Origin of the sequence: Streptomyces sp. NPDC093111 (assembly GCF_040683955.1) — a bacterium.
Lineage (GTDB): Bacteria > Actinomycetota > Actinomycetes > Streptomycetales > Streptomycetaceae > Streptomyces.
Genome location: NZ_JBFBNW010000026.1, coordinates 1 through 56,768, shown reverse-complemented (window position 1 = coordinate 56,768; position 56,768 = coordinate 1). Strand labels below are relative to the sequence as shown.

Sequence of the window (56,768 nt, the reverse complement as noted above, 5' to 3'; positions counted from 1 at the left end):
GGACGGCCATGCGGCCAGGAACCGAAGTCTCTTCGTGGTCATGCCACGAGCCTCGCGGCCGGACGCCCGCGGCACGTCCGCCCAGGGTCGCGACCGGGTCCGCCGCGCGGGGGAGCGCGCCCGGGCCCTAACCGACGGCCAGCCGCTCCAACGCCTCCGGCGCCTCGTCGACCGAGTCGACCAGCGCGATCCGCGCCGCCATCGGGCGCCCCTCGGCCAAGGTGCGGAGCAGCGGCCAGGCCGGCAGGAGTTCGGTCCAGTGCGCCCGGTCCACCAGGACCATCGGGGCCGGCGCGCCGCGCGACCCGTAGTAGTTCGGCGTCGCGTTGTCGAAGATCTCCTGCACGGTGCCGGCGGCGCCCGGCAGGAACACGACGCCGGCGTTCGACCGGGCCAGCAGGCCGTCCTCGCGGGTCGCGTTGGCGAAGTACTTGCCGATGCGGGCGGCGAAGGCGTTGGGCGGCTCGTGCCCGTAGAACCAGGTGGGGATGCCGACCGAGTCACCGCCGCGCGGCCGGCGCGCCCGCACCTCGAAGGCGGCGCGGGCCCACTCCGTCACCGAGGGCGTGAACGACGGCACCTTCGCGAGCAGTTCCAGGGCCTCGTCGAGGGCGGCGTCCTGGAACGGGGCGGTGTACGCGCCCAGGTTCGCGGCCTCCATCGCGCCCGGCCCGCCGCCCGTCGCCACCGTCAGCCCGGCGCGCGTCAGCGTCCGCCCGAGCCGGGCGGCCCCCGCGTACGCGTCGGTGCCCCGGCCCGTGCGGTGCCCGCCCATCACGCCCACGACGCGGGCGTCCGCCAGGTGCTCGTCCAGCGCGTCCGAGATCGCGTCGTCGTGGAGGGAACGCAGCATCGAGGAGAAGATGTCGCCGTCGCCCTTGGTGCGCTGGAACCAGTCGTACGCGAGGGCGTCGGGCGTCGAGGCGTACGGGTGGGTCGTGACGCCCCGGAACAGTTCCTCGGGGGAGTAGAGCCGGGCCCGGTACGGATCGAACGGCAGGTGCGGCACCGGCGGGAACACCAGCGCCCCGTCCGCGCGCACCTTGGCGGCGGCCTCGGGCTGCATCGGGCAGCCCAGGAAGACGGCGTCCGTGCTGGAGGCGGAGAGCAGGGCGAAGGTGCGGTCGGTCAGGTCGACGGACTGGATCCGGTACGAGGCGAGGGAGCCGTGCGTGCCGAGGGCGGCGTCGAACTCGTCGAGGGAATGGATCTCCCGGTCCTGCCGCTGGGTCGCCATGGGGTCACGATAGGGGTTTCCTCACCCCCTCAGCGGTACCGCCGCCAGTTCTCCCACCGCCCAGGTCAGGGGGACGAAGACGGCCAGGAGGGCGGCGGCTCGCACGAGGGCGGTGGTGCGGAGGACGGTGGGCGGGGCGCCGAGGCGGAGGAGGGCTTCGGTGGTGTGGGTGCGGGACTGCCTGGATTCCAGGGCCGCGGTCAGGAGCGTCGCCGTCGTGCAGGCCACGACCAGGGCGGCGCCCAGGCCGGCCAGGGGGCCGAAGTCGGTGTTCAGGGCGAGCGCGGCGACCGCGCCCGAGCCGACCGCGCACACCACGCCCAGCGGGCGCCCGATCCGGCGGGACTCGTCCATCAGGACCCGGCCCGCGAGGAGGCGCACCGCGCCGGGGCGCACCATCTGGAGGAGGCGGCCGCACCAGTGGGTCAGGCCCGGTCCGGCCATCGCCAGGCCGATCGCGGTGAGGATCCAGCCGGCCAGGACGCCTCCGCCGCCGTTGCGGCCGGCGTACGTCTCCAGGGCCAGGCCGATGGCCAGCAGGGCCACGCCCCAGGGGAGGGCGGAGGTCTGCGGGGTGACCTTCACGGCTTTGCGCGGGCGGAGGGACAGGCCGGCCGCCGTGGCCGCGACCACGGGGAGGATCGCGAGCAGGGTGAGGGCCGCCGCGAGCGGGACGGGCTGGTCGGCGGCGAGGAGCTGCGCCGCGGCGCCGTCGAAGGGCAGCCCGGTGATGTCGCCGCGCAGGTGCAGGTAGAACAGGAGCGCCAGGGCCGAGCCGAGGGTGGTGGCGACCGCCGTGGAGGCCGCCGCCAGGGCGGTGAGGCGGGCGGGGCCGAGGCCGACCGCGTCGAGGCCCCGCCGGGGCCGGGTGGCGGGGTCGGTGCGGGCGACCGCCACCGCGAACTGCGCCGTCGCGGCGAGCGGCAGTACGCACCAGAGGAGGCGCAGCGCGGAGGCGGAGGACTGCGCGGGGTGCCCCACCGCGTAGCCGAGGGCGCAGAGCAGGAGGAAGCCCACCCCGGCCGCCGCGGCGGCCACCAGCAGGCGGCGCAGCTGGACGAGGGGGTGGGTGCCGCGGACTAGACGGAGAGCGAGCACGCGGTGACGCCCTCCGCCCCGGTGGCCGGCGGTACGGAGCCGACACGGCGTCCGTCGAGGAGCGCGACCGAGCGGTCGGCGAGGGCGGCGACCTCGGGGTCGTGGGTCGCGAGCAGCACGGTGATCCGGTGGGAGCGGGCCGCGGCGGTCAGGGTGCGCAGCACCTGGGCGCCGTCCGCGCGGTGCAGGGCGGCGGTCGGCTCGTCGGCGAAGAGCACCGAGGGGGTGGTGACGAGGGCGCGGGCGATGGCGATCCGCTGGCGCTGGGAGTGGGTGAGGGCGTGCGGCCGTTTCCGGGCGCAGGCGCCGATGTCGAGCCGGTCGAGCCATTCCAGGGCGGCGGTCTTCGCGGCCCGGTGGGAGATGCCGCGCAGCAGCAGGGGGAGGGCGGCGTTCTCCCAGCCGGTGAGCTCGGGCACGAGGCCGGGCTCGGGGTCGATCCAGCCGAAGCGCTCGCGCCGGACGCGTTCGCGCTGGGCGGCGCTGAGGGTGTGGACGGGGGCGCTGTTGAACCAGACCTCGCCCTGCTGGGCGACGGTCTGGCCGGAGAGGCAGCGCATCAGGATGGTCTTGCCGCTGCCGCGCGGTCCGACGAGCGCGAGGATCTCGCCTTCCCGTACGCCGAGGGAGACGCCGGTCAGGACGTCCGTGCCGTCCAGGGTGCAGTGCAGGGAACGCGCCCAGAGCACGTCGTTGTCCGGTGGGGCCATCGCGTACACCTCGATGTCGAAGCCAAACAGAGTCCGTTCCCCCGTCCGGGGGAACGAGGAGACGGTCCTGTCGGTCACTGGGACGCGGCGGGTGTCACTGGGCACCGTAAGGATTCGGATCAGGTGGTACGGACAGCACGCGGCCCGGGCCGCCGCCATCCACTCGGATGGCCGCATGCCCGGGCCGGGGTCACGCCGTGAGGGCGGCGTGGCGCACGTCGAGACTTACAGCTTCGTCCAGGCCTCGGTGAGGGTGGTCCGGAGGATCTGCTCGATCTCGTCGAACGTGGACTGGTCCGCGATCAGCGGCGGAGCCAGCTGGATGACCGGGTCGCCACGGTCGTCGGCACGGCAGTAGAGACCGTTCTCGTACAGCGCCTTGGAGAGGTAGCCGTAGAGGACGCGCTCCACCTCCTCGTCGTTGAAGGACTCCTTGGTGACCTTGTCCTTGACGAGCTCGATGCCGTAGAAGAAGCCGTTGCCGCGGACGTCGCCGACGATCGGGAGGTCGTGCAGCTTCTGCAGCGTCGAGAAGAAGTTGCCCTCCTGGTCCAGCACGTGCTGGTTCAGGCCCTCCTTGTCGAAGATGTCGAGGTTCGCCAGGGCCACGGCGGAGGACACCGGGTGACCACCGAAGGTGTAGCCGTGCAGGAAGGTGTTGTCGCCCTTGTAGAACGGCTCCGCGATGCGGTCCGAGACGATGCAGGCGCCGATCGGGGAGTAGCCCGAGGTCATGCCCTTGGCGCAGGTGATCATGTCCGGCACGTAGCCGAACTTGTCACAGGCGAACATCGTGCCGAGGCGGCCGAAGGCGCAGATCGTCTCGTCGGAGACGAGCAGCACGTCGTACTGGTCGCAGATCTCGCGGACGCGCTGGAAGTAGCCGGGCGGCGGCGGGAAGCAGCCACCGGCGTTCTGCACCGGCTCCAGGAAGACGGCGGCGACGGTGTCGGCGCCCTCGAAGAGGATCTGCTGCTCGATCTGGTCGGCGGCCCAGCGGCCGAAGGCCTCGGGGTCGTCGCCGTGGATCGGGGCGCGGTAGATGTTGGTGTTCGGCACCTTGTGCGCGCCGGGGACCAGCGGCTCGAAGGGGGCCTTCAGGGCCGGCAGACCGGTGATGGACAGGGCGCCCTGCGGGGTGCCGTGGTAGGCGACCGCACGCGAGATGACCTTGTACTTGGTGTGCTTGCCCTGGAGCTTGAAGTACTGCTTGGCCAGCTTCCAGGCGGTCTCGACGGCCTCGCCGCCACCGGTGGTGAAGAAGACCTTGTTCAGGTCGCCGGGGGCGTAGTCCGCCAGACGCTCGGCGAGCTCGACGGCCTTGGGGTGCGCGTACGACCACACGGGGAAGAACGCGAGCTCCTGGGCCTGCTTGTACGCGACCTCGGCGAGCTCCTTGCGGCCGTGACCGGCGTTCACCACGAACAGGCCGGCGAGGCCGTCGAGGTAGCGCTTGCCCTTGTCGTCGAAGATGTAGGTGCCCTCACCGCGGACGATGGTGGGGACGGGGTTGTTCTCGTACGACGACATGCGGGTGAAGTGCATCCACAGGTGGTCGTAGGCGGTTTTCGAGAGGTCCTGGCTCACGGCTATCGGGTTCCCCACATATAGGTCTGCTTCTTGAGCTTCAGGTAGACGAAGCTCTCGGTGGAGCGCACCCCGGGGAGGGTGCGGATGCGCTTGTTGATCACATCCAGGAGGTGGTCGTCGTCCTCGCAGACGACTTCCACCATCAGGTCGAACGAGCCCGCGGTCATCACCACGTACTCGCATTCGGCCATGGCGGTCAGCGCCTCCGCCACCGGATCCAGGTCACCCTCGACGTTGATGCCGACCATCGCCTGCCGCCGGAAGCCCACGGTGAGCGGGTCGGTGACGGCGACGATCTGCATGACGCCCTGGTCGAGCAGCTTCTGGACGCGCTGTCGTACGGCGGCTTCGGAGAGGCCGACGGCCTTTCCGATGGCTGCGTAGGGACGGCGACCGTCCTCCTGGAGCTGTTCGATGATCGCCAGGGAGACGGCATCGATCGTCGGGGACGAACCGGTTCCGGTTCTGGAGTCTGTGCTTCGACTGGCCACGGCTTCACTGTGCACCGAACCTCGTCGTTCTGGCAACCCCAGAGTGATGAAATCCGTTGTTCAGGGGTCTAGATCTCACGGAATCCGAAGTTGGCGGGGGTCGGGCCTATGGAAAGCGTCTGCGGACCGACTAGGCTGAGGTGTCTCGCCCATGCGGGACGCCGCACGACGGAGTGCGGGAACAGAACGTGACAGGAGGGGTGGCAAGTGACCACCGAGCTGCGTCGGCTGCGCAACTACATCAACGGGGAGTTCCGGGATGCGGCCGACGGCCGCACGATCGACGTGATCAACCCTGCCACCGGTGAGGCGTACGCGACCTCCCCGCTCTCCGGCCAGGATGACGTCGACGCCGCCATGGAGGCCGCCGCCGCCGCCTTCCCCGCCTGGCGCGACACCACGCCGTCCGAGCGCCAGAAGGTCCTCCTCAAGATCGCGGACGCCTTCGAGGAGCGCGCCGAGGACCTGATCGCCGCCGAGGTCGAGAACACCGGCAAGCCGGTCGCCCTCACCGCGAGCGAGGAGGTTCCGCCGATGGTGGACCAGATCCGCTTCTTCGCGGGTGCCGCCCGTCTGCTCGAGGGCCGCTCGGCCGGCGAGTACATGGAGGGCATGACCTCGATCATCCGCCGCGAGCCGGTAGGCGTCTGCGCCCAGGTCGCGCCGTGGAACTACCCGATGATGATGGCCGTGTGGAAGTTCGCCCCGGCGCTCGCCGCGGGCAACACGGTCGTCCTCAAGCCCTCGGACACGACCCCCGCGTCGACCGTCCTGATGGCCGAGATCATCGGCTCGATCGTCCCCAAGGGCGTCTTCAACGTCGTCTGCGGCGACCGCGAGACCGGCAAGGCGATGGTCGAGCACCCGACCCCGGCGATGGCCTCCATCACCGGCTCGGTGCGCGCGGGCATGCAGGTCGCCGAGTCGGCGGCCAAGGACGTCAAGCGCGTCCACCTGGAGCTGGGCGGCAAGGCCCCGGTCGTGGTCTTCGAGGACACCGACGTGGAGAAGGCCGTCGAGGACATCTCCGTGGCGGGCTTCTTCAACGCCGGCCAGGACTGCACGGCCGCGACCCGCGTCCTGGTCCACGAGTCGATCCACGACGAGTTCGTGGCCGCCCTCGCCAAGGCCGCGAGCGAGACGAAGACCGGTCAGCCGGACGACGAGGACGTGCTCTACGGCCCGCTGAACAACGCCAACCAGCTCAAGCAGGTCAGCGGCTTCATCGACCGCCTGCCGGCGCACGCCAAGGTCGAGGCGGGTGGCCACCGGGTCGGCGACAAGGGCTACTTCTACGCCCCGACCGTCGTCTCCGGCCTCAAGCAGGACGACGAGATCATCCAGAACGAGGTCTTCGGCCCGGTCATCACGGTCCAGTCCTTCACGGACGAGGCCCAGGCGCTGGAGTTCGCGAACGGCGTCGAGTTCGCCCTGGCCTCCTCGGTCTGGACGAAGGACCACGCCCGCGCGATGCGCATGTCCAAGTCGCTCGACTTCGGCTGCGTGTGGATCAACACCCACATCCCGCTGGTCGCCGAGATGCCCCACGGCGGCTTCAAGAAGTCCGGCTACGGCAAGGACCTGTCGGCGTACGGCTTCGAGGACTACACGCGCATCAAGCACGTGATGACGTCCCTGGGCTGATCAGGCCCGCCCCGCGCGGCCCCGGCACCTCGATCATCTGATCGACAAGGTGTCGGGGCCGCGCCGTCCCGGTCGACGGACCGTCCATTGCCGCTGGTCGCCCGGGGCGACCATGCTGTGCGGGTGACAGCCAGAGCCAGAGTTTCCGCCCGCATGAACCCGTCCCGCCGCGACCTGCTGCGGGGGATCGGCGGTGCCGGCGCAGCCGCGCTCCTCGCCGGATGCGGGGTGCCGGCCGCGTACGTCGATCCGGAGGACCGGGCCGGCCGGGACCTGTCCGCGCGGGACCGGGTGCTGCACTTCGCGAACTGGCCGCTCTACATCGACACCGACGACGACGACAAGTCGAAGCGGCCCACCCTGGACGCCTTCCAGAAGCGGACCGGGATCTCCGTGCGCTACACCGAGGAGATCAACGACAACGACGAGTTCTTCGGCAAGGTCGGCCCGGCCCTGATGAACCACCAGGAGACCGGCCGGGACCTCATCGTGATCAGCGACTGGATGGCCGCCCGCTACGTGCGGCTCGGCTGGGTCCAGGAGATGGACCGGGCCAAGCAGCCCAACGTCGCCAAGTACCTGGACCCGCTGCTGCGCAACCCCGCCTTCGACGAGGGCCGGCTGCACTCGGTGCCCTGGCAGTCCGGGATCACCGGCATCGCGTACAACCGCAAGAAGCTGGGCCGGGAGATCCGCTCCACCAAGGAGCTGTGGGCCGACGACCTGAGCGGCAAGGTCACCCTGCTGTCCGGGCTCGACGAGTCCTTCTCGCTGCTCATGCAGGGCATGGGCGTCGACGTCACCCGCTGGACCGCGGACGACTTCCACGCGCTGTGCGAGGAGATCGAGGGCCTGGTCCGCCGCAAGCACATCCGCCGCTTCACCGGCAACGACTACATCAAGGACCTGTCCACCGGCGACGTGCTCGCCTGTCAGGCGTACTCCGGCGACATCATCCAGCTCCAGGCCGACAACCCCGACATCGAGTTCGTCGTGCCCGAGGAGGGCGCCGAGCTGTGGGCCGAGTCCCTGATGATCCCCAACCTGGCCCAGCACAAGACCAGCGCCGAGCAGCTCGTCGACTACTACTACGAGCCCGAGGTCGCCGCCGAGCTCGCCTCCTGGGTCAACTACGTCTGCCCGGTCCCCGCGGCCCGCGACGTCCTCGCCGACTCGGGCGACGAGGAGCTGGCCGCCCTCGCCGAGGACCCGCTGATCTTCCCGGACGACTCGATGCGCGCCCGGCTGGCCATCGCGCGGGACATATCCGCCGATGAGCGCACCGAGTTCGCGAAGCGGTGGAACTCGATCGTCGGCTTGTGAGAAAGGGGGCCGCGCACGACGGGGCCCCCTTTTTGAACGTGTTCATGAGGGGCGTACGCTGCCCCCATGAGCGACACGAACGGGCCCAGAGCCCTCCTCAAGCGCATCCGCGTCTGGCTGGTCGTCTTCATCGTCTGCCTGGTGCTGAGCGGCGCCACCGCGTTCCCGCTCGTCACCGAACTGCGCCTCGTCGACGGGGCCCTGGACTCCTGGGCGTCCCCCGTCGCCGACGCCTTCCCCGGCCTCGCCGAATGGATCTCCCGCGTCCGCACCGGCCTCGAAGGAGCCGACGCCCGGGCCCCGTACCTCCTCTACGGCACCGACTGGCTGGCCTTCGCCCACCTCGTCATCGCCGTCGCCTTCTACGGGCCCTACCGCGACCCGGTCCGCAACATCTGGGTCATCGAGTTCGGCATGATCGCCTGCGTCGGCATCATCCCGCTCGCCCTGATCTGCGGACCCCTGCGGGACATCCCCTTCTGGTGGTCGGTGATCGACATGTCCTTCGGGGTCTTCGGCATCCTGCCCCTCCTCGCCGTACGCCGGCTGATCAAGCGCCTCGAAGCGGCCCAGGAGACGGCCCGGGCCGCGTCGCCCGCGCCGGCGCTCACTTCGACGGCGGGCCGAACGTCGTCACCATGAGGTTCAGGGCCGTCTTGTTCATGTCCTGCCCCTTGGCGTCCGTGGCGTTGACGCTGTAGACGAGCGTGCGCGAGCCGTCGCGGGTCGAGGCGATGGCCGTGTTGTACCCCCAGCGGCCACCCGTCTTGCCCCACACCTCGCGCCCGCCCAGCTTCTTCATCGACAGGCCCACGGAGTACGCGGCCGGGTCGCCGCTCTTGAAGTCCGCCACCTTCGGCAGCGTGAACATCTCCTCCAGGAGCGGCCCGCGCACCACCCGGCCCGCGAACAGGGCCTTCGTGAAACGCTCCAGGTCCGCCGTGGTGGAGATCAGGTCACCGGCCGCCCAGCCGTCCGTCGTCCCCCATACGGAGACGTCCCGCAGTCCGGTCGTCCCGTCCTCCAGCCGCATCCACTGGTAGCCGTGGTTGTACCGGCCCTCGATCCGGGGGCTGGCACCGGGGAAGTACGTGTCGCGCAGCCCCAGCGGCCGCAGGATCCGGGCGCTCACCTGATGCGCGTACGAGTCGCCCGTCACGCGCTCGATGATCAGGCCGGCGATCGTGTACCCGATGTTCAGATAGTGCTGCTTCCCACCGGGAGCGAACTCGCGCGGCTGCGCGGTCGCCGAGCGGACCAGGTCGCGCGGGTCGTACTCCACGAAACGGCGCGCGTACCACTCCTCGACCGTCTCGCCCGGCAGGTCGGCCGCCGGGATGCCGTGCGTGTGGTTCAGCAGCTGGCGCACCGTCACCTCGCCGTACGCCGCCGGGATCAGCTCCGGCAGGTACGAGCGGGCCGTGCGGTCCAGGTCGATCCGGCCCTCGCCGGCCAGCTGGAGCGCCACCGCCGCCGTGAACACCTTCGTCACCGAACCCGCCCGGAACCGGGCCCCCGGGTCCGCCGGACGGTTCGTCCGCAGGTCGTGCACACCCGCGCCGCCCCGCCAGACGCCGTCCGTGCCGCCCACCCGGACCAGCGCCGCCGTGGCGTCCTTCGACGGGAGTCCCGCGAGGACCGCGGCGAGCGCCGGGCCGTCGGGGGCGGCCGCCGACGTGACCGTCGCGGACACCGGCGCCGCGCCCGCCGGGAGGACCGCCGGACCCGCCGCGACCCCCAGGACGAGGGCGGCGGCCAGCAGCGTGCGCGTGGTGCTCTTCATGGTCAACTCCGTGGTCGTGAGCCGTTGTTCCCGATGGCTCCATCCTGCTGACCAGCGACGATCCGCGGATCGCCCGCACCGGCGGTTCCCACGGGCGGCTCTCCTCCCCGGCGCGGGGGAGTCACCTCGCCGGGGCTCCCCCGCACGGGGGAGGACCCGCCGCCACGAGCCCCGTCTCGTACGCGCAGATCACCGCCTGGATCCGGTCCCGCAGCCCCAGCTTCGCCAGCACGTTCCCCACGTGCGTCTTCACCGTGTGGTCGCTCACCACCAGCTCCGCCGCGATCTCCGCGTTCGACAGGCCCCGCGCCAGGAGCAGCAGCGTCTCGCGCTCCCGCCCCGTCAGCACGTCGAGCCGCGCGTCGGGCCCGTCCGCCCGGCGCGGGCCGCCCGAGGTGTACTGCTCCACGAGCCGCCGCGCCACCGAGGGCGCGAGCAGCGCCTCGCCCGCCGCGACCACCCGCACCGCGTGCACCAGGTCGTCCCGGCGCACGTCCTTCAGGAGGAAGCCGCTCGCGCCCGCGTGCAGCGCCTCGTACACGTACTCGTCCGAGTCGAAGGTCGTCAGGATCACCGTCCGGCACTCCGACTCCGCGCTGATCACCCGGCACGCCTCGATGCCGTCCATCCGGGGCATCCGGATGTCCAGCAGCGCCACGTCGGGCCGCAGCCGCCGCACCGCCTCCACCGCCGCGGCGCCGTCGCCGACCTCCGCGACCACCTCGATGTCCTCCTGCACGTCCAGGATCAGCGCGAACCCGCTGCGCACCAGCTCCTGGTCGTCCGCGACCACCACCCGCAAGGTCATCCCCGCACCTCCAGCGGGAGCACCGCCCGCAGCTCGAAACCTCGCCCGTCCGGGCCGGGGCCGGCCGACGCCGTCCCCCCGTGGGCGGCGGCCCGCTCCCGGACCCCGACGAGACCGTGCCCGCCAGAACCTCCGGGGCGCGGCCCGCGCCCGTCGTCCGTCACCCGGACCTCCACCTCGTCCGGTCCGTAGCCGAGGCGCACCGACACGGTCGTGGCCCCCGCGTGCTTGACCACGTTCGTCAGCGCCTCCTGCACGATCCGGAAGACCGTCGCCCCCGTCGCGGCCGGCAGCGGGCGTGCCGTGCCGTCCGTCCCGAACCGCACGTCCAGACCGCCGCCCCGCACCCGCTCGACCAGTTCCGGCAGCCGGTCCACGCCCGGCTGGGGGTCCCGCGGCGCGTCCGTGCCGCCGCCCTCGTCCCGCAACACGCCCAGCATCCCGCGCAGTTGCCGCATCGCGTCCCGCCCGGTCTCGGAGATCGCCTCGAACGCGGCCTCGGCCCGCTCCGGCGCCCGGCGCACGGCCAGCGGACCGGCCTCCGCCTGCACGATCATCAGGCTCACGGCGTGCGACAGGATGTCGTGCATCTCCCGGGCGATCCGGGCCCGTTCCCGCGCGGCGGCCTGTTCCGCCTCCACCCGGTTGGCCCGCTGCCGGGCGTCGGCCAGCCGCCCGAAGGCGTAGGCGGCGCCGAACACGAAGAGCGAGAAGGTCAGTTCGCGCGCGGACTGGGTGTTGAGCCACACCGACACCGGCACCGCGACGAGCATCAGCAGCGCCGCCACCAGCCGCTTCCACGGCGGCGACAGCACGGCGACCGTGTACACGCACACCAGCCCGGTGTACGGCAGCGGCTGCCCCGGCCCCTCCAGCGCCAGCTTGTACAGCGCGCTGGCCGCCAGCACCGCGAGCAGCACCGCCAGCGGAGCCCGGCGGCGCCACACCAGCGGCAGGACGGTCAGCGTCGTCAGGCCGTACGCCGGCCAGGTCGCCGGCTCCAGTTCGGGCGGGCGCGGGACGACGAAGGGCATCGTCATCGCCGCCTGCACGAGCAGCGCCAGGGCCGTGTCGACCGGCCCGGGACGGTCCGCCGCCCAGGCCCTCAGCTCCTGGATCCCTCGGACGTCCCGGAGCCCGAGCCGCCCGTCCGGGGCCCCCGCCCCGTTCCGTACCTCCTGGGGCGCCCGCGTCCCGAGCGCCCCCCGCATCCCCCGTATGCCCATTACGGCTTGCGGCCCACCGCTCCGTACTGCGCCACCTCGACCGCCCCCGGCGCCCGCCAGCGCGAGCACGACACGATGCCCGGCTCCAGCAGGTCGAGGCCGTCCAGGAACGACGCGAACTCCGCCCGGCCGCGCGCCGTGATCGGCGGGGTGGCGTGGGCGTTCCAGAACTCCATCGCCGCGATGTTCCCCTCACCGCCCAGCTCCGCGTCGAACGTCGGGTGCGTCAGCACCAGATGACTGCCGGACGGCAGCGCCGCCATCACCGTGCGCACGATCCGCCGGGCCTCGTCCGTGTCCAGCACGAAGTTCAGGATGCCCAGCATCAGCACCGCGACCGGCCGCGAGAAGTCCAGCGTCCGGCCGGCCGCCGCCAGGATCGTCGCCGGGTCGTGCGCGTCGGCGTCCACGTACTCGGTGACGCCCTGCGGCGCGCTCGTCAGGAGCGCCCGGGCGTGGGTCAGGACGATCGGGTCGTTGTCGACGTAGACCACCCGGGAGTCCGGCGCCACCCGCTGGGCGACCTCGTGGGTGTTGTCGGCGGTCGGCAGCCCGGTGCCGATGTCGAGGAACTGGCGTACCCCCGCCTCCGCCGCGAGGTACGTGACCGCCCGCCCGAGGAACGCGCGGTCCGCGCGCGCCACCGCGCCGATGCTCGGGTGGAAGGACGTGACCTGGTCGCCGACCGCGCGGTCCACCGGGTAGTTGTCTTTGCCGCCCAGCCAGTAGTTCCACACCCGCGCGTTGTGTGCGATGTCGGTGCGGATCCTGTCGTTCATGCTCGGCCCTTCCGCAGCACGCCGGCCAGCGTGTCGATCCGGTTGGTGGTGATCGAGTCCACCCCGTCGCGGATCAGCTTACGCATCGTCCAGGCGGTGTCCGCCGTCCAGGCCGAGACCAGCAGGCCGTCCCGGTGCACCCGCTCCACCAGCTCCCGACCGGCGAGCCCGAAGCGGTAGTTGAGCCAGCGGGGGCGCACCGCGTCCAGCAGCGTGCGGCGCGGCGGGACCAGGGTGTCCCAGGTCAGCGCGATCTCCGCGGCCGGGTCCGCCGCCCGCACCTGGAGCATCGCGACGGCCCCCGCGCAGTAGTAGACGCGCTCGCCCGCCCCGGACTCGCGGACGGTGCCCACGATCGTGCGCACCGAGCGCGCGTCGCCGCCCGGCAGATCCAGCATCAGGCGGTGCGCCCCGGCCGCGATCAGCGCCTCGCGCAGGGTCGGCACACCCCCCTGGGTGAGCTCCGCGACCTCGGCGGCCGTCAGCGCGGACAGCGGGCGCTCGACCTTCCAGAGCCGCTTGAGGGTGTCGTCGTGCAGCAGGACGGGCACGCCGTCCCTGGTGAGCCGGACGTCGACCTCCACCGCGTCCGCGCCCCGCTCGATCGCCGACAGGATCGAGGGGACGGTGTTCTCGCGGACGCGGTAGGGGTCGCCGCGGTGGCCTACGACAGTGACGGGGTCCATGACCCCATTCTCCCGGCGCTCAGCGCGCCAGCCACTGCTCCGTGTACGTGTCGATCTCCTCGACGATGCGGGCCTTGCCGGCCTCGTCGAGGAACGAGGCCTCCACCGCGTTCTTGGCGAGGGCCGCGACACCGCGCTCGTCCAGGCCGAGCAGGCGGGCGGCGACGACGTACTCGTTGTTGAGGTCGGTGCCGAACATCGGCGGGTCGTCGCTGTTGATCGTCACCAGCACGCCCGCGTCCACCATCTGCTTGAGGGGGTGGTCCTCCAGGCGCTCCACCGCGCGGGTGGCGATGTTCGAGGTCGGGCAGACCTCCAGGGCGATCCGGTGCTCGGCGAGGTGCTTGAGGAGCTCCGGGTCCTGGACCGAGCTGGTGCCGTGGCCGATGCGCTCGGCGCCCAGGTCGTTCAGGGCGTCCCAGACCGTCTCCGGGCCCGTCGTCTCGCCCGCGTGCGGCACCGAGCGCAGGCCGGCCGCGCGGGCGCGGTCGAAGTACGGCTTGAACTGCGGGCGCGGCACGCCGATCTCCGGGCCGCCGAGGCCGAAGGCCACCAGGCCCTCCGGGCGCAGCTCCACCGCCAGGCGCGCGGTCTCCTCCGCCGCCTCCAGGCCCGCCTCGCCGGGGATGTCGAAGCACCAGCGCAGGATGACGCCCAGCTCGGTCTCGGCGGCCCTGCGGGCGTCCTCGATGGCCGCCATGAAGGCGTGCTCGTCGATGCCGCGGCGGGTGGAGCTGTACGGGGTGATGGTCAGCTCGGCGTAGCGGATGTTCTGCCGGGCCATGTCCCGGGCGACCTCGTAGGTCAGCAGGCGCACGTCCTCGGGGGTGCGGACCAGGTCCACCACCGACAGGTACACGTCGATGAAGTGGGCGAAGTCCGTGAAGACGAAGTAGTCGCTCAACGCCTCCGGATCGGTCGGAACCTTGGAGTCCGGGTGGCGTGCCGCCAGCTCGGCGACGATCCGGGGCGAGGCGGAGCCGACGTGGTGGACGTGCAGCTCGGCCTTGGGGAGTCCGGCGATGAAGGGATGCAGGTCGGTCATCGGGTCATCGTAGGCCGGGCCCCTCCCGCGTCGGAGGGAGGTCGTAGCATGGCGTGACCACGATGGGGGAGGCCCAATGTCCGAAAACAGCGAACAGCCGGTGGACCCGTGGGCTCCGCCCCACCCGGACCGCGTCGAGCTGACCAAGCCCGCGACGCCCCCGGTCCATGACCAGAACACCGTGATCTCGATGCCGGGCTCGGACGTCCCGCCGCCGCCGGCCGCCCCGGGCGGCGCCTACGGCTACCCGACGCCGCCGGCCCCGGTGCCGCCGGCCACGCCGTCCTACGGCTACCCGCCGGCCTCGCCGTACCCGAGCTACGGCACGGGGTACGGACAGCCCGGCTGGCAGCAGTCCCCGTCCAACGGGATGGGCACCACGGCGATGGTGCTCGGCATCATCGCCGTGGTCGGCTTCTGCATGTACGGCCTGGGGATCGTCCTGGGCGTCCTCGCGCTGATCTTCGGCATCATCGGCATGAAGAAGGCGAACCGCGGCGAGGCGACCAACCGGGGCATGGCCCTCGCGGGCGTCATCCTCGGATCGATCGGCATCCTCGTGAGCGCCGTGTTCCTGGCGTTCATGATCTGGGTCATCGTCGAGAGCCCGGAGTCCCTGGAGGACTCCTCCGACGACCCGTTCGCCACCTCGCTGACCGTGGACGCCGGGGCCCGCTAGTCGAGCCCGGGGGGGCAACGGGCACCCGCCCGTCCCCCCTTCCTCGGCTTTCCCCGGCTTTCCTCGGCCTTGCCCGACCTTCCCGGGCCCCGTCAGACCAGCCGGTTCCGCGCCTCCATCAGCGCGAAGCCCAGCAGGTTCAGGCCGCGCCAGCGCTCCGGGTCGGTCGCCTTCGGGTCCTCCGCCGTCAGGCCGATGCCCCAGACGCGGTCCATCGGGCTCGCCTCCACGAGGACGCGCGAGCCCGTCCCCAGGAGGAACCCCCGCAGGGCCTCGTCCGAGGCGAACTTGTGGACGCTGCCCCGCGTGACGATCTCGGCGCGCTCCCGCGCCCAGACCTCCTCGTCGAAGCCCCGGACCAGCCGGCCCGCCTTCTTGGCCTCCGCCGGGGTCCGCGCGGAGAGGGCCTGGGCCTCGGCCTCCGGGTCGCCGAACAGCCTCGCCTTCTCGGCCATCATCCAGTGCTCGGCGGTCGCGTACCGCACGTCGTCCACCACGAACGGTGACGGCCACCACTGGCTCAGACAGCTCGCCGAGAGCCTGCCGTCGGGCCGTGGACGGTGGCCCCAGAAATGCAGCCACTTGACCTTCTCACCCTGTCTGACCTGGCCAATCAGCCAGTCGAGATCTTTCATGCATGCCACCCTGCCACCCGCCACGGACACTCCGTACGGCAATTTCCCGCTGCCCTCGACACATGGTCGACCGATTCCGTCGCGTAACCAAAAGGCAACAACGGAATCACTTGTTGCACCCGTATGTCTCTGTCAGGATCGGCACTCAATTCGAGCGGGAACAACGGAGAGCGTCATGGGCAACCGCTTCCAGGTGTCGGACCGTTTCGCGGACGGCGCGCAGTACATCGGGGGGCGGCTTCGCCCCGGAACCTCGGGTCAGGAGCACAACGTCGTCGACCCGGCCACCGGCGAGAGCGTGTACACGTACACGCTCGCCTCGGTGGCGGACGTCGACGAGGCCGTCGCAGCGGCCAAGGCGGCCTTCCCCGCCTGGGCCGCCGCCACACCGGGGGAGCGTTCCGAGGCACTGCACCGGTTCGCGAGCGTGCTCGCCGAGCGGGCGGAGGACATCGCCGTCGTCGAGTCCCTCCAGTGCGGCAAGCCCATCAAGCTGACCACCGAGTTCGACGTGCCCGGCACGATCGACAACACCGCCTTCTTCGCCGGTGCGGCCCGTCACCTCCAGGGCCAGTCCGCCGCCGAGTACGACGGCGACCACACCTCGTACGTACGGCGCGAGCCCATCGGCGTGGTCGGCTCCATCGCACCCTGGAACTATCCGCTCCAGATGGCCGCCTGGAAGATCCTCCCGGCCGTCGCCGCCGGCAACACGATCGTCCTCAAGCCGGCCGAACTCACCCCGCTGACCTCGCTGATGTTCGCGCAGGCGGCGACCGAGGCCGGGATCCCCGACGGTGTCATCAACATCGTCAACGGCGCCGGCCGCACCGTGGGCGAGCACCTGGTGGGCCACCCCGACGTGGTCATGACCTCCTTCACCGGCTCCACGCCGGTCGGCAAGCGGGTCGCGGAGATCGCCACCGCCACCGTCAAGCGCCTCCACCTGGAGCTCGGCGGCAAGGCCCCCTTCGTCGTCTTCGACGACGCCGACCTGGAGGCCGCCGCGCACGGCGCCGTCGCCGCCTCCCTCATCAACAGCGGGCAGGACTGCACCGCCGCCACCCGCGCCTATGTGCAGCGGCCGCTCTTCGACGCCTTCGTGGCGCGGGTCGCCGAGCTCATGGAGACCGTCCGGCTGGGCGACCCGTTCGACCCGTCGACGGACCTCGGGCCGCTCATCAGCCACGCCCAGCGCGACCGCGTCGCCGCCTTCGTCGAGCGCGCCCGCGGCTATGCCACCGTCGTCACCGGCGGCGAAGCGCCCGGCGGCGACCTCAAGGACGGGGCGTACTATCGCCCCACCCTGATCACCGGCGCGGCACAGGACAGCGAGGTCGTGCAGTCGGAGATCTTCGGCCCGGTCCTGGTGGCCCTGCCCTTCGACAGCGACGACGAGGGCATCCGGCTCGCCAACGACACCCCCTACGGGCTCGCCGCCTCCGCCTGGAGCCGCGACGTGTACCGGGCCAACCGGGCCACCCGCGAGATCAAGGCGGGCTGCGTGTGGGTGAACGACCACATCCCGATCATCAGCGAGATGCCCCACGGCGGCTCCAAGGCCTCCGGCTTCGGAAAGGACATGTCGGTGTACTCCTTCGAGGAGTACACGCAGGTCAAGCACGTGATGTTCGACAACACGGCGGTCGCGGCGAAGGACTGGCACCGCACGATCTTCGGGGACCGATAGCAGCCAGCCGTCCGACCGGCGGCGAACCCATCCCGAAAGGGCACAGCGCATGGAGCAGTACCAGCCCGACAGTCTGTCCGCGGCGCAGATCGCGGCGATGCGGCGCACTCTCACGAGCGGCCGGGGCGCGCTCACCCGCCGTTCGGTGCTCAGGGCGGGCGGCGTCGGCGCGCTCACGGTCGGCGGGCTCGCCGGCCTGAGCGCGTGCGGCATCCCGCCGGCCAAGCGGGAGGGGCAGGGCCCGGCGTCCACGGACGTCTCGGCCACGGAGAAGACCGTGAACTTCTCCAACTGGACCGAGTACATGGACGTCAGCGAGGACGAGAAGTCCCGGCCCACCCTGGAGGCGTTCGCCCGACGGACCGGGATCAAGGTCAAGTACACCGAGGACATCAACGACAACGTCGAGTTCTTCGGCAAGATCAAGCCGCAGCTCGCGGCCGGCCAGGACACCGGCCGCGACCTGATCTGCGTCACCGACTGGCTGGCCGCCCGCCTCATCCGCCTCGGCTGGGCGCAGAAGCTGGACGCGTCGAACCTCCCCACGGCGTACGCCAACCTCTCCGCGCAGTTCCGCCGCCCCGACTGGGACCCGGGCCGGGCCTACTCGTACCCCTGGACCGGCATCTCCACCGTCATCGCCTACAACTCCAAGGCGACCGGCGGCAAGAAGGTCGACTCCGTCAGCCAGCTGCTCGACGACCCGGCGCTCAAGGGCCGGGTCGGCTTCCTCACCGAGATGCGCGACTCGGTCGGCATGACCCTGCTCGACATGGGCAAGGACCCCGGGAAGTTCACCGACGCCGACTACGACGCGGCGATCGGACGCCTCCAGAAGGGCGTCGACAAGAAGCAGATCCGCCGCTTCACCGGCAACGACTACACCTCCGACCTCGACAAGGGCGACCTGGCGGCCTGCCTCGCCTGGGCCGGTGACATCATCCAGCTCCAGGCGGACAACCCGGACATCAAGTTCGCGATCCCCTCGGCGGGCTACATCACCTCCAGCGACAACCTCCTGGTCCCCGCCCAGGCCCGGCACAAGACCAACGCCGAGAAGCTCATCGACTACTACTACGAGCTTCCGGTGGCCGCGCAGCTCGCCGCGTACATCAACTACGTCTGCCCGGTCGACGGGGTGAAGGACGAACTCGCCAAGATCGACCCCGAGCTGGCGAACAACACGCTGATCGTCCCCGACAAGGCGATGGCCCGGAAGTCGCACGCCTTCCGCTCGCTGAGCAGCGCGGAGGAGACGGCGTACGAGGAGAAGTTCGCCAAGCTCATCGGTGCCTGACCGGCCGCCGCCCCTTTCCTTACGACCCTCCGGGACCGCAACCCATGACTGACAAGACTGCTCACAACGCACAGAACGCCGGCGGCGGCGACGTCCGTCTCTCCGGCATCAGCAAGTCCTACGGCTCCTTCCACGCCGTCCGCCCGCTCGACCTGACGATCCCGCAGGGCTCGTTCTTCGCCCTCCTCGGCGCCTCGGGCTGCGGCAAGACCACCACGCTGCGCATGATCGCCGGCCTGGAGGACCCGACCACGGGCACCGTCTTCCTCGGCGACCGGGACGTCACCGACCTCCCGCCGTACAAGCGCCCCGTGAACACGGTCTTCCAGTCCTACGCGCTCTTCCCGCACATGAACATCTTCGAGAACATCGCCTTCGGCCTGCGCCGGCGCGGCATCAAGTCGGTGAAGCCGCAGGTCGACGAGATGATCGACCTCGTGCAGCTCGGCGAGCACGCGCACAAGAAGCCGCACCAGCTCTCCGGCGGCCAGCAGCAGCGCGTCGCCGTGGCCCGCGCGCTCATCAACCACCCGCAGGTCCTCCTGCTCGACGAGCCGCTCGGCGCGCTCGACCTCAAGCTGCGCCGTCAGATGCAGCTGGAGCTGAAGCGCATCCAGACCGAGGTCGGCATCACCTTCGTGCACGTCACCCACGACCAGGAGGAGGCCATGACCATGGCCGACCAGGTCGCGGTGATGAACGGCGGCCGGGTCGAGCAGCTCGGCGCCCCCGCCGACCTGTACGAGAACCCGCGGACCACCTTCGTCGCCAACTTCCTCGGCACCTCCAACCTCATCGAGGCCGAGGTCGTCGAGACGGGCGGCACGGACCTCCTCGCCACCGCCGGCGGCGGCAAGCTGCGGGTGCCCGGCGCGCGCTGTACGGACGCCGTCCGCACGGGCGGCAAGGTCCTCGTCGGCGTGCGCCCGGAGAAGATCTCGATCGCCCACGCCGACGACGAGGGCGCGATACCCGACGGCCGCAACCGGGTCACCGGCCGGATCGTCGACTCCTCCTTCATCGGCGTCTCCACCCAGTTCGTGGTGAACTCCCCGGCCGGCGCCGAGCTCCAGGTGTACGAGCAGAACATCGAGCGCGACGCGCGGCTGGTCCCCGGCGCCGAGGTCGTCCTGCACTGGAACCCGGCCCACACGTTCGGGCTCGACGCGGCCCAGGACATCGACGCCGGTGTGGAGACGGTGGAGGACGCCGCATGAGCGCGACCCTCACCAAGGAGACCCCGGTGGAGGAACCGGCGCTCCGCAAACCCTCCACCCGCAAGCGGCTCGTCCCGTACTGGCTGCTGCTGCCCGGCATCGTCTGGCTGCTCGTCTTCTTCGCGCTGCCGATGGTCTACCAGGCCTCCACCTCGGTGCAGACCGGCTCCCTGGAGCAGGGCTTCCAGGTCACCTGGCACTTCCAGACCTACTGGGACGCCTTCCAGGAGTACTGGCCGCAGTTCATCCGCTCGCTGCTGTACGCGGGCACGGCGACCCTGCTCTGTCTGCTGCTCGGCTACCCGCTGGCGTACCTGATCGCCTTCAGGGCCGGCCGCTGGCGCAACGTCCTGCTCGTCCTCGTCATCGCGCCGTTCTTCACCAGCTTCCTCATCCGGACGCTGGCCTGGAAGACGATCCTCGCGGACGACAGCCTCGTGGTGAACGCGCTGAACGCGCTGCACGTCCTCGACGTGACCAGCTGGCTCGGCTGGACCGAGGGCAGCCGGGTGCTCGCCACGCCCATGGCGGTGGTGTGCGGTCTGACGTACAACTTCCTGCCGTTCATGATCCTGCCGCTGTACACGTCCCTGGAGCGGATCGACGGCCGGCTGCACGAGGCGGCGCGCGACCTGTACGCCTCCCCGGCCACCACCTTCCGCAAGGTGACGTTCCCGCTCTCCATGCCGGGCGTCGTCTCCGGCACGCTGCTCACCTTCATCCCGGCGAGCGGTGACTACGTCAACGCCGAACTGCTCGGCTCGACCGACACCAAGATGGTCGGCAACGTCATCCAGTCGCAGTTCCTGCGCGTGCTCGACTACCCGACGGCCGCCGCGCTGTCCTTCATCCTCATGGCGATCGTGCTCCTCATGGTCACCGTCTACATCCGCAAGGCGGGAACGGAGGACCTGGTCTGATGCGTTGGATCCGACAGCACCTTGTCGTCATCGCGGGCGTGCTCACGCTCGCGTACATGATCCTGCCGAACGTCGTCGTGATGGTGTTCTCGTTCAACAAGCCGAACGGGCGCTTCAACTACGCGTGGCAGCAGTTCTCCCTGGACGCCTGGAAGGACCCCTGCGGTGTCGCCGACATGTGCGGCTCGCTGTCCCTCTCGCTCCAGCTCGCCGCGTGGGCGACGGTCGGCGCCGTCGTCCTCGGCACGATGATCGCCTTCGCGCTGGTCCGCTACCGCTTCCGGGCGCGCGGCGCGATCAACTCGCTGATCTTCCTGCCGATGGCGATGCCCGAGGTCGTCATGGCCGCCTCGCTGCTCACCCTCTTCCTCAACATGGGGGCCGAGCTCGGCTTCTGGACGGTCCTGATCGCCCACATCATGTTCTGCCTGTCGTTCGTCGTGACGGCGGTCAAGGCGCGCGTGATGTCCATGGACCCGCGCCTGGAGGAGGCCGCGCGCGACCTCTACGCGGGACCGGTGCAGACCTTCCTGCGGGTCACGCTGCCGATCGCGGCGCCCGGCATCGCGGCCGGCGCGCTGCTCGCCTTCGCGCTCTCGTTCGACGACTTCATCATCACCAACTTCAACGCGGGCTCGACCGTGACCTTCCCCATGTTCGTCTGGGGCTCGGCCCAGCGCGGTACGCCCGTACAGATCAACGTCATCGGAACGGCGATGTTCGTCATCGCGGTCCTGGTGGTAGTGGCCGGACAGATGGTTACGAACCGGCGCAAGAAAACAGCAACAGCCTGACCGAAAGCCGGTCAGGCACCGAAGGAGTTGGAAACCATGGCCCCAGTCGCCATGCGTCTCGCTGCACAATCTCTCTCCGACGCCCAGCCCGTCCCCTTCTGGCTGGAAGACCCCGGTAAGCCGGGAGCCCTGCCCGCTCTCACCGGCAGCGAGCGCTGCGACCTGCTGGTCGTGGGCGGCGGCTACAGCGGTCTGTGGACCGCGCTGATCGCCAAGGAGCGCGACCCCTCCCGGGACGTCGTGCTCATCGAAGGCCGCGAGGTGGGCTGGGCCGCCTCGGGCCGCAACGGAGGCTTCTGCGCCGCCTCCCTCACCCACGGCCTGGGCAACGGGCTCGCCCGCTGGCCGGGGGAGCTCGCCAAGCTGGAGCGGATGGGCGAGCACAACCTCGATGCCATCGAGGAGGCCGTCGCCCGCTACTCCCTGGACTGCGACTTCGAGCGCACCGGTGAGATCGACGTGGCCACCGAGGCGTACCAGGTGGACGAGCTCCACGAGCTGTACGAGGAGGCCGAGCGCCTCGGCCTCGCCGAGGGCCTCGAACTCCTCGACGGCGAGGCCGTCCGGGCCGAGGTCGCCTCGCCGACCTTCAAGGGCGGCCTGTGGGACCGCCGCGGCGTCGCCATGCTGCACCCGGCCAAGCTGGCCTGGGGGCTCAAGCGGGCCTGCCTCGACCTGGGTGTGCGGATCTTCGAGAACACCCCGGCGCTCGACCTGGTCTCGGCGGGCGGCCCCGGCGGCGGCATGACGGTCCGCACCCCGTACGGCCGGCTCGCGGCCCGCCGGGTCGCCCTCGGCACCAACGTCTTCCCCTCGCTGGTGAAGCGGCTGCGGCACTACACCGTCCCGGTCTACGACTACGCGCTGATGACCGAGCCGCTCTCCGACGAGCAGCTCGCCTCGATCGGCTGGAAGAACCGGCAGGGCCTGGGCGACAGCGCCAACCAGTTCCACTACTTCCGCATCACCGCGGACAACCGGATCCTGTGGGGCGGCTACGACGCCATCTACCAGTTCGGCGGCAAGGTGACCGCCGAGATGGACCACCGCCCGGAGACCTACCTGAAGCTGGCCGAGCACTTCTTCACCTGCTTCCCGCAGCTGGAGGGCCTCCGCTTCAGCCACGCCTGGGGCGGCGCGATCGACACCTGCTCGCGCTTCTCGGCCTTCTTCGGCACCTCGCACCAGGGCAAGGTGGCGTACGCGCAGGGCTACACGGGTCTCGGCGTCGGCGCGACGCGCTTCGGCGCGGACGTGATGCTGGACCTGCTGGCGGGGGAGCGGACCGAGCGCACCGAGCTGGAGATGGTCCGCTCCAAGCCGCTGCCCTTCCCGCCGGAGCCGATCGCCTGGGCGGGCATCGGGCTGACCAAGTGGTCGCTGGCCCGGGCCGACGAGAACGGCGGCCGGCGCAACCTGTGGCTGAAGACCATGGACAAGCTGGGCCTGGGCTTCGACAGCTGACCGGACGCACCTCGGACCTGACCCGACCGTGATCTGACTACGATCTGGCTGTGATCCAGATCACAACTCGCGGGTAGGGAACCCGCGTAAGAGAACCCCCGAACCTCCCTCTCTCCGTACGGACGCCTCGACCGGGGTGTCCGCACGGAGGAGAGGAGACCGTCGCGATGACTGGTTCGGGGGCCGCAGGGGCCAGGACCGCCGTGGAGTGGCTGGCCTCGGTCGCGCCGGATCCCGACGCCTGCCGCTGGGAGTGGGAGCGCAACCCGCACGGGATCGCGCTGCTGCCCGCGGGCAGGCGTTGGGACGTGCTGATCCTGCCGTCCGAGCTCGGCTATCCGACGCTCGACGTGCTGAGCCGCCTGGTGGACCGGCCGGGCCCGGTGCTCGCCGACTTCGGCGACGCCCGGATGGGCTTCTTCGTGCCGCCGGGCACCGCCGCGCGCTGGCTCGGCACCGGGGTGCGCGGCGCGGGCAGCGGCACCTGGATCGTCGTCCCGTACCCGGGCCGGGTGACCGGCGGGGTGCGCTGGCTGGTGGCACCGGACGCGGCGGGCACCCTCACGGACGCCGTGCTGCTCGAACTGGCGATGCACGAGGCGGCGGGTCAACTGGCGCGGGGCGAAAGGGGCTTCGAAGGAACCTGACGGCACGTCATACCCGGCAAAGGTCTTGACCACTCAATTGGTCTGGACCATGCTGTGGCGCGCTCCACCTCGATTCCCCCCACCCCGGAGGCAGTTGTGGACCGCACCAGACCCCTCACCCTGCTGCTGGCGGGCGTCCTCGCCGCCGGCGGACTCGTGGCGCTCACCCCCCTGGCCCAGGCCGCCGACACCGAACTCGCCCGCAACGGCGGCTTCGAGTCCGGCCTGGACGGCTGGAGCTGCACGGCCGGCAGCGGGGCCGTCGTCTCCTCGCCCGTGCACGGCGGGACGAAGGCCCTGCAGGCCACGCCCGCGGGCAGCGACAACGCCAAGTGCTCCCAGACCGTCACCGTGAAGCCGAACTCCAGCTACACGCTCAGCGGCTGGGTCCGCGGCAGCTACGTCTACCTCGGCGCCTCCGGCACCGGGACCACCGACGCCACCGCCTGGACCCAGTCGGCCCCGGACTGGCAGCGGCTCACCACCACCTTCACCACCGGCGCCTCGACGAACTCCGTCACCCTCTCCACCCACGGCTGGTACGGCACCGGCGCCTACCTCGCCGACGACCTGTCCCTGATCGGCCCCGGCGGCGACCCGGTCCAGATCCCCGCGACCCCGACCGGCCTGACCGCCGGCTCCGCGACCTCGTCCTCGATCACGCTCGGCTGGCCGGCGGTCCCCGGCGCCACCTCGTACAAGCTCTACAAGGACGGCGCCGCGCTCGGGACCGCCACCGGCACCTCGTACACGGCGACCGGCCTCGCCGCCGCCACCGCGTACAGCTTCCAGGTCTCGGCCGTGAACAGCGCCGGCGAGTCCGCGAAGTCCACCGCCGTCACCGGCACGACGACCAGCGGGGGCGGCGGCAACCCCGGCGGCCAGCTGCCCGCCCACGCCCTCGTCGGCTACCTCCACGCCAGCTTCGCCAACGGCTCCGGCTACACCCGCATGGCCGACGTCCCCGACTCCTGGGACGTCATCAACCTCGCCTTCGGCGAGCCGACCTCGGTCACCTCGGGCGACATCCGCTTCAGCCTCTGCCCGGCGACCGCCTGCCCCACCGTCGAGTCCCTCGCCGACTTCAAGGCCGCCATCAAGGCCAAGCAGGCCGCCGGCAAGAAGGTCCTGATCTCCATCGGCGGCCAGAACGGCCAGGTCCAGCTCTCCACCACCGCCGCCCGCGACACCTTCGTCTCCTCCGTCTCGAAGATCATCGACGAGTACGGGCTCGACGGCCTCGACATCGACTTCGAGGGCCACTCCCTGTCGCTGCAGACCGGCGACACCGACTTCCGCAACCCGACCAGCCCGGTCGTCGTCAACCTGATCGCGGCGGTCAAGACCCTCAAGGCCAAGTACGGCGCGAACTTCGTCCTCACGATGGCCCCGGAGACCTTCTTCGTCCAGCTCGGCTACCAGTACTACGGCTCCGGCCCCTGGGGCGGCCAGGACCCGCGCGCCGGCGCCTACCTCCCGGTCATCCACGCCCTGCGCGACGACCTCACCCTGCTGCACGTCCAGGACTACAACTCGGGCTCGATCATGGGCCTCGACAACCAGTACCACTCCATGGGCGGCGCGGACTTCCACATCGCCATGACCGACATGCTCCTCACCGGCTTCCCCGTCGCCGGCAACACGGACCGCGTCTTCCCGGCCCTCCGCCCCGACCAGGTCGCCATCGGCCTGCCCGCCTCCACCCAGGCAGGCAACGGCCACACCACCCCGGCCGAGGTGAACAAGGCCCTCAACTGCCTCACCAGGAAGACCGACTGCGGCACCTACCAGACCCATGGCACCTGGCCCGCCCTGCGCGGCCTGATGACCTGGTCGATCAACTGGGACCGCTACAACCAGGGGGAGTTCAGCCGGAACTTCGACGCGTACAACTGGAGCTGACGAACAGGATCAGCACCCCCAGGCAGCAACTGGCCAGCACGTCCAGCGGCCAGTGGTAGCCGCGCAGCACCAGACCGGTGCCCGTCACCGCCGTGAGCACGGCGGCGACGGGCACCAGGCGTCGGGACACCAGGAAGGCCGCGCCGAAGTACGCGACCAGCGCCGTGGCCGTGTGGCCCGAGGGGTAGTAGCCGTGGGCCCAGGGTTCGAGGGGGCCGGGGCGGGCGGTCCACTCCTTCAGGGGGACCACCAGGAGCGGGACGGCGGCCATCGCCAGACCCGCGAAGAGAGCCGCCGCGCGCCGGCCCCGCCGGTACGCGTACGCCATGGCGGCGGCGAGCACCGGCAGCGCGACCGTCATGTTCCCCAGATCGGAGGCGGCCTCGCTCAGGCCGCGCGGGACGGTGTCCACCACGGCGCGGGAGAGGCGTTCGTCGAGGCGGGCCAAGGGGCCGTCGACCAGGACCTGCCAGGTGACGAGGGTGAGGGCGACCAGGGCCCAGAAGACAGCCGACCGCCCCGGAACAGGGGGGGTGGTTCCGGGGCGGTCGCCTTGACCGGACTGCCGCGCGCCCCGGGGGGTGTGGGGCGGGCGGCCATCCGATCGGTGAGGAGTTCCGGAGCCCAGGGCTCCAGTGGTGTGCGCCAGGGCACGGTGTGGACGGGGCTGGGGAGGCTCCGCCCGGGGTGTTTCTCTCATCTGCTGGAACCGTACGCCACGAAGAAGGGGACCGACAGCCGGAACTCCATCCCGCCATCGGCCCCCCACAGCTTCTTCACACGGAGCGTCAGATCGCGGCGAACGCGCTCTCGATGACGTCCAGGCCCTCGTTGAGGAGGTCCTCGCCGATGACCAGCGGCGGCAGGAAGCGCAGCACGTTGCCGTAGGTGCCACAGGTCAGGACGAGGACGCCCTCGTTGTGGCAGAACTTGGCGAGCGCGGCGGCGGCCTCGGCGTTCGGCTCCTTGGTCGCCTGGTCCTTGACCAGCTCGATCGCGATCATGGCGCCGCGGCCGCGGATGTCGCCGATGACCGGGAACTTCTCCTGCATGGCCGCCAGACGGGCCTTCATGAGGGACTCGATCTTCTTCGCCGCGGCGTTGAGGTCGAGCTCCTTCATGGTCTCGATGGCACCGAGCGCACCGGCGCACGCGACCGGGTTGCCGCCGTAGGTGCCGCCGAGGCCGCCGCCGTGGACGGAGTCCATGATCTCGGCGCGGCCGGTGACCGCGGCGAGCGGCAGACCGCCCGCGATGCCCTTGGCGGTGGTGATGAGGTCCGGGACGATGCCCTCGTCCTCACACGCGAACCACTGGCCGGTACGGCAGAAGCCGGACTGGATCTCGTCGGCGACGAAGACGATGCCGTTGTCGTTGGCGAACTTCACGATCGCCGGCAGGAAGCCCTTGGCCGGCTCGATGAAGCCGCCCTCGCCGAGCACCGGCTCGATGATGATCGCGGCGACGTTGTCGGCGCCGATCTGCTTGGTGATCTGGTCGATGGCCTGGGCGGCGGCCTCGGGGCCGCAGTTCTCCGCACCGGTGGGCCAGCGGTAGCCGTAGGCGACCGGCACGCGGTAGACCTCGGGCGCGAACGGGCCGAAGCCCTGCTTGTACGGCATGTTCTTCGAGGTGAGCGCCATCGTCAGGTTCGTACGGCCGTGGTAGCCGTGGTCGAAGACGACGACGGCCTGGCGCTTGGTGTACGAACGCGCGATCTTGACCGCGTTCTCGACGGCCTCGGCACCCGAGTTGAACAGGGCGGACTTCTTGGCGTGGTCGCCCGGGGTCAGCTCGGACAGCGCCTCGCAGACCTCCACGTACCCCTCGTACGGCGTCACCATGAAGCAGGTGTGGGTGAAGTCCGCGAGCTGCGCGGAGGCGCGGCGGACCACGGCCTCGGCGGAGGCGCCCACGGAGGTCACGGCGATGCCGGAGCCGAAGTCGATCAGCTGGTTGCCGTCGACGTCCTCGATGATGCCGCCACCGGCCCGCTTGGTGAACACCGGCAGCGTGGAGCCCACGCCACCGGCGACCGCGTCGAGACGGCGGGCCTGAAGCTCCTGCGACTTCGGGCCGGGAATGGCGGTGACGACGCGCCGCTCCTGCGGGACAGCGTTCATGCGGGGCTCCTGGGGGTGTTCTGGACGCACTTGCGGGTTTCCTCCGCAGGCTAGGCGCGAGGGAGGGGGAGAGGCATGCGCCGATCGGGAGTGGTGGGGGGCGTGTCGTTGTCCGTGGTGGACAGGACGGCGCCGATTCGCCCGGCTGGGCGAAACGGCTCGGCGGGGACCGATCACCACTAGATTGACGCTTGCACGGATGCGGCGACCTGGCTGGTCAGGGGGCAGGGGTTCATGGAGACCGAAGGCACGTACGAGTCACGCGACCGATCCGGCGGCGGGCCGCCCCGCCCGGGAGAGGACACGACCCGACACGCCCCCCCGGTCCCCCGCCCGGCGGGGCCACCACCAGAGGCCCTGCCCGCCCCTGACGTCGCGGCTCCGCCTGGCGCTGCGGCTCCGGCCGCGGTGACTCCGCCCGCCGTGCCGCCGCCCGTCGCGCCGCCGCTTGGCGCTGCGGCTCCGCCTCGGCCTGTGGTCGCGCCGCCTGTGGTCCCGCCGTCCCAGCCCGTCGTCGCGCCGCCCGTCGTGGCGGCTCCGCCACGGCCGGACCAGGCGCCGGCGGCCCGGCATCCGGTGGCCGAGTGGCTGGACGCGCCGCGGCCGGAGGCGGGGCTGGGGATCTGGCGGTTGCGGTATGTGCCGGGGGTGGCGCCGGCGTCCGCCGGGATCACCCCCGTCACCGTCGCGGGCATGCTGATCCCCGTACTCGTCGGTCTGCTCTTCTGGTCGGCCTGGCAGCGCGGAGCCATCCCGTACGGGTACCTCGTGCTCAAGACCCTCACCCCCGGCGACTGGTGGTGGCCCGGGACCACCGCGCCACGCGACTGGCACGGTTCCGCGGCCCACGACGTCTTCGGCGGCGTCGTCTTCCTCGGGCTGGTCTGGCTGATCGGCCGACTCGGCGCCTGGGGCAGGATCGCCCGGTACTTCCTCGCCCGCCACCGCCCCGCGGCGCGCGCCGCGCTCACGGCCGGTCTCGCCCTGATCGTCCTCGCGTTCGTCTGGCCCGAGGCATTCGGCCTCGGCTGGGACCCGCTGCCCGTGGCCTCCCCGGTGTTCTCCCTCGTCGCCCTGCTCACCGGCGGCTTCGAGGTGTTCGCCTCGCCCCTCCTCGTCTACCCCCTGTACGCGGTGATCACGGCGGCGGTCGTCTGGCCCTTCGCCCGGCTCGGGCGGTGGCCGGCGCTCTTCCGTGCCTGGCGGACCGGGTCCGCCGAAGCCGCCACCCCGGCCCCCGCCCAGGAAGGCCCCCCGCCCTCCCAGTGGCCGAGGCTCAGGGAGTCGGGCGAGCACCGCGCCGCCGACCTGCTCGCCGCCGAGGTGGCCGGCGGGCGGATGAACGACGTCGACTGCGCGCGGGTGCGGCGCACCTGGCGGGAGACCGCACGCGACGCCGTGGGGCGTGCCACCCTCGTCCGCACCCTGCTGGAACAGGGCGCCGCCACGGGCGCGCACCCCTCGGGCGCCCGCGACCTGCCTCACCGCTCGGCCGCGCACGACCTGCTGGTCGGCCAGGTCCGGGTCGGTCGGTACGTGCCGGCCGAGCGCACCCCGTACGCGTACCACGGCGCCGGGCTCGCCCTCGACGCCGGACTCCTCGCCACCTCCCTCCTCGCCGTGGGCCCCTCCGGCGCCGGCAAGAGCCGCGCCCTCGTCGGGCCCGTCGTCGAGTCGCTCACCCTCCAGGCCCTCACCGGCGGCTGCGCCGTCGTCGCCGTCGGCACGCCCGGCGCCCCGCTCGGCTCCGACGCGGGGTACGACGTCGTCGTCCGGCTCGGCGACCGCTCCTCGCCCTACGACCTGGACCTGTACGCCGGCGCCACCGACCCCGACGAGGCCGCCGCCGTCCTCGCCGAGGGCCTGGTCGGCGACATGGAGGGCGTGGAGACCCGGCGCGCCGCCACCGCCCTCGCCCAGCTCATCGGCCCCTACCGGGCCGCGCACGGCCGCTTCCCGACCGTGCCGGTCCTCCGCGAGCTGCTCGAAGCCCACCCCGACACCCTCCGCGCCCTGCTCGACCTGCTGCCGGCCGAGGGCACCCAGGCCATGCGCCGGGAGCTGGACTCCCGGATGCGCCAGGTCGGCACCCCGACCGACGTCGGCCCCGTCCTCGCCGACCGGCTCGCCGCCCTCGACCGTCCCGCGTTCGCCGAGTTCTTCGGCGGCGGCGGTGACGTGCGGCCCTTCTCGCTGCGAGCCGTCGCGCAACATCCGATGCGGGTGCGGATCAGCCTGCCGGACGGCGGCCACGAGGAGGCCGCCCGGCTGCTCAACCGGCTCGTGCTCGCCCAGTTCCAGTCCGTCACCCGCGACCGTGCCGGGCGGGGCCCCTTCGCCTGCCTGGTGCTCGACGACGCGGCCGGTGCGCTGACCCCGGGGACCGTCCGGGCCCTCCAGCGGCTGCGCCCGCAGAACGCGGGCGTCGTGCTCGCCCTGCGTACCCTCGCGGACGTGCCCGCCCCGCTGCACGGGCCGCTGCTCGCGGTGGTCGGCTGCCGGATGGCCTTCGCCGGGCTGCCCACCTGGGACGGCAGGGCCTTCGCCGAGGCCTGGGGCACCGAGCGGGTCGAGACCACCGAGGTGGCCCACCACACCGTCTTCGCGGATCAGCCCATGACCCGCGCCTACCACCGGCTGCGCAAGATGGTGACCGGCAAGGCCGTCACCACCGAAGCCGTCACCGTCCGCGAGGTCGAGCGCGAGCGCTGGTCCGCCTCCGATCTCGCGCACTCCGTCCCCCCGGGCCACGCGGTCCTCTCCCTCACCCACGTGCGCGGCGAGCAGACGCCCCCGTACCTCGTGGACCTGCGCGGCTGAGCGCCCCGGGGCGCTCTCGGCCGAGGGCGCCCCGGGTGGCGGGCTGGCACAATCGGGGGCGCGCCGCCCGACGGGCAGCTGCTCCCCTCCCCTCGAAGGTCCACCGGTTCCCGATGCCGCCCACCCTCGCCTCACTCGTCCAGCACTCGGCGCTCAAACTCACCGTCCGAGCCGGTGAGGACCGCCTCGACACCCCCGTGCGCTGGGCGCACGTCAGTGAGCTCGCCGACCCCGTCCCCTATATGGAGGGCGGCGAGCTGCTGCTCACCACCGCGCTCACCCTCGACGCCGAGGACCCGGAGACGATGCGCCGCTACGTCCGGCGCCTGCTCGGCGCCGGGGTCGTGGGGCTCGGCTTCGCCGTGGGCGTCAACTACGAGGCGATCCCGCAGGCGCTCGTCGACGCGGCCCGCGAGGAGTCGATGCCGCTGCTGGAGGTGCCGCGCCGCACACCGTTCCTCGCCATCAGCAAGGCCGTGTCCGCCGCCATCGCCGCCGACCAGTACCGGGCCGTCACCGCCGGCTTCGAGGCGCAGCGCGAGCTGACCCGCGCCGCGCTCGCCGAGGGCCCGGACGCCGTCGTCGCCCGTCTGGCCGCGCACGTCGACGGCTGGGCCGCGCTGTACGACACCTCCGGCAGCGTCGTCGCCGTCTCGCCCGAATGGGCGGCCCGCCGCGCCGCCCGTCTCACCTCCGACGTGGAACGGCTCCGGGAGCGCCCCGCCCCCGCGAGCGCCGTCGTCGGCGGCACCGACGACCGGGTCGAGCTCCAGTCCCTGGGCACCGGGCGGCGGGTGCGGGGGGCCCTGGCCGTCGGTACGGGCGCCCCGCTGGGCACCGCCGAGCGGTACGCCGTGCACTCGGCGATCGCCCTGCTCACCCTCACGACGGAACGCTCCCGCTCCCTCCAGGCCGCCGAGCAGCGGCTCGGCGCGGCGGTGCTGCGGATGCTGCTGGCCGGGCAGCCGGACCACGCCCGGGCCGTCGCCGGTGACCTGTACGGCGGGCTGCTCGACGCCCCGTTCCGGCTGCTCATCGCCGAGGCGGCGGCGACCGAGGCGCCCTCGGGCGAGTCGCCGCTGTCCGTGCTCGCCGAGTCCCTGGAGGCCGCCGCGGCCCGGGCGGGCGAGTCGGTCCTGGCCGTGCCCGAGAACGACGGGCGGCTGGTGGTCCTGGCCGGGGACGGCGGCGCGGTGGTCACGGCGAGCGAGGGGTACGCCTCGCGGGAGGCCGAGGAGGTGGGCATCGTCGTCGGCCTGTCCGCCCCGACCGGTCCGATCGCCGCCGCGGCCGCGTACAAACAGGCCGAGCAGGCCCTGTCGGTGGCCCGCCGACGGGGCAGGGCCCTGGTCGAGCACGAGGAGCTGGCGGCCGGTTCGGTGCTTCCGCTGCTCGCCGACGACGCGGTCCGCGCCTTCGCCGACGGCCTGCTCCGCGCGCTCTACGAGCACGACGCCACCGGCCGCGGCGACCTGGTCGCCTCCCTCCGCGCCTGGCTCTCCCGCCACGGCCAGTGGGACGCGGCCGCCGCCGACCTGGGCGTCCACCGTCACACCCTCCGCTACCGAATGCGCCGCGTGGAGGAGATCCTCGGACGCTCCCTCGACGACCCGGACGTCCGGATGGAGCTGTGGCTGGCCCTGAAGGCGACGGGGGACCGGCCGGCGGGGGAGTAGACCGTAGCGACGGACCGTCCGGAACGGGGCGAGACGCCGCCGAGGGGCGGCCGGTGCGGCGCCGACCCGGTCGCCGACGGGGTACAGCCGACTCGACTCGACCCGGCCGACCCCGATCCGACCCGGATCCGGTCCGGCCGACCGATGGCCCCGCCGAAGTGGTCCGGCCGCGGTGCTCCAGCTGACGGCAGCGCGGCCGATGCGACCCAGGCGACCGCGCTGCCACCGCCGAAGCGGCCGACGCGGGCCCGCCGACCGCACTGCCCCCACCGGGCCGCTGCGCATGCCTTCACCCCACCCCGCCACCCCGAAACCCGCCCGACCTGCCCGAATCCGGGCAGATTTCCTGGTCATCCACCTCCTCCCTGCCTAATCTCCTGCACATGACAAGCCCCGCCGCCGATCCGGCTGCCCCCGAGCTCTGCCTGCCCCCCGCCGAGAAGCCCGGGGGCTCTGGAGACCCCGGAGGTCCCGGGAATCCGGCCGGCCCCGCCCGCCGGATCCCCGCCGCCGTGTGGGCCGCGCTCGGCATCGTGTACGTCGTGTGGGGGTCCACGTACCTCGGGATCCGGATCGTCGTCGAGACGCTGCCGCCGTTTCTCTCCGCCGGCACCCGCTTCGTCGCGGCCGGGCTGATCCTCGCCGGGATCATCGCCTGGCGGCAGGGGCCCGCCGCGCTCAAGGTGACGCCCCGGCAGCTCGCCTCCGCCGTCGGGGTGGGCCTGCTGCTCATCCTCGGTGGCAACGGGCTCGTCGTGCTCGCCGAGACCTCCATCCCCTCCGGGCTCGCCGCGCTGCTCATCGCCGTCGTCCCGGCCTGGGTCGTCATCCTCAAGGCCCTCTCCGGCACCCGCCCCACCGCGGGCGGCCTCGCGGGGGTGCTCCTCGGCCTGGTCGGGCTCGGAGTGCTCACCCTGCCGGGCCTCAGCGGTGACGTGAAGGTGGGCGGGGTGCTCCTCGTGGTCGCCGCGACGCTCTGCTGGTCGGTCGGCTCGTTCTCGTCCTCCCGGCTCCCGATGCCCGGCAACCCCTTCACCGCCAGCGCGTACGAGATGATCGCGGGCGGCCTCGCGGGTCTGGGCGTCGGCCTGGTCCGCGGCGAGCAGCACGGCCTGGACCTGGCGGCCGTCTCCGGGCGTTCCTGGGGTGCCCTCGCCTACCTGGTGGTCTTCGGCTCGCTGCTCGCCTTCACCGCGTACGCCTGGCTCCTCCAGGCCGCCCCGCTCTCACTGGTCGCCACCTACGCGTACGTGAACCCGGTCGTCGCCGTCGCCCTCGGCGCCCTCGTCCTGAACGAGGCCGTGACCTGGTCGATCGCGCTGGGCGGCGCGATCGTCGTGGGCGGGGTGTGCCTGATCGTCTCGACGGAACGCCGAGGCTCCGGATCCACACCACGCGCCCGCACCTGACCACCACCGACCCCTACGAGCCGCCCCCGACTCCCGCCTGCGTTCGGCCCCAGCCCCTGGCCCGGCCCTGGCCACCCTTCGCCGTCCCCTGGCCACCCCGGCCACCCCGGCCACCCCGGCCACCCCGGCCACCCTGGCCTCCCTGCGCCCGGCCGGACCCGGGCCCGCGCCCTGAACCGGGTCCCGCGCCCTGAACCGGGTCCCGCGCCCTGAACCGGGTCCCGCGCCCTGAACCGGGCCCCCCCGCCCGGACCCCGGGCCCCCATCCCGTCCAACCCGCCCCCCCTTCCGCCAAACCGGACAGCCCCGCCACCCCACCACTCCACACCGGACAAGCCCACGTTCGCCCGCTCGGCCCTAACGTGTCACGAGAGCGATCGCTCGCACCCCCGATACGGAAAGGGCCGGGACGCAATGACGACCACCCACGCCTTCTGGCTCGCCGGCCGTGAGGCCACCGGCGAGGCCACCTTCGACGTCACGAACTCCTTCGACGGACGTCTGGTCGGCAAGGTCAGCGTGCCCACCGAGGCCCAGGTCGAGGAGGCCGTGGCCGCCGCGCACGCCGTCGTCGACGAGTTCGCCGCCACCCCGGCGCACGTGCGCGCCGCCGCCCTCGACCACGTGTCGAAGCGCCTCGCCGAGCGCACCGAGGAGATCGCCCAGCTGATCTCCGCCGAGAACGGCAAGCCCATCAAGTGGGCGCGCGGCGAGGTCGGCCGTGCCGTGTCGGTGTTCCGCTTCGCCGCCGAGGAGGCCCGTCGCTTCAACGGCGGCGAGGCCCAGCGCCTCGACACCGAGGCCGGCGGCGTCGGCCGCCTGGCGCTGACCCGCCGTATCCCCAAGGGTGTCGTGCTCGGCATCGCGCCGTTCAACTTCCCGCTGAACCTCAGCGCGCACAAGGTCGCCCCGGCCATCGCCGTCGGCGCCCCGATCATCCTCAAGCCGGCTCCGTCGACCCCGATCTCCTCCCTGATCCTGGGCGAGATCCTGGCCGAGACCGACCTGCCGGCCGGCTCCTGGTCGATCCTGACCGTGCCGAACGACCGCATGCCCGCCCTGGTCAAGGACGAGCGCCTCCCGGTCATCTCCTTCACCGGCTCCGACACCGTCGGCTACGCCATCCAGGAGTCCGTGCCGCACAAGCACTGCACCCTGGAGCTCGGCGGCAACGCCGCCGCCGTCGTCCTGCCCGACTGGTCCTCCGAGGCCGATCTGGACTGGGCGGCGAGCCGCATCGCCACCTTCTCCAACTACCAGGGCGGCCAGTCCTGCATCTCCGTGCAGCGCGTGATCGCCGACGCCTCCGTCTACGAGCGTCTGGTACCGAAGATCGTCGCGGCCGTCGAGGCCCAGGTCACCGGTGACCCGGCGGACGACGCCACCGACGTCGGCCCGCTCGTCGACGAGAACGCCGCCAAGCGCGTCGAGGCCTGGGTCGACGAGGCCGTCGCGGCCGGCGCCAAGCTGCTCGCCGGTGGCAAGCGCGAGGGCGCCACGTACGCCCCGACCGTCCTCACCGAGCTCCCGGCCGGCGTCACCCTGGCCCGCGCCGAGGTCTTCGGCCCGGTCCTGACCATCGCCAAGGTGGACGGCGAGGCCGAGGCCTTCGCCGCCGTCAACGACTCCGACTTCGGCCTCCAGGCGGGTGTCTTCACCCGCGACCTGCAGTCCGCGTTCCGCGCCCACCGCGCCCTGGAGGTCGGCGGCGTGATCGTCGGCGACGTCCCGTCCTACCGCGCCGACCAGATGCCGTACGGCGGCGCCAAGCGTTCCGGTGTCGGCCGTGAGGGCGTCAAGTACGCCATGGACGACTACACGTACGAGCGAGTCCTGGTCCTCACGGGCCTGGCGCTGTAAAGCGTACGGACGCACCACAGACCGACGGCCGGAGCCCACTGTGCGGGGGCTCCGGCCGTCCCCGTTCCCGGGGTGCGGAGGGTGCGGAGGGTGGGGCGGGCGCGTTGGGTGTGACCTGTGTGACCTGTGTGACCTGGGCGACCGGTGCTTTTCGCGCGATCTGCGCTTCCCGCGCGCCCTGAGCGCCACCCCGCCCGCCCTCACCCGACCGGCGCATCCACCAGCCGTACCACCTCCGCCGGCCCCGCCCGGAACGCCTTGTTCGCCGCGCCCGCCGCGACCATGTGCGGGGCGGCGTCGTGCGCCGCGAGGGCCTCCGGCGAGGACCAGCGTTCCAGCAGGACGAAGCGGTCGGGGTCGTCCGCGACCCGGTGCAGGTCGTACTGGAGGCAGCCGTCCTCCGCCCGTACGACGGGCGCGAGCCGCTCGAAGGCGGCGACCTGCTCACCGCCCCGGCCGGGCAGCGCGGTGATCTGGACCAGGAGCTTGATCGTCTGGGGCATGGCGGGGACCCTACGTGTCCTCCGTCCGCCCCGCCCGTCTTTCCCAACCCGTGGATATCGGGTACCACGGACAGGTAGCCCCACAACGACGAGCGGCGAGGTGAGCTCCTCATGTCCGCACCCACCCAGCGACCTCCCAAGGTCTCCGAACGCGAGGCCCGGCAGGTCGCCGAGGCGGCCCGCCAGCAGGACTGGCACAAGCCCAGCTTCGCCAAGGAACTCTTCCTCGGCCGTTTCCGCCTCGACCTCATCCACCCCCACCCGCTCCCCGCCGACGAGGACGTCCGGCGCGGCGAGGCCTTCCTCGCCAAGCTGCGGGAGTTCTGCGCGACCCGCGTCGACGGCGCCCGCATCGAGCGCGAGGCACGCATCCCCGACGAGACCGTCACCGGCCTCAAGGAGCTGGGCGCGCTCGGCATGAAGATCGACCCGAAGTACGGCGGCCTCGGCCTCACCCAGCTGTACTACAACCGGGCGCTCGCCCTGGTCGGCTCGGTCAGCCCCGCGCTCGGCGCGCTGCTCTCCGCCCACCAGTCGATCGGCGTCCCCCAGCCGCTGAAGCTGTTCGGCACCCAGGAGCAGAAGGACGCCTTCCTGCCCCGGCTGGCCCGCGACGCCCTGTCCGCGTTCCTCCTCACCGAGCCGGACGTCGGCTCCGACCCGGCGCGGCTCGCCACCACCGCCGTACCGGAGGGCGACACGTACGTCCTCGACGGCGTGAAGCTGTGGACCACCAACGGCGTCGTCGCCGACCTCCTCGTCGTCATGGCCCGGGTCCCCGCGTCCGAGGGCCACAAGGGCGGCATCACCGCCTTCGTCGTCGAGGCCGACGCGCCCGGCATCACCGTCGAGCACCGCAACGCCTTCATGGGCCTGCGCGGCCTGGAGAACGGCGTCACCCGCTTCCACCAGGTGAGGGTCCCGGCCGGGCACCGCATCGGACCCGAGGGCGCCGGCCTGAAGATCGCCCTCACCACCCTCAACACCGGCCGCCTCTCGCTGCCCGCCGCCTGTGCGGGCGCCGGCAAGTGGTGCCTGAAGATCGCCCGCGAGTGGGCCGCCGAACGCGAGCAGTGGGGCAAGCCGGTCGCCCGGCACGAGGCCGTCGGCACGAAGATCTCCTTCCTCGCCGCCACCGCCTTCGCCCTGGAGGCCGTCGTCGACCTGGCCTCCCAGATGGCCGACGAGGACCGCAACGACATCCGCATCGAGGCCGCGCTCGCCAAGCTGTACGGCTCCGAGATGGCCTGGCGGATGGCCGACGAGCTGGTCCAGATCCGGGGCGGCCGCGGCTACGAGACCGCCGACTCGCTCGCCGCCCGCGGCGAACGCGCCGTCCCCGCCGAACAACTCCTGCGCGACCTGCGGATCAACCGCATCTTCGAGGGCTCGACCGAGATCATGCACCTGCTGATCGCCCGCGAGGCCGTCGACGCCCACCTCGCCGTCGCCGGCGACATCATCGACCCCGACAAGACCCTCGCCGACAAGGCGAAGGCCGGCGCCCGCGCGGGCGGCTTCTACGCCCGCTGGCTGCCGAAGCTGGTCGCCGGGCAAGGTCAACTGCCCGGCGCGTACGGGGAGTTCGGCGAGCTCGCCGGCCACCTCAGGTTCGTCGAGCGCACCTCCCGCAAACTGGCCCGCTCGACCTTCTACGCCATGTCCCGCTGGCAGGGGAAGATGGAGCTCAAGCAGGCCTTCCTCGGCCGGATCGTCGACATCGGCGCCGAGCTCTTCGCGATGAGCGCGGTCTGCGTACGGGCCGAACTCCTGCGCACCACCACCGACCACGGCCGCGAGGCCCACCAGCTCGCCGACGCCTTCTGCCACCAGTCCCGGCTGCGGGTGGACGAGCTTTTCGGCCGACTGTGGGCCAACACCGACGACCTCGACCGCAAGGTCGTCGACGGCGTCCTCGCGGGCTCGTACACCTGGCTGGAGGAGGGCATCCTCGACCCCAGCGGCGACGGCCCCTGGATCGCCGACACCACCCCAGGCCCGTCGACCGAGGAGAACGTCCACCGGAAGATCCCGTAGGCCGCGTCACGCACGACCCGGCCACCCGGCCCGTGGGCGGGCGGAAGCCGCCCGTCCACTGGCCGAAACGCCCCGCCCCCGGTCCGTCCCCCACGGCAGACTGGGGCCCGTGACCGTCATAGACATCCCCGGCTCCAAGTCCGTCACCGCCCGCGCGCTCTTCCTCGCCGCCGCGGCCGAAGGCACCACCACGCTCCTGCGGCCGTTGCGCTCCGACGACACCGAGGGCTTCGCCGAAGGTCTGAAGGCTCTCGGCTACGTCGTACGGCAGGAGCCCGGCGCCTGGCACATCGAGGGCCGGCCCGCCGGGCCCGGGGTCGCCGAGGCAGACGTGTACTGCCGCGACGGCGCCACCACCGCCCGCTTCCTGCCCGCCCTGGCCGCCGCCGGCCACGGCACCTTCCGCTTCGACGCCTCGCCCCAGATGCGCCGCCGCCCGCTCGGCCCGCTCACCACCGCCCTGCGCGAACTCGGCGTGGAGCTCGCCCACGGCGACCGCGAGGGCCACCACCCGCTCACCGTCACCGGCCGCGGCATCAAGGGCGGCGCGCTCCGCCTCGACGCCGGCCAGTCCTCCCAGTACCTCACCGCCCTGCTGATGCTCGGCCCGCTCACCGCCGACGGCCTCGCGATCACCGTCACCGACCTGGTCTCCGAGCCCTACGTGGAGATCACCCTCGCGATGATGCGGTCCTTCGGCGCCGAGATCGGCCGCGAGGACGGCCCCGAGGGCCGGACGTACACCGTCGCGCCCACCGGATACCGCGCCACCACCTACGCCATCGAGCCCGACGCCTCCACCTCCAGCTACTTCTTCGCCGCCGCCGCCCTCACCCCGGGCGGCGAGGTCACCGTCCCCGGCCTCGGCACCGGCGCCCTCCAGGGCGACCTCGGCTTCGTCGACGTGCTGCGCCGGATGGGCGCGGAGGTGACGGTCGCGGCGGACCGGACCACCGTCCGCTCCACCGGCTCCCTGAACGGCCTCACCGTCAACATGCGCGACATCTCCGACACCATGCCGACGCTCGCCGCCCTCGCCCCCTTCGCCGCCGGGCCGGTCCGCATCGAGGACGTCGCCAACACCCGGGTCAAGGAGTGCGACCGCCTCGACGCCTGCGCCGAGAACCTGCGCGCGCTCGGCGTCACCGTCGACACCGGACCGGACTGGATCGAGATCCACCCCGGCACCCCCGCCGGACCCGTCGAGATCGCCACCCACGGCGACCACCGCATCGTGATGTCGTTCGCCGTCACCGCGCTGCGCACGCCCGGTGTCACGTTCGACGACCCCGGCTGCGTACGGAAGACGTTCCCGGACTTCCACACCGTTTTCGAGGCGTTCGCCCGGGGGCTGTGAGGAGCGCACAGTCTTTGAGGCAAGAATGGGGGGCATGAGCGACCGCCCCTCTCCTCTCGCCGACCCGCACATCGCCTTCGACGTGTCCACCGGACGCCGCGACATCGTCGTGCTCGGCTCCACCGGGTCCATCGGCACCCAGGCCATCGACCTGGTCCTGCGCAACCCCGACCGGTTCCGGGTCACCGCCCTCGCCGCGTCCGGCGGCCGGATCGGACTGCTCGCCGAGCAGGCGCACCGGCTGCGGGTCGGCGCGGTCGCGGTGGCCCGCGAGGAGGCGCTGCCCGAGCTGCGCGAGGCGCTGACCGCGCGGTACGGCTCCGAGCCGCTGCCCGAGCTGCTGGCCGGCCCGGACGCCGCCACGCGGCTCGCCGCGTCCCCCTGCCACACCGTCCTCAACGGCATCACCGGCTCCATCGGCCTGGCGCCCACGCTCGCCGCCCTGGAGGCCGGCCGCACCCTCGCGCTCGCCAACAAGGAGTCGCTGATCGTCGGCGGCCCGCTGGTGAAGGCGCTGGCCAAGCCGGGCCAGATCATCCCGGTCGACTCCGAGCACGCGGCCCTCTTCCAGGCGCTCGCCGCCGGCACCCGCGACGACGTCCGCAAGCTGGTCGTCACCGCCTCCGGCGGCCCCTTCCGCGGCCGCACCCGGGCCGAGCTGGAGGGCGTGACCCGCGAGGACGCGCTGGCCCACCCGACCTGGGCCATGGGCCCGGTGATCACGGTCAACAGCGCGACCCTGGTCAACAAGGGCCTGGAGGTCATCGAGGCCCACCTGCTCTACGACATCCCGTTCGACCGCATCGAGGTCGTCGTCCACCCCCAGTCGTACGTGCACTCGATGGTCGAGTTCACGGACGGCTCCACGCTCGCCCAGGCCACCCCGCCGGACATGGGCGGCCCGATCGCCATCGGCATCGGCTGGCCCGAGCGGGTCCCCGACGCCGCCCCTGCCTTCGACTGGACCACGGCCTCCACCTGGGAGTTCTTCCCCCTTGACAACGAGGCGTTCCCCTCGGTGAACCTGGCCCGCCACGTCGGCGAGCTCGGCGGCACGGCCCCCGCCGTCTTCAACGCCGCCAACGAGGAGTGCGTGGACGCCTTCCTCGCCGGAAGGCTGCCGTTCAACGGAATCATGGATACGGTCACCCGGGTCGTCACCGAACACGGCACCCCGGACCGGGGAACCTCGCTCACCGTGTCGGACGTCCTGGAAGCGGAGACCTGGGCACGGGCCCGGGCCCGGGAACTCGCGGCGAAGGCAATCGCGGAGGCGCGCGCATGACCGTTTTCTTGTACGTACTGGGCCTGGTGCTGTTCGCCTTCGGCCTGCTCGTCTCCATCGCCTGGCACGAGCTCGGCCACCTCTCCACGGCCAAGCTGTTCGGCATCCGGGTGCCCCAGTACATGGTCGGCTTCGGCCCCACCATCTGGTCCCGCAAGAAGGGCGAGACCGAGTACGGCTTCAAGGCGATCCCCGCCGGCGGCTACATCCGCATGATCGGCATGTTCCCGCCAGGCAAGGACGGCCGGATCGAGGCCCGCTCCACCTCCCCGTGGCGCTCCATGATCGAGGACGCCCGCGAGGCCTCCTTCGAGGAGCTCCAGCCCGGCGACGAGGACCGGCTCTTCTACACGCGCAAGCCGTGGAAGCGCGTCATCGTGATGTTCGCCGGACCGTTCATGAACCTGGTCCTGGCCGTCGCGCTCTTCTTCGGCAGCGCCATGGCCATCGGCTTCGAGGCGCAGACCACCAAGGTCGCCGGCGTCCAGAAGTGCGTCATCCCGCAGTCCACCAAGCGCGAGGCCTGCCAGACCGGCGACCCGGTCTCGCCCGCGTTCGCGGCCGGACTGAAGCCGGGCGACCGGATCCTCGCCTTCAACGGCACCGCCGTCGAGGACTGGAACACCCTCTCCGACCACATCCGCGACACCATCGGCCCCGCCACCATCACCGTCCAGCGCGGCGACCAGCGGATCGACCTGCACCCCACCCTCATCAAGAACGAGGTCTACAAGAAGGACGCCGACGGACGCGTCGTCCAGCCGCTGCAGACGGTCCCCGCCGGCTACCTCGGCTTCGCCTCCAAGACCGAGGTCACGCCGCTGACCTTCGGCCAGTCCGTCACACGGATGTCCGACCAGCTGCAGGCCGGCGTCGAGTCCGTCATCGCCCTGCCCGGCAAGATCCCCGACCTGTGGGACGCCGCCTTCGGCGGCGGCGAGCGCGCGCAGGACTCGCCGGTCGGCGTCGTCGGCGCCGCCCGCATCAGCGGCGAGCTGATGACCGTGGACGCGCCGCCCCAGACGATCCTCGTCTGGTTCATGAACCTGCTGGTCATGTTCAACGTGTCGCTGTTCCTGTTCAACATGCTCCCGCTGCTCCCGCTCGACGGCGGCCACATCGCCGGCGCCCTGTGGGAGTCGATCCGCCGCAACACCGCGCGGATCTTCCGGCGCCCCGACCCGGGCCCGTTCGACGTGGCCAAGCTGATGCCGGCCGCCTACGTCGTGGCAGGCGTGTTCGTCTGCTTCACGCTGCTCGTCCTCGTCGCCGACATCGTCAATCCGGTGAAGCTGACCTGAGCCGCCGACGGCCGGAACCCGTGCGGTGTCCGGCCGCCCGCCCGCGGGGCGGTAATCTCGAAGACCTGAGCCCGATGAACCACACCTTGGGGTTGTACAGCTGATGACCGCCATCTCTCTCGGAATGCCTTCCGTCCCGACCAAGCTGGCCGAGCGGCGCAAGAGCCGCCAGATCCAGGTCGGATCGGTGGCCGTCGGCGGCGACGCCCCCGTGTCGGTGCAGTCGATGACCACCACCCGCACCTCGGACATCGGTGCCACGCTCCAGCAGATCGCCGAGCTCACCGCCTCCGGCTGCCAGATCGTCCGCGTGGCCTGCCCCACCCAGGACGACGCCGACGCCCTCGCGACCATCGCGAAGAAGTCGCAGATCCCGGTCATCGCCGACATCCACTTCCAGCCGAAGTACGTGTTCGCCGCGATCGACGCCGGCTGCGCCGCGGTCCGCGTCAACCCGGGCAACATCAAGCAGTTCGACGACAAGGTCAAGGAGATCGCCAAGGCGGCCTCCGAGACCCGCACCCCGATCCGCATCGGCGTCAACGCCGGTTCGCTCGACGCCCGTCTGCTCGCGAAGTACGGCAAGGCCACCCCCGAGGCGCTCGTCGAGTCCGCCCTCTGGGAGGCATCCCTCTTCGAGGAGCACGGCTTCGGCGACATCAAGATCTCGGTCAAGCACAACGACCCGGTCGTCATGGTCAACGCCTACCGCCAGCTGGCCGCCGCCTGCGACTACCCGCTGCACCTCGGCGTCACCGAGGCCGGCCCCGCCTTCCAGGGCACCATCAAGTCCGCCGTCGCCTTCGGCGCGCTGCTCTCCGAGGGCATCGGCGACACCATCCGCGTCTCCCTCTCGGCCCCGCCGGTCGAGGAGGTCAAGGTCGGCAACCAGATCCTGGAGTCGCTGAACCTCAAGCCGCGCCGTCTGGAGATCGTCTCCTGCCCGTCCTGCGGACGCGCCCAGGTCGACGTCTACAAGCTGGCCGAGGAGGTCACCGCCGGCCTGGAGGGCATGGAGGTCCCGCTGCGCGTCGCCGTCATGGGCTGCGTCGTCAACGGCCCCGGCGAGGCCCGCGAGGCCGACCTCGGCGTCGCCTCCGGCAACGGCAAGGGCCAGATCTTCGTGAAGGGCGAGGTCATCAAGACCGTCCCCGAGTCGAAGATCGTCGAGACCCTCATCGAAGAGGCCCTCAAGATCGCCGAGCAGATGGAGAAGGACGGCGTCGCCAGCGGCGAGCCGACCGTCGCCATCGGCGTCTGACCCACCGCGCTCCCGAAGCCCCTCCGTCCCCAGGGCGGAGGGGCTTCGCGCGCCCCGGCCCGCGGAGGACGGGGGTAAAGTGCGGAGACCAGCAGAAACCGCACGGTGAGGCCCCCTCGTGTTGACGCAGACCACCACCCGGGTCCTCGAACCCGCCGACCTCGGCGCCGCGCTCGCCGTCCTGGAGAGCGCCCCCGTCGAGAACGCCTTCGTGACCGCCCGCGTCCAGGTCGCCGGCCTCGACCCCTGGCGCCTCGGCGGCGAGATGTGGGGCTGGTACGCCGACGGGCAGCTGCGCTCGCTCTGCTACTCCGGCGCCAACCTGGTCCCCCTCTGCGCCACCCCCGAGGCCGTCCGCGCCTTCGCCGACCGGGCCCGCCGGGTCGGCCGCCGCTGCTCCTCGATCGTCGGCCCCGCCGGCCCCACCGCCCAGCTCTGGCGGCTCCTGGAGCCCGGCTGGGGCCCCGCCCGCGACGTCCGCGCCCACCAGCCGCTGATGGTCGCCGACGGACCCTCCACCACCGTCGCCCCCGACCCGCTGGTCCGCCGGGTCCGCAAGGACGAGATGGAGGTGATCATGCCCGCCTGCGTGGCCATGTTCACCGAGGAGGTCGGCATCTCCCCGATGTCCGGCGACGGCGGACTCCTCTACCAGGCCCGCGTCGCCGAGCTCGTCGGCTCCGGCCGCTCCTTCGCCCGCATCGAGGACGGCAAGGTCGTCTTCAAGGCCGAGATCGGCGCCGCCACCCGCCAGGCCTGCCAGATCCAGGGCGTCTGGGTCGCCCCCGAACACCGCGGCCGCGGCCTCTCCGAGACCGGCATGGCCGCCGTCCTCCAGTACGCGCTCGCCGACGTCGCCCCCCTCGTCAGCCTCTACGTGAACGACTACAACACCCCCGCCAGGGCCGCCTACCGCCGCGTCGGCTTCGACGAGGTCGGCGCCTTCATGAGCGTGCTGTTCTGAAGCACCCGCACGGCTTGTAGGGTGCGGCGCATGGATGACACGAAGGTCGTGATCGGGCCCGTCAATCTCGCCGCGCGCGTGGACGAGGCGCTCGACGTGCAGGCCCAGGCCTTCGGGCTCGACGCGGACGAGATCGTCGTACGCCGCCACATCGTGCTGCGCCACCTGCTCAACCCCGGCGCCCGCGCCCACGGGGCGACCACGCCCGACGGCAGGCTCGTCGGCTTCGTGTACGGGATGCCCAACGACCGCGCCCACTGGTGGTCCACGATCGTCGAGCCGTATCTGCGCGCCACCGGCAGCCAGGGCTGGCTCGACGACTCCTTCGTCATCACCGAGCTGCACGTCCACCCGGCCTTCCAGGGCCGCGGCATCGGCCGCGAGCTGATCACCACCCTCACCGACGGCTCCGAGCTGCCCCGCTCCATCCTCTCCGCCATCGACACCGACAGCCCCGCCCGCGGCCTGTACGCCTCCCTCGGCTACGTCGACCTCGCCCGGCAGGTCCACTTCCCCAGCGCGCCCCGCCCGTACGCGGTCATGGGCGCACCCCTGCCGCTCAGGCGCGGGAACTGATTTCACCGACCCGCCCCCGCCCGGCTAACCTCCTAGCCAAGACCCTCCCCCACGCTCGGCCGCGCTCGAACGGGGGGACACCCACCGGCAGGAGTACGAGAACCATGGCCAACGCACCGGTCCAGCGCATGTCGAAGTTGATGGCGAAGACGCTGCGCGACGACCCGGCGGACGCCGAGGTCCTCAGCCACAAGCTGCTCGTCCGCGCGGGCTACGTGCGCCGGACCGCCGCCGGCATCTGGAGCTGGCTGCCGCTGGGCAAGAAGGTCCTCGCCAACGTCGAGCGCGTCGTCCGCGAGGAGATGGACGCCATCGGCGCCCAGGAGGTCTCCCTGCCGGCCCTGCTGCCCCGCGAGCCCTACGAGGCGACCGGCCGCTGGGACGAGTACGGCGCCGAGCTGTTCCGCCTCCAGGACCGCAAGGGCGGCGACTACCTCCTCGGCCCGACCCACGAGGAGATCTTCACGCTCCTCGTGAAGGACCAGGCGTCCTCCTACAAGGACCTGCCGGTCATCCTGTACCAGATCCAGTCGAAGTTCCGCGACGAGGCCCGCCCCCGCGCCGGCATCCTGCGCGGCCGCGAGTTCCTCATGAAGGACTCGTACTCCTTCGACACCGAGGACGAGGGCCTCGCGCACGCCTACGCCCTGCACCGCCAGGCGTACCAGCGCGTCTTCGAGCGCCTGGGCCTCGACTACCGCATCTGCGCCGCCACCGCGGGCGCGATGGGCGGCTCGAAGTCCGAGGAGTTCCTCGCCCCGGCCGAGGCCGGCGAGGACACCTTCGCCGACTGCCCGAACTGCGACTTCGCCGCCAACACCGAGGCGATCACCTACGCGCTCACGCCCGTCGACGGCTCCGCCGTCCCGGCCGCCGAGGAGATCCCCACCCCCGACACCCCGACCATCGAGACCCTCGCCGCCTCCCTCGGCGTCCCGGCCTCCGCCACGCTGAAGAACCTCCTCGTGAAGGTCGACGGCGAGATCGTCGCCGTCGGCGTGCCGGGCGACCGAGAGGTCGACCTCGGCAAGGTCGAGGCGCACTTCGCCCCCGCGACGGTCGAGATGGTCACCGAGTCCGACTTCGCCGAGCGCACCGACCTGGTCCGCGGCTACGTCGGCCCGCAGGGCCTGGAGAAGGTCACGTACATCGCCGACCCGCGCGTCGCCCCGGGCACGGCGTGGATCACCGGCGCCAACAAGCCCGGCACCCACACCAAGAACGTCGTCGCGGGCCGCGACTTCGAGGTCGAGGAGTACGTCGACGTCGTCGTCGTCCAGGACGGCGACCCCTGCCCGAAGTGCGGCACCGGCCTGAAGCTGGACCGCGCGATCGAGATCGGCCACATCTTCCAGCTCGGCCGCAAGTACGCCGACGCGCTCAAGCTGGACGTCCTCGGCCAGAACGGCAAGCCGGTCCGCGTGACCATGGGCTCCTACGGAATCGGCGTCTCGCGCGCCGTCGCCGCCCTCGCCGAGCAGACCGCCGACGACAAGGGCCTGTGCTGGCCCGCCGAGATCGCCCCGGCCGACGTCCACGTCGTCGCGGCCGGCAAGGCCCAGCAGATCGAGCTCGCCCTGGAGGTCTCCGACAAGCTGGCCGCCGCCGGTCTGCGGGTCCTCGTCGACGACCGCGCGGGCGTCTCCCCGGGCGTCAAGTTCACCGACGCCGAGCTCATGGGCGTCCCGAAGATCCTCGTCGCCGGCCGCCGCGCCGCCGAGGGCGTCGTCGAGCTGAAGGACCGCCGCACCGGCGAGCGCGAGGAGCTCCCGGTCGACGAGGCGATCGCCCGCCTGAGCGCGTGACCCTCTGACCCGCCGAAGGCCCCCGCCCCGCCGTTCCCCGGCGGGGCGGGGGCCTTTCCGGTGCCCCGGCCGTGTCAGGAACCCGCGCCGTCGTCCTCCCGCGGTGCCGGCTCCACCGACGCCCCCGTCAGGTCCTCGACGCCCTCCGTCGCGTCCGCCGCGCCCTTCAGGTACGCGTCGGAGGGCGGCAGTACCGCCGGCGGCGGCTTCGGCCGCGCCCTCGGCGGTTCCGCCGGCTCCGGCCCGCCGCCCGCGCGTTCCAGGAAGCGCAGCAGTTCGACCGGGATCGGCAGGACCAGGGTCGAGTTCTTCTCCGCCGAGACCGCCATCACCGTCTGGAGCAGCCGCAGCTGCAACGCGGACGGCGTGTCCTCCATCTGGCGCGCCGCCTCCGCCAGCTTCTTCGACGCCTGCAGCTCCGCGTCCGCGTTGATCACCCGGGCCCGCCGCTCCCGGTCCGCCTCGGCCTGCCGGGCCATCGAGCGCTTCATCGTCTCCGGCAGCGAGACGTCCTTGATCTCCACCCGGTCGATCGCGACGCCCCAGCCCATCGCCGGACTGTCGAGCATCAGCTCCAGGCCCTGGTTGAGTTTCTCGCGGTTGGACAGCAGGTCGTCGAGGTCGCTCTTGCCGATGATCGACCGCAGCGAGGTCTGCGCCATCTGCGAGACGGCGAACTTGTAGTCCTCCACGCGCACCAGCGCGTCCGCCGCGTCCACGACCTTGAAGTAGACGACTGCGTCGACCCGCACGGTCACGTTGTCCCGGGTGATGCCCTCCTGGGCCGGCACGGGCATGGTGACGATCTGCATGTTCACCTTGTGCATGTGCTCGACCATCGGGACGATCATCTGGAAGCCGGGCTGACGCACCCCCTCGACGAGCCGCCCGAAGCGGAACACCACGCCGCGCTCGTACTGCTTCACCACCCGCGCCGCGGCGCCCGCGTACACCGCGATCGCCGCCCCCGCCCCCACGACTGCTATCAACACCTCTTGGATCATGACGGGCTCCCTGGGAAAGGGATACAAAAAGGGTATTCCCCTACAGCCAGCCCGCGAACTCCAGGAGCAGCTCCGCATCCGCCGACCGCCCCGCGTCGAGCGCGCGCGTCGCGGACTCGACCGCCCGGAAGAGCGTCCAGCCGCGCAGCCGCTCCCGGTCCATGTCCAGCGCGTCGGCCAGCTTGTTCACCCGCCGGCGGGCCGCCGAGGCCCCCGCGGACGCGGCCACCAGGTCCTCCACCCGGTCCCGCACGAGCCGCGCCAGGTCGAAGGCCCGCTCACCGACCAGCGGCTCGGGGCCGACCGCGAGCCACGGCACCCGGTCACCCGCGAGGACCTTGCCCTGGCGGAAGCGGCCGTGCAGCAGCAGCGTCTCGGACTCGCCCGCCAGCAGCTCCTCGCGGGCCGCGAGCGCGGCCGTGACCAGCGCGCCGGCCTCGTCGTCGGCGCGGTGCGCGGCCATCGCCGCGGCCTGCCGCCCGGTCCGCTCGGCGACCGTCTCGAAGCCGTGGCCGGCGGGCGGCTCCACCCAGAGCCGCCGTACCGTCCCGGCGGCCTCCAGGAGCGCCTTGGCCTCGGGCAGCGAGCGCAGCGAGACCTCGGGGTGCAGCCGCTCCAGGAGCAGCCCGCCCTCCTCGGTGCCGCCGAGCAGGCGCACCGCGCCCCAGCCGTTCCAGTGCGCGAGGGCGTCCCGCTCCAGGTCGGGGCGGGCGACGGCGGGCGCCAGCTTCAGGGCGGCCTGCGGGACGAGGACGACGAGGCTGCTCCGACCGCCCGGGGCCATCACCCGTTCGGCGACCAGACCGGCGTGCTCCAGCGTGTCCCGGGCGAGCTCGGGCAGCGTGTCGAGCCACTCGGCCGCGACGGCTTCCCCGTACGTCTCACCGAGCGCCCGCACCAGTCGCGGCGGCGGTTCGAAACCCATGCGTGCCTTGTTCCTTCGTTTCCTCGGTGTCAGGCGGGTACTACGCCCGTTCGGCGAGCCCAGGAAAGGTTACGTCGCTGCCGCGCCAGCGGACCGCCCGGACCGCCGCCTCGCGCAGCGCGGCCGCCGCGTCCTTGCGCAGCGGGCCGTCGGCGGAGCGCACCAGATCCGAGTAGACCCCGGCGACCCGGTCCTCCAGGACGGCCGCGAGGCGTACGGCCGCGGCGGCGTCCGGCACGTCGAACGGCAGCTCGTACGCCGCGGCGGCGGCCACCGGGTCGCCGCCCAGGTCCCGGACGGTGCGGCGGAGCGCGTCCCGGCGGGCGCGGTGGCCCTCGTACGCGGCGGTGGCCTCGGCCCGCCGGGTCTCGCCGACACGGGCACCGACGACCCCGTACCCGTACACGGCGGCGTGCTCGGCGGCGAGTGCGGCCTGCGCCGCGTCGAGCGCGGTCATCCGCGGCCCCCTTCGGTGAGCAGATAGGCGTGGGCCGCGCCGGCGGCGGCGACGGAGGCGAGCAGCCGGGCGTACTCGGGCGGCGCCGTCAGGAGCGTGGCCGTGTGGGTGTCGGCGGTCGCCCGTTCGGCGGCGGCCAGTTCGGTGAGGGCGACCGCCGGATCGGCCGGTACGGGGGCGGGCGCGGCGGGGGAACGGGGGCTGGGTGCGGCGGGGGAGCGGGGGCCGGGCGCGGCGGGGGAGTGGGGGGTGCCGGACCCGGTCGGGGTCGCGGGCGGGGTGGGCTTCGGGGCGGGTGCCGGGGGCGTGCCGCCCTCGCCGAGCGCCTTCACGTGGGCCGCGACCGAGGCTCGCAGCGGCGCGAGCCGGCCGGCGAGCGAGGGGTGCGCGCTGAGCACCGCGTCGTACCGGCCGAGCAGCGTGCGGCCGGTCGCCGCCGAGCGTGTGCGCAGCGCGGCCTCGGCGCGCGCGGCGCGTTCGGCGGCGCTGGGAGGCGCGGGGCGCGTGTCGCCGGGGGAGGTGCAGCCGGCGAGCGCCGCCGCGGTGCCCGCCGCGCCCGCTGTCAGGAGCGCGCGCCTGCCGATGGTCTTCACGCCTTCTCCCTCACGCTCAGATATTCGAAGATCACCGCTGGCGAGCGTACCCGCGGCCCCCGGCCCGGTGGACGGCAACACCCTTCTGGACCGGATACCCTTTGATCTGACACGCGACGAACCCACAACAGCACACGCGGCCGAGGAGTCACCCGGATGAGCACCACCCAGAGCGAACGGCTGCGCGGTCTTCTGGAGCCGCTCGTTCACGCGAAGGACCTCGACCTCGAGGAGATCGAGGTGTCCCGGGCCGGCCGCCGCGGACTGCTGAGGGTCATCGTCGATTCGGAGGAGGGCGTCGAGCTCGACGCCTGCGCCGAGCTGAGCCGCGCCATCTCCGAGACGCTGGACGAGAGCGACGTGATGGGCGAGGGCGAGTACGTCCTCGAAGTCAGCTCCCCCGGCGCCGACCGCCCCCTGACCCAGCACCGCCACTACGTGCGCGCCGTCGGCCGCCTGGTGAAGCTCCAGCTGGACGAGGGCGGCGAGCTGGTCACCCGGATCATCGCCGTGGACGAGGACGGCCTCGACACCGAGGTGCCGGGCGTGAAGGGCCGCAAGGCCACCGCCCGCCGGGTCGAGTTCTCCGAGATCGCCAAGGCGCGTGTCGAGATCGAGTTCAACCGCAAGGACAAGAAGGAAGAGGAGGCGTAGCCGTGGACATCGACGTGAAGCTTCTGAAGGGCTTGGCGCAGGAGAAGGAAATCTCCTTCGAGATGCTGGTCGAGGCGATCGAGTCGGCCCTCCTCATCGCCTACCACCGCACCCCCGACGCCCGCCGCCACGCGCGCGTGGAGCTGAACCGGGCCACCGGTCACGTGACGGTGTGGGCGAAGGAAGACCAGGACGACCTGGAGGAGGGGCAGCAGCCCAAGGAGTTCGACGACACGCCGTCGGACTTCGGCCGGATCGCCGCGAGCACCGCCCGCCAGGTCATCCAGCAGCGTCTGCGCGACGCCGAGAACGACGTCACCTTCGGCGAGTACGCCCGCCGTGAGGGCGACATCGTGGCCGGCCAGGTGCAGCAGGGCAAGGACCCGAAGAACGTCCTCGTCAAGCTGGACGACAAGCTGGAGGCCATCCTTCCGGTGCAGGAGCAGGTGCCGGGCGAGGACTACACGCACGGTCTGCGACTGCGCACGTACGTCGTCCGGGTGGCGAAGGGTGTCCGCGGTCCGTCCGTCACCCTGTCGCGCACGCACCCCAATCTGGTGAAGAAGCTCTTCGCCCTGGAGGTGCCGGAGATCGCCGACGGCTCGGTCGAGATCTCGGCCATCGCCCGTGAGGCCGGTCACCGCACCAAGATCGCCGTCCGTTCCACCCGTTCGGGCCTGAACGCCAAGGGCGCCTGCATCGGCCCGATGGGCAGCCGGGTGCGCAACGTCATGGCCGAGCTGCTCGGCGAGAAGATCGACATCGTCGACTGGTCGGACGACCCGGCCGAGATGGTGGCGAACGCCCTCTCCCCGGCGCGGGTCTCCAAGGTCGAGATCGTGGATCTGGCCGCCCGTTCCGCGCGGGTGACGGTGCCCGACTACCAGCTGTCGCTGGCGATCGGCAAGGAGGGGCAGAACGCCCGTCTGGCCGCCCGTCTGACCGGCTGGCGGATCGACATCCGCCCCGACACCGAGGTCTCGGACCCGCGGGACTGAGACCGAATTTGGCCAACAGCTGTTCGATTTTTGCCCCGAACGGGTGAGGTCGGTACGGGGAGGTAGACTTATCGTGTCTGGCCGGACGCATGCCCGAGCGTGCCCTGAGCGAACCTGTGTGGGATGCCGGGTGCGAACGGCCAAGAGCGACCTACTGCGGATCGTGATGAATAAGGACGAGTGCGTCCCCGATCATCGCGGTACGCTGCCCGGCCGGGGTGCGTACGTGCACCCCGCCGTGGTCTGTCTCGACCTGGCGGTCCGCCGCCGCGCTTTCCCCAGGGCCTTCAAGGCTCCGGGGCCGCTCGACACGGCGGCACTCCGCCACCACGTCGAGCAGGCCGACCAGGTCGACCAGGCGGCACCGCAGTGACAAGAAGTACGGCACGGAATCCCGTGCGGTCAGGTACCTCGCGAGTTGGAAGTAGGTCGAGATTGCGATGAGCACTCGATGAGTACGCGATGAGTACGCCCATGAAGTAGCGACGGTCCGGCGGTAACCGGACCTAAAAGGAGCGAAGTGGCTAAGGTCCGGGTATACGAGCTCGCCAAGGAGTTCGGAGTGGAGAGCAAGGTCGTCATGGCCAAGCTCCAAGAACTCGGTGAATTCGTCCGTTCGGCGTCCTCGACGATCGAGGCGCCGGTCGTGCGCAAGTTGACTGACGCTTTGCAGGGTCCCGGCGGCAACGCCGGCAAGACCGCTGCCAAGCCCGGCGCGCCCCGCAAGGCGACGCCTTCCCCCGCGAAGCCCGCAGCGCCGTCCCCGGCCGCCGCGGCTCGCCCCGCTGCCCCCAAGCCCGGCGCCCCGGCCCCCAAGCCGGCCCCCGCCGCGCCCGCGGCGCCGGTCACTCCGGCCGCGCCCGTGAGCAGCACCCCCTCCGCGGCTCCGGCCGCCTCCGGCCCGCGTCCGGGTCCGAAGCCGGCCCCGAAGCCCGCGCCCGCCGCGCCGGCTCCGACCACCCCGGAGTTCACGGCCCCCCCGACGGCTCCGACGGCTCCGGCCGCCGGTCCCCGTGCGGGCGGTGCCGCCCCCGGTCCGCGTCCCGCCGCTGCCCGTCCGGGCCAGCAGGCGCCGCGTCCGGGTCAGCAGGCCGCGCGTCCCGGCCAGCAGGCCCCGCGTCCGGGCGGTCGCCCGGCCGGCCCGCGTCCGGGCAACAACCCCTTCACGTCCGGTGGCTCCACCGGCATGGCGCGCCCCCAGTCGCCCCGTCCGCAGGGTGGCGCCCCGCGTCCCGGCGGTGCCGGTGCTCCGGGTGGCGCTCCGCGTCCGCAGGGCCAGGGCGGCGTTCCCGGCGCCCCGCGTCCCCAGGGTGGCGCCGCGCGTCCGACCCCGGGTGGCATGCCTCGTCCGCAGGCTCCCCGTCCGGGCGGCGCGCCCGGCGGTAACCGTCCGAACCCGGGCATGATGCCGCAGCGTCCCGCTGCCGGCCCGCGCCCCGGTCCCGGCGGTCGTGGTCCCGGTGGTCCCGGCGGTCGTCCGGGTGGTCCCGGCGGCGGCGGTGGCGGTCGTCCCGGCTTCGCCGGTCGTCCGGCCGGTCCCGGCGGCGGTGGCGGCGGCTTCGCCGGCCGTCCCGGTGGTCCCGGTGGTGGCGGCGGCGGTCGTCCGGGTGGTCCCGGCGGCGGTGGCGGCGGCTTCGGCGGTCGTCCCGGTGGCTTCGGTGGCCGTCCCGGCGGTCCGGGTGGCCGTGGTGGCACGCAGGGCGCCTTCGGTCGTCCCGGCGGTCCCGCGCGTCGTGGTCGCAAGTCGAAGCGTCAGAGGCGCCAGGAGTACGAGGCCATGCAGGCCCCGTCCGTGGGCGGCGTGATGCTTCCCCGCGGTGGCGGCGAGATCATTCGCCTGTCGCGCGGTGCGTCCCTCACCGACTTCGCCGAGAAGATCGGCGCCAACCCGGCGTCGCTCGTCGCGGTGATGATGAACCTCGGCGAGATGGTCACGGCGACGCAGTCCGTCACCGACGACACGCTCGTCATGCTGGCCGAAGAGATGAACTACGTCGTTCAGATCGTCAGCCCCGAGGAGGAGGACCGCGAGCTGCTCGAGTCCTTCGACATCGAGTTCGGCGAGGACGAGGGCGGCGAAGAGGCGCTCGTGTCCCGTCCGCCGGTCGTGACCGTCATGGGTCACGTCGACCACGGTAAGACCCGACTCCTCGACGCGATCCGCAAGACCAACGTGGTCGCGGGCGAGGCCGGTGGCATCACCCAGCACATCGGTGCCTACCAGGTCGGTACCGAGGTCAACGGCGAAGAGCGTCGCATCACCTTCATCGACACCCCGGGTCACGAGGCGTTCACCGCCATGCGTGCCCGTGGTGCGAAGTCGACCGACATCGCGATCCTCGTGGTGGCGGCCAACGACGGTGTGATGCCCCAGACGATCGAGGCGCTGAACCACGCCAAGGCGGCCGGTGTGCCGATCGTGGTCGCGGTCAACAAGATCGACGTCGAGGGCGCGGACCCGGTCAAGGTCCGTGGCCAGCTGACCGAGTTCGGTCTGGTGGCCGAGGAGTACGGCGGCGACACCATGTTCGTCGACATCTCCGCCAAGCAGGGTCTGCACATCGACTCCCTGCTGGAGGCCGTGGTCCTCACCGCCGACGCCTCGCTCGACCTCCGGGCCAACCCGGACCAGGACGCGCAGGGTATTGCGATCGAGTCCCACCTCGACCGTGGCCGCGGTGCCGTCTCGACCGTCCTCGTCCAGCGCGGAACGCTGCGCATCGGCGACACGATGGTCGTCGGCGACGCGTACGGCCGCGTCCGGGCGATGCTCGACGACAAGGGCAACAACGTCGAGGAGGCGACCCCGTCGACTCCGGTCCTGGTTCTCGGTCTGACCAACGTTCCGGGCGCCGGCGACAACTTCCTCGTCGTCGACGAGGACCGCACGGCCCGCCAGATCGCCGAGAAGCGCGCTGCGCGTGAGCGCAACGCCGCCTTCGCCAAGCGCGTCCGCCGGGTGTCCCTCGAGGACCTCGACAAGGTGCTCAAGGCCGGTCTGGTCCAGGAACTCAACCTCATCATCAAGGGCGACGCGTCCGGTGCGGTCGAGGCTCTCGAGTCCTCGCTGCTCCAGCTCGACGTCGGCGAAGAGGTCGACATCCGCATCCTGCACCGCGGTGTGGGTGCGGTCACCGAGTCCGACATCGACCTGGCCATGGGCTCCGACGCCATCGTCATCGGCTACAACGTCCGTGCGGCCGGCCGTGCCGCGCAGATGGCGGAGCGCGAGGGCGTCGACGTCCGGTACTACTCGGTCATCTACCAGGCGATCGAGGAGATCGAGGCGGCGCTCAAGGGCCTCCTCAAGCCGGAGTACGAAGAGGTCGAGCTCGGTACGGCGGAGATCCGCGAGGTCTTCCGCTCGTCCAAGCTGGGCAACATCGCCGGTGTCCTCATCCGCTCGGGCGAGGTCAAGCGCAACACCAAGGCGCGCCTCATCCGCGACGGCAAGGTCATCGCGGAGAACCTCAACATCGAGGGTCTGCGCCGCTTCAAGGACGACGTCACGGAGATCCGCGAGGGCTTCGAGGGTGGTATCAACCTCGGAAACTTCAACGACATCAAGATCGACGACGTCATCGCGACGTACGAGATGCGCGAGAAGCCGCGCGCCTGACGTACAGCGTTGATCCGGGGCCGGTCGGCGGGAAGGAATTCCGTCGATCGGCCCCGGCCGTTCCGTGTACGGTTCTGATGTCCCTGCCAAGTGGTTGGCGGGGCCATGAACCCGAACCGGCGGGACATCCGGGCATACATGTATGTGGGGACGCTGTCCTTCGATCTGCTCCTCGGCGACGTCCGGTCGCTGAAGGAGAAGCGCTCCGTCGTCAAGCCGATCGTCGCCGAGCTCCAGCGGAAGTTCTCCGTGAGCGCGGCGGAGGTGTCGGGCCAGGACCTCCACCGGCGGGCCGAGATCGGCGTCGCGATGGTGTCGGGCGACCCGGGGCACCTCAGCGAGGTACTGGACCGGTGCGAGCGCCTGGTCGCCGCCCGGCCGGAGGTGGAACTGCTCTCGGTTAGACGCAGGCTCCACACCGACGAAGACTGAACTCAGCAAGCAAGGCAAGAAAGAGGAGAAGGACCAGTGGCCGACAACGCGCGGGCGAAGAAGCTGGCGGACCTCATCCGGGAGGTGGTCGCCGAGAAGCTGCAGCGCGGCATCAAGGACCCGCGCCTGGGTACGCACGTGACCATCACGGACACCCGCGTCACCGGTGACCTGCGGGAGGCCACGGTCTTCTACACGGTCTACGGGGACGAGGAGGAGCGGGCCAGCGCCGCCGCCGGACTGGAGAGCGCCAAGGGCGTCCTGCGGTCGGCCGTCGGCCGGGCCGCGGGCACCAAGTTCACCCCGACGCTCACCTTCGTGGCGGACGCCCTCCCGGAGACCGCCAAGAACATCGAGGACCTCCTCGACCAGGTGCGGGCCTCGGACGCCAAGGTGCGCGACGCGTCCTCGGGCGCGACGTTCGCCGGTGGGGCGGACCCCTACAAGAAGCAGGGCGAGGACGAAGCCGCCGAATGAGCACCGCACAGAAGACGTCCGGCGGCGCCTCCCGGCCGGAGCCCACGGGAGGGCTTGTCATCGTCGACAAGCCGTCGGGCTTCACTTCGCACGACGTCGTGGCCAAGATGCGGGGGATCGCCAAGACCCGCCGCGTCGGCCACGCCGGCACGCTCGACCCCATGGCGACGGGCGTCCTCGTCCTCGGCGTGGAGCGGGCGACCAAGCTGCTCGGTCACCTCGCGCTGACCGAGAAGGAGTACGTGGGCACGATCCGGCTCGGGCAGACCACGATCACCGACGACGCCGAGGGCGAGATCACGGCGTCGGTCGACGCTTCGAAGGTCACCCGCGAGCAGATCGACGCCGGGGTCGCCGAGCTCACCGGCGCCATCATGCAGGTGCCGTCGAAGGTCTCGGCCATCAAGATCGACGGCAAGCGGTCCTACGCGCGCGTGCGCGGCGGCGAGGAGTTCGAGATCCCGGCCCGTCCGGTGACCGTCTCCTCCTTCCGCGTGTACGACGTGCGCGAGGACACCGCCGAGGACGGCACCCCGGTCATGGACCTGGTGGTCTCCGTCGTCTGCTCCTCCGGTACGTACATCCGGGCGCTCGCCCGTGACCTGGGCGCCGGGCTCGGTGTGGGCGGTCATCTGACCGCGCTGCGCCGCACCCGGGTCGGCCCGTACAAGCTGGAGTCCGCGCGCACCCTGGAGCAGCTCCAGGAGGAGCTCACGATCATGCCGGTCGCCGACGCGGCCGCGGCGGCGTTCCCGCGCTGGGAGGTCGACGAGAAGCGGGCCCAGCTCCTGCTGAACGGCGTCCGCCTGGACATGCCGGAGTTCCCGCCGGGCGCGGTCGCGGTCTTCGGTCCGGGGGACCGGCTGATCGCCCTCGTCGAGGCGCAGCGCGGCAAGGCGAAGAGCCTGGCCGTCTTCGGCTGAGTCCGTGGCTCCCTCGTGGGGCGGGCACGCGCGCGTGCCCGCCC

51 protein-coding genes (1 of these 51 running past the window's edge) are annotated in these 56,768 nt (G+C 72.1%); 31 read left to right on the top strand and 20 right to left on the bottom strand.

The features are described from left to right. The 6 genes from AB0Q96_RS34100 to AB0Q96_RS34075 form a co-directional block, all read right to left on the bottom strand. Positions 1-42: the start of a hypothetical protein gene (locus AB0Q96_RS34100; protein WP_365332361.1), read on the bottom strand. Its footprint begins 927 nt before the window's first position; the window shows 42 of its 969 coding nt (coding positions 1-42); its start codon is at positions 40-42; the stop codon falls past the left edge of the window. Between the two features lie 85 nt (positions 43-127). Continuing rightward, positions 128-1,237 carry an LOG family protein gene (locus AB0Q96_RS34095; protein ID WP_365332359.1) on the bottom strand — a complete coding sequence of 370 codons (1,110 nt, stop codon included), beginning with the start codon at positions 1,235-1,237 and terminating at the stop codon, positions 128-130. Between the two features lie 21 nt (positions 1,238-1,258). Further along, a complete protein-coding gene (locus AB0Q96_RS34090) occupies positions 1,259-2,335 on the bottom strand; it encodes a hypothetical protein (protein ID WP_365332357.1) in 1,077 nt (358 codons plus the stop codon). Then, the gene (locus AB0Q96_RS34085; RefSeq protein ID WP_365332355.1) at positions 2,317-3,045 is read right to left on the bottom strand and encodes an ATP-binding cassette domain-containing protein; all 729 of its coding nucleotides are present in this window, start codon (positions 3,043-3,045) and stop codon (positions 2,317-2,319) included. The genes AB0Q96_RS34090 and AB0Q96_RS34085 overlap by 19 nt, the downstream gene beginning before the upstream one ends. Before the next feature lie 225 nt (positions 3,046-3,270). After that, positions 3,271-4,650, bottom strand: coding sequence for an aspartate aminotransferase family protein (locus AB0Q96_RS34080; RefSeq protein WP_365332353.1), 1,380 nt, complete (start codon positions 4,648-4,650; stop codon positions 3,271-3,273). Further along, positions 4,635-5,141, bottom strand: coding sequence for an Lrp/AsnC family transcriptional regulator (locus AB0Q96_RS34075; RefSeq protein WP_033204802.1), 507 nt, complete (start codon positions 5,139-5,141; stop codon positions 4,635-4,637). The genes AB0Q96_RS34080 and AB0Q96_RS34075 overlap by 16 nt, the downstream gene beginning before the upstream one ends. Positions 5,142-5,333: 192 nt before the next feature. On the opposite strand from AB0Q96_RS34075, the gene AB0Q96_RS34070 reads away from it, so the two are divergent. The 3 genes from AB0Q96_RS34070 (at position 5,334) to AB0Q96_RS34060 (ending at position 8,735) form a co-directional block, all read left to right on the top strand. After that, positions 5,334-6,770: a gamma-aminobutyraldehyde dehydrogenase gene (locus AB0Q96_RS34070; RefSeq protein ID WP_365332351.1), complete on the top strand. Its 1,437-nt coding sequence runs from the start codon at positions 5,334-5,336 to the stop codon at positions 6,768-6,770. A gap of 153 nt (positions 6,771-6,923) precedes the next feature. Beyond that, positions 6,924-8,093: a spermidine/putrescine ABC transporter substrate-binding protein gene (locus AB0Q96_RS34065; RefSeq protein WP_365332349.1), complete on the top strand. Its 1,170-nt coding sequence runs from the start codon at positions 6,924-6,926 to the stop codon at positions 8,091-8,093. Between the two features lie 66 nt (positions 8,094-8,159). Beyond that, positions 8,160-8,735 carry a hypothetical protein gene (locus AB0Q96_RS34060; RefSeq protein WP_365332347.1) on the top strand — a complete coding sequence of 192 codons (576 nt, stop codon included), beginning with the start codon at positions 8,160-8,162 and terminating at the stop codon, positions 8,733-8,735. Here AB0Q96_RS34060 and AB0Q96_RS34055 read toward each other — a convergent pair. From AB0Q96_RS34055 to AB0Q96_RS34030, 6 genes are all read right to left on the bottom strand, one after another. Beyond that, positions 8,701-9,876, bottom strand: a complete 1,176-nt coding sequence (locus AB0Q96_RS34055; protein WP_365332345.1) for a serine hydrolase domain-containing protein — start codon at positions 9,874-9,876, stop codon at positions 8,701-8,703. The genes AB0Q96_RS34060 and AB0Q96_RS34055 overlap by 35 nt on opposite strands. Before the next feature lie 121 nt (positions 9,877-9,997). Beyond that, entirely contained in the window at positions 9,998-10,684 is a 687-nt protein-coding gene (locus AB0Q96_RS34050) for a response regulator transcription factor (RefSeq protein ID WP_365332343.1), read from the bottom strand. Continuing rightward, entirely contained in the window at positions 10,681-11,895 is a 1,215-nt protein-coding gene (locus AB0Q96_RS34045) for a histidine kinase (RefSeq protein WP_365332341.1), read from the bottom strand. Before AB0Q96_RS34045 ends, AB0Q96_RS34050 begins: the two co-directional genes overlap by 4 nt. Positions 11,896-11,909: 14 nt before the next feature. Then, positions 11,910-12,689 carry an SAM-dependent methyltransferase gene (locus AB0Q96_RS34040; protein ID WP_365332339.1) on the bottom strand — a complete coding sequence of 260 codons (780 nt, stop codon included), beginning with the start codon at positions 12,687-12,689 and terminating at the stop codon, positions 11,910-11,912. Beyond that, the gene (locus tag AB0Q96_RS34035) at positions 12,686-13,375 is read right to left on the bottom strand and encodes a glycerophosphodiester phosphodiesterase (RefSeq protein WP_365332337.1); all 690 of its coding nucleotides are present in this window, start codon (positions 13,373-13,375) and stop codon (positions 12,686-12,688) included. The genes AB0Q96_RS34040 and AB0Q96_RS34035 overlap by 4 nt, the downstream gene beginning before the upstream one ends. A gap of 19 nt (positions 13,376-13,394) precedes the next feature. Continuing rightward, positions 13,395-14,420: an adenosine deaminase gene (locus AB0Q96_RS34030; protein WP_365332335.1), complete on the bottom strand. Its 1,026-nt coding sequence runs from the start codon at positions 14,418-14,420 to the stop codon at positions 13,395-13,397. A gap of 76 nt (positions 14,421-14,496) precedes the next feature. Between AB0Q96_RS34030 and AB0Q96_RS34025 the strand changes: the two genes are divergently transcribed. Then, the gene (locus AB0Q96_RS34025) at positions 14,497-15,099 is read left to right on the top strand and encodes a DUF4190 domain-containing protein (RefSeq protein WP_365332333.1); all 603 of its coding nucleotides are present in this window, start codon (positions 14,497-14,499) and stop codon (positions 15,097-15,099) included. Positions 15,100-15,191: 92 nt separating this feature from the next. On the opposite strand, the gene AB0Q96_RS34020 is transcribed toward AB0Q96_RS34025, so the two are convergent. Beyond that, positions 15,192-15,734 (bottom strand): NADAR family protein, encoded by a 543-nt coding sequence (locus AB0Q96_RS34020; protein ID WP_365332331.1) that lies wholly within the window; start codon positions 15,732-15,734, stop codon positions 15,192-15,194. 175 nt (positions 15,735-15,909) lie between these two features. On the opposite strand from AB0Q96_RS34020, the gene AB0Q96_RS34015 reads away from it, so the two are divergent. From AB0Q96_RS34015 to AB0Q96_RS33980, 8 genes are all read left to right on the top strand, one after another. Next, a complete protein-coding gene (locus AB0Q96_RS34015) occupies positions 15,910-17,424 on the top strand; it encodes a gamma-aminobutyraldehyde dehydrogenase (protein ID WP_365332329.1) in 1,515 nt (504 codons plus the stop codon). Between the two features lie 49 nt (positions 17,425-17,473). Then, positions 17,474-18,721, top strand: coding sequence for a spermidine/putrescine ABC transporter substrate-binding protein (locus AB0Q96_RS34010; protein WP_365332327.1), 1,248 nt, complete (start codon positions 17,474-17,476; stop codon positions 18,719-18,721). Positions 18,722-18,765: 44 nt separating this feature from the next. Continuing rightward, positions 18,766-19,938: an ABC transporter ATP-binding protein gene (locus AB0Q96_RS34005; protein ID WP_365332324.1), complete on the top strand. Its 1,173-nt coding sequence runs from the start codon at positions 18,766-18,768 to the stop codon at positions 19,936-19,938. Further along, complete coding sequence (locus AB0Q96_RS34000; RefSeq protein ID WP_365332322.1) at positions 19,935-20,858, top strand: ABC transporter permease; 924 nt, start codon at positions 19,935-19,937, stop codon at positions 20,856-20,858. The genes AB0Q96_RS34005 and AB0Q96_RS34000 overlap by 4 nt, the downstream gene beginning before the upstream one ends. Continuing rightward, entirely contained in the window at positions 20,858-21,652 is a 795-nt protein-coding gene (locus AB0Q96_RS33995; protein ID WP_365332321.1) for an ABC transporter permease, read from the top strand. Before AB0Q96_RS34000 ends, AB0Q96_RS33995 begins: the two co-directional genes overlap by 1 nt. A gap of 36 nt (positions 21,653-21,688) precedes the next feature. Continuing rightward, on the top strand, positions 21,689-23,116 hold the full coding sequence (locus tag AB0Q96_RS33990; protein ID WP_365332319.1) for an FAD-binding oxidoreductase: 1,428 nt from the start codon (positions 21,689-21,691) through the stop codon (positions 23,114-23,116). Positions 23,117-23,283: 167 nt separating this feature from the next. Further along, entirely contained in the window at positions 23,284-23,763 is a 480-nt protein-coding gene (locus AB0Q96_RS33985; RefSeq protein WP_365332317.1) for a hypothetical protein, read from the top strand. A gap of 96 nt (positions 23,764-23,859) precedes the next feature. After that, on the top strand, positions 23,860-25,665 hold the full coding sequence (locus AB0Q96_RS33980) for a glycoside hydrolase family 18 protein (RefSeq protein WP_365332315.1): 1,806 nt from the start codon (positions 23,860-23,862) through the stop codon (positions 25,663-25,665). Here AB0Q96_RS33980 and AB0Q96_RS33975 read toward each other — a convergent pair. Both AB0Q96_RS33975 and gabT read right to left on the bottom strand, forming a co-directional pair. Continuing rightward, positions 25,631-26,113: a phosphatase PAP2 family protein gene (locus AB0Q96_RS33975; RefSeq protein WP_365332313.1), complete on the bottom strand. Its 483-nt coding sequence runs from the start codon at positions 26,111-26,113 to the stop codon at positions 25,631-25,633. The genes AB0Q96_RS33980 and AB0Q96_RS33975 overlap by 35 nt on opposite strands. Positions 26,114-26,453: 340 nt before the next feature. After that, entirely contained in the window at positions 26,454-27,788 is a 1,335-nt protein-coding gene (gene gabT / locus AB0Q96_RS33970; RefSeq protein ID WP_365332311.1) for a 4-aminobutyrate--2-oxoglutarate transaminase, read from the bottom strand. 693 nt (positions 27,789-28,481) lie between these two features. Between gabT and AB0Q96_RS33965 the strand changes: the two genes are divergently transcribed. The 4 genes from AB0Q96_RS33965 (at position 28,482) to AB0Q96_RS33950 (ending at position 35,553) form a co-directional block, all read left to right on the top strand. Further along, positions 28,482-30,608 (top strand): ATP/GTP-binding protein, encoded by a 2,127-nt coding sequence (locus AB0Q96_RS33965; RefSeq protein WP_365332309.1) that lies wholly within the window; start codon positions 28,482-28,484, stop codon positions 30,606-30,608. A gap of 113 nt (positions 30,609-30,721) precedes the next feature. Continuing rightward, positions 30,722-32,284, top strand: coding sequence for a PucR family transcriptional regulator (locus AB0Q96_RS33960; RefSeq protein ID WP_365332308.1), 1,563 nt, complete (start codon positions 30,722-30,724; stop codon positions 32,282-32,284). A 383-nt stretch (positions 32,285-32,667) separates the two neighbouring features. Next, the gene (locus tag AB0Q96_RS33955; protein WP_365332306.1) at positions 32,668-33,693 is read left to right on the top strand and encodes an EamA family transporter; all 1,026 of its coding nucleotides are present in this window, start codon (positions 32,668-32,670) and stop codon (positions 33,691-33,693) included. A 414-nt stretch (positions 33,694-34,107) separates the two neighbouring features. Then, positions 34,108-35,553 (top strand): aldehyde dehydrogenase family protein, encoded by a 1,446-nt coding sequence (locus tag AB0Q96_RS33950; protein ID WP_365332304.1) that lies wholly within the window; start codon positions 34,108-34,110, stop codon positions 35,551-35,553. 200 nt (positions 35,554-35,753) lie between these two features. On the opposite strand, the gene AB0Q96_RS33945 is transcribed toward AB0Q96_RS33950, so the two are convergent. Then, the gene (locus tag AB0Q96_RS33945; RefSeq protein WP_365332302.1) at positions 35,754-36,056 is read right to left on the bottom strand and encodes a putative quinol monooxygenase; all 303 of its coding nucleotides are present in this window, start codon (positions 36,054-36,056) and stop codon (positions 35,754-35,756) included. 111 nt (positions 36,057-36,167) lie between these two features. Between AB0Q96_RS33945 and AB0Q96_RS33940 the strand changes: the two genes are divergently transcribed. The 8 genes from AB0Q96_RS33940 (at position 36,168) to AB0Q96_RS33905 (ending at position 46,642) form a co-directional block, all read left to right on the top strand. Continuing rightward, positions 36,168-38,093: an acyl-CoA dehydrogenase family protein gene (locus AB0Q96_RS33940; RefSeq protein WP_365332300.1), complete on the top strand. Its 1,926-nt coding sequence runs from the start codon at positions 36,168-36,170 to the stop codon at positions 38,091-38,093. 109 nt (positions 38,094-38,202) lie between these two features. Then, complete coding sequence (aroA, locus tag AB0Q96_RS33935; RefSeq protein WP_365332298.1) at positions 38,203-39,450, top strand: 3-phosphoshikimate 1-carboxyvinyltransferase; 1,248 nt, start codon at positions 38,203-38,205, stop codon at positions 39,448-39,450. Between the two features lie 34 nt (positions 39,451-39,484). After that, a complete protein-coding gene (gene dxr / locus AB0Q96_RS33930; RefSeq protein WP_365332296.1) occupies positions 39,485-40,735 on the top strand; it encodes a 1-deoxy-D-xylulose-5-phosphate reductoisomerase in 1,251 nt (416 codons plus the stop codon). Further along, positions 40,732-42,036, top strand: a complete 1,305-nt coding sequence (locus AB0Q96_RS33925) for a site-2 protease family protein (RefSeq protein WP_365332294.1) — start codon at positions 40,732-40,734, stop codon at positions 42,034-42,036. The genes dxr and AB0Q96_RS33925 overlap by 4 nt, the downstream gene beginning before the upstream one ends. Before the next feature lie 103 nt (positions 42,037-42,139). Beyond that, on the top strand, positions 42,140-43,297 hold the full coding sequence (gene ispG / locus AB0Q96_RS33920; RefSeq protein ID WP_329424710.1) for a flavodoxin-dependent (E)-4-hydroxy-3-methylbut-2-enyl-diphosphate synthase: 1,158 nt from the start codon (positions 42,140-42,142) through the stop codon (positions 43,295-43,297). A 118-nt stretch (positions 43,298-43,415) separates the two neighbouring features. Continuing rightward, positions 43,416-44,261 carry a GNAT family N-acetyltransferase gene (locus tag AB0Q96_RS33915; protein ID WP_365332292.1) on the top strand — a complete coding sequence of 282 codons (846 nt, stop codon included), beginning with the start codon at positions 43,416-43,418 and terminating at the stop codon, positions 44,259-44,261. Positions 44,262-44,291: 30 nt separating this feature from the next. After that, the gene (locus tag AB0Q96_RS33910) at positions 44,292-44,837 is read left to right on the top strand and encodes a GNAT family N-acetyltransferase (RefSeq protein ID WP_365332290.1); all 546 of its coding nucleotides are present in this window, start codon (positions 44,292-44,294) and stop codon (positions 44,835-44,837) included. Between the two features lie 104 nt (positions 44,838-44,941). Further along, entirely contained in the window at positions 44,942-46,642 is a 1,701-nt protein-coding gene (locus tag AB0Q96_RS33905; protein WP_365332288.1) for a proline--tRNA ligase, read from the top strand. Positions 46,643-46,716: 74 nt separating this feature from the next. Here AB0Q96_RS33905 and AB0Q96_RS33900 read toward each other — a convergent pair whose 3' ends face one another. From AB0Q96_RS33900 to AB0Q96_RS33885, 4 genes are read right to left on the bottom strand one after another with little or no spacing between them, the layout of a single operon-like run. Continuing rightward, complete coding sequence (locus AB0Q96_RS33900) at positions 46,717-47,646, bottom strand: slipin family protein (RefSeq protein ID WP_365332286.1); 930 nt, start codon at positions 47,644-47,646, stop codon at positions 46,717-46,719. Positions 47,647-47,686: 40 nt separating this feature from the next. After that, the gene (locus AB0Q96_RS33895; protein ID WP_365332284.1) at positions 47,687-48,571 is read right to left on the bottom strand and encodes an aminoglycoside phosphotransferase family protein; all 885 of its coding nucleotides are present in this window, start codon (positions 48,569-48,571) and stop codon (positions 47,687-47,689) included. 40 nt (positions 48,572-48,611) lie between these two features. After that, positions 48,612-49,028 carry a ferritin-like domain-containing protein gene (locus tag AB0Q96_RS33890; protein ID WP_365332282.1) on the bottom strand — a complete coding sequence of 139 codons (417 nt, stop codon included), beginning with the start codon at positions 49,026-49,028 and terminating at the stop codon, positions 48,612-48,614. Next, positions 49,025-49,621 (bottom strand): hypothetical protein, encoded by a 597-nt coding sequence (locus AB0Q96_RS33885; protein ID WP_365332280.1) that lies wholly within the window; start codon positions 49,619-49,621, stop codon positions 49,025-49,027. The genes AB0Q96_RS33890 and AB0Q96_RS33885 overlap by 4 nt, the downstream gene beginning before the upstream one ends. A gap of 156 nt (positions 49,622-49,777) precedes the next feature. On the opposite strand from AB0Q96_RS33885, the gene rimP reads away from it, so the two are divergent. From rimP to truB, 7 genes are all read left to right on the top strand, one after another. After that, positions 49,778-50,275, top strand: coding sequence for a ribosome maturation factor RimP (rimP, locus tag AB0Q96_RS33880; RefSeq protein WP_365332278.1), 498 nt, complete (start codon positions 49,778-49,780; stop codon positions 50,273-50,275). Between the two features lie 2 nt (positions 50,276-50,277). After that, a complete protein-coding gene (nusA, locus tag AB0Q96_RS33875) occupies positions 50,278-51,273 on the top strand; it encodes a transcription termination factor NusA (RefSeq protein WP_365332276.1) in 996 nt (331 codons plus the stop codon). A gap of 73 nt (positions 51,274-51,346) precedes the next feature. Beyond that, the gene (locus tag AB0Q96_RS33870; RefSeq protein WP_365332274.1) at positions 51,347-51,646 is read left to right on the top strand and encodes a YlxR family protein; all 300 of its coding nucleotides are present in this window, start codon (positions 51,347-51,349) and stop codon (positions 51,644-51,646) included. A gap of 147 nt (positions 51,647-51,793) precedes the next feature. Continuing rightward, complete coding sequence (infB, locus tag AB0Q96_RS33865) at positions 51,794-54,892, top strand: translation initiation factor IF-2 (RefSeq protein WP_365332272.1); 3,099 nt, start codon at positions 51,794-51,796, stop codon at positions 54,890-54,892. Positions 54,893-55,030: 138 nt separating this feature from the next. Continuing rightward, positions 55,031-55,324 carry a DUF503 domain-containing protein gene (locus AB0Q96_RS33860; protein WP_365332440.1) on the top strand — a complete coding sequence of 98 codons (294 nt, stop codon included), beginning with the start codon at positions 55,031-55,033 and terminating at the stop codon, positions 55,322-55,324. A 36-nt stretch (positions 55,325-55,360) separates the two neighbouring features. Continuing rightward, on the top strand, positions 55,361-55,801 hold the full coding sequence (gene rbfA, locus AB0Q96_RS33855) for a 30S ribosome-binding factor RbfA (RefSeq protein ID WP_365332270.1): 441 nt from the start codon (positions 55,361-55,363) through the stop codon (positions 55,799-55,801). Then, on the top strand, positions 55,798-56,724 hold the full coding sequence (gene truB, locus AB0Q96_RS33850) for a tRNA pseudouridine(55) synthase TruB (protein ID WP_365332268.1): 927 nt from the start codon (positions 55,798-55,800) through the stop codon (positions 56,722-56,724). Before rbfA ends, truB begins: the two co-directional genes overlap by 4 nt. Positions 56,725-56,768: the final 44 nt, after the last annotated feature.

Bases quoted from the DNA above. Each gene is read 5' to 3' on its own strand.
- AB0Q96_RS34000 (WP_365332322.1), top strand. From the start codon at position 19,935: ATGAGCGCGACCCTCACCAAGGAGACCCCGGTGGAGGAACCGGCGCTC.
- AB0Q96_RS34010 (WP_365332327.1), top strand. From the start codon at position 17,474: ATGGAGCAGTACCAGCCCGACAGTCTGTCCGCGGCGCAGATCGCGGCG.
- AB0Q96_RS33910 (WP_365332290.1), top strand. From the start codon at position 44,292: ATGGATGACACGAAGGTCGTGATCGGGCCCGTCAATCTCGCCGCGCGC.
- AB0Q96_RS34060 (WP_365332347.1), top strand. From the start codon at position 8,160: ATGAGCGACACGAACGGGCCCAGAGCCCTCCTCAAGCGCATCCGCGTC.
- AB0Q96_RS33890 (WP_365332282.1), bottom strand. From the start codon at position 49,028: ATGACCGCGCTCGACGCGGCGCAGGCCGCACTCGCCGCCGAGCACGCC.
- AB0Q96_RS33995 (WP_365332321.1), top strand. From the start codon at position 20,858: ATGCGTTGGATCCGACAGCACCTTGTCGTCATCGCGGGCGTGCTCACG.
- AB0Q96_RS34050 (WP_365332343.1), bottom strand. From the start codon at position 10,684: ATGACCTTGCGGGTGGTGGTCGCGGACGACCAGGAGCTGGTGCGCAGC.
- gabT (WP_365332311.1), bottom strand. From the start codon at position 27,788: ATGAACGCTGTCCCGCAGGAGCGGCGCGTCGTCACCGCCATTCCCGGC.
- AB0Q96_RS34015 (WP_365332329.1), top strand. From the start codon at position 15,910: ATGGGCAACCGCTTCCAGGTGTCGGACCGTTTCGCGGACGGCGCGCAG.
- AB0Q96_RS33925 (WP_365332294.1), top strand. From the start codon at position 40,732: ATGACCGTTTTCTTGTACGTACTGGGCCTGGTGCTGTTCGCCTTCGGC.
- AB0Q96_RS33895 (WP_365332284.1), bottom strand. From the start codon at position 48,571: ATGGGTTTCGAACCGCCGCCGCGACTGGTGCGGGCGCTCGGTGAGACG.
- rimP (WP_365332278.1), top strand. From the start codon at position 49,778: ATGAGCACCACCCAGAGCGAACGGCTGCGCGGTCTTCTGGAGCCGCTC.
- AB0Q96_RS33955 (WP_365332306.1), top strand. From the start codon at position 32,668: ATGACAAGCCCCGCCGCCGATCCGGCTGCCCCCGAGCTCTGCCTGCCC.
- AB0Q96_RS34055 (WP_365332345.1), bottom strand. From the start codon at position 9,876: ATGAAGAGCACCACGCGCACGCTGCTGGCCGCCGCCCTCGTCCTGGGG.
- dxr (WP_365332296.1), top strand. From the start codon at position 39,485: ATGAGCGACCGCCCCTCTCCTCTCGCCGACCCGCACATCGCCTTCGAC.
- AB0Q96_RS34025 (WP_365332333.1), top strand. From the start codon at position 14,497: ATGTCCGAAAACAGCGAACAGCCGGTGGACCCGTGGGCTCCGCCCCAC.
- AB0Q96_RS33960 (WP_365332308.1), top strand. From the start codon at position 30,722: ATGCCGCCCACCCTCGCCTCACTCGTCCAGCACTCGGCGCTCAAACTC.
- AB0Q96_RS33940 (WP_365332300.1), top strand. From the start codon at position 36,168: ATGTCCGCACCCACCCAGCGACCTCCCAAGGTCTCCGAACGCGAGGCC.
- AB0Q96_RS34035 (WP_365332337.1), bottom strand. From the start codon at position 13,375: ATGGACCCCGTCACTGTCGTAGGCCACCGCGGCGACCCCTACCGCGTC.
- AB0Q96_RS33905 (WP_365332288.1), top strand. From the start codon at position 44,942: ATGGCCAACGCACCGGTCCAGCGCATGTCGAAGTTGATGGCGAAGACG.
- AB0Q96_RS33950 (WP_365332304.1), top strand. From the start codon at position 34,108: ATGACGACCACCCACGCCTTCTGGCTCGCCGGCCGTGAGGCCACCGGC.
- AB0Q96_RS34040 (WP_365332339.1), bottom strand. From the start codon at position 12,689: ATGAACGACAGGATCCGCACCGACATCGCACACAACGCGCGGGTGTGG.
- AB0Q96_RS33965 (WP_365332309.1), top strand. From the start codon at position 28,482: ATGCTGATCCCCGTACTCGTCGGTCTGCTCTTCTGGTCGGCCTGGCAG.
- AB0Q96_RS34065 (WP_365332349.1), top strand. From the start codon at position 6,924: ATGAACCCGTCCCGCCGCGACCTGCTGCGGGGGATCGGCGGTGCCGGC.
- truB (WP_365332268.1), top strand. From the start codon at position 55,798: ATGAGCACCGCACAGAAGACGTCCGGCGGCGCCTCCCGGCCGGAGCCC.
- AB0Q96_RS34095 (WP_365332359.1), bottom strand. From the start codon at position 1,237: ATGGCGACCCAGCGGCAGGACCGGGAGATCCATTCCCTCGACGAGTTC.
- AB0Q96_RS33900 (WP_365332286.1), bottom strand. From the start codon at position 47,646: ATGATCCAAGAGGTGTTGATAGCAGTCGTGGGGGCGGGGGCGGCGATC.
- ispG (WP_329424710.1), top strand. From the start codon at position 42,140: ATGACCGCCATCTCTCTCGGAATGCCTTCCGTCCCGACCAAGCTGGCC.
- AB0Q96_RS34005 (WP_365332324.1), top strand. From the start codon at position 18,766: ATGACTGACAAGACTGCTCACAACGCACAGAACGCCGGCGGCGGCGAC.
- AB0Q96_RS34045 (WP_365332341.1), bottom strand. From the start codon at position 11,895: ATGCGGGGGGCGCTCGGGACGCGGGCGCCCCAGGAGGTACGGAACGGG.
- AB0Q96_RS34030 (WP_365332335.1), bottom strand. From the start codon at position 14,420: ATGACCGACCTGCATCCCTTCATCGCCGGACTCCCCAAGGCCGAGCTG.
- AB0Q96_RS34085 (WP_365332355.1), bottom strand. From the start codon at position 3,045: ATGGCCCCACCGGACAACGACGTGCTCTGGGCGCGTTCCCTGCACTGC.
- AB0Q96_RS34020 (WP_365332331.1), bottom strand. From the start codon at position 15,734: ATGAAAGATCTCGACTGGCTGATTGGCCAGGTCAGACAGGGTGAGAAG.
- AB0Q96_RS33945 (WP_365332302.1), bottom strand. From the start codon at position 36,056: ATGCCCCAGACGATCAAGCTCCTGGTCCAGATCACCGCGCTGCCCGGC.
- AB0Q96_RS33990 (WP_365332319.1), top strand. From the start codon at position 21,689: ATGGCCCCAGTCGCCATGCGTCTCGCTGCACAATCTCTCTCCGACGCC.
- AB0Q96_RS33860 (WP_365332440.1), top strand. From the start codon at position 55,031: ATGTATGTGGGGACGCTGTCCTTCGATCTGCTCCTCGGCGACGTCCGG.
- AB0Q96_RS33985 (WP_365332317.1), top strand. From the start codon at position 23,284: ATGACTGGTTCGGGGGCCGCAGGGGCCAGGACCGCCGTGGAGTGGCTG.